The sequence below is a fragment of the Cellulosimicrobium cellulans genome, from assembly GCF_007679345.1.
Classification (GTDB): Bacteria; Actinomycetota; Actinomycetes; order Actinomycetales; family Cellulomonadaceae; genus Cellulomonas; species Cellulomonas cellulans_A.
In genome coordinates, this window is the sequence record NZ_VEGH01000007.1 from 229,981 (window position 1) to 270,706 (window position 40,726).

The 40,726-nt window shown below is 74.7% G+C and carries 35 protein-coding genes (1 of these 35 cut by a window edge); 27 read left to right on the forward strand and 8 right to left on the reverse strand.

Features of this window, described 5'->3' with window-relative positions; genetic code table 11:
• Positions 1–722, reverse strand: partial view of a S1C family serine protease gene (locus FS882_RS11615; protein WP_262348237.1) — the 5' portion only. It extends 19 nt beyond the left edge of the window; only the first 722 of its 741 coding nucleotides appear in the window; its start codon is at positions 720–722; its stop codon lies off the left edge, out of view.
• A complete protein-coding gene (locus FS882_RS11620; protein WP_262348238.1) occupies positions 719–1,426 on the reverse strand; it encodes a hypothetical protein in 708 nt (235 codons plus the stop codon). Before FS882_RS11620 ends, FS882_RS11615 begins: the two co-directional genes overlap by 4 nt.
• Positions 1,427–1,563: 137 nt before the next feature.
• On the opposite strand from FS882_RS11620, the gene FS882_RS11625 reads away from it, so the two are divergent.
• A complete protein-coding gene (locus tag FS882_RS11625) occupies positions 1,564–2,916 on the forward strand; it encodes an MFS transporter (RefSeq protein WP_316043635.1) in 1,353 nt (450 codons plus the stop codon).
• 132 nt (positions 2,917–3,048) lie between these two features.
• Here the strand turns inward: FS882_RS11625 and FS882_RS11630 are convergent, their stop codons facing one another.
• From FS882_RS11630 to FS882_RS11640, 3 genes are all read right to left on the reverse strand, one after another.
• Positions 3,049–3,405, reverse strand: coding sequence for a DUF1844 domain-containing protein (locus FS882_RS11630; protein ID WP_158373209.1), 357 nt, complete (start codon positions 3,403–3,405; stop codon positions 3,049–3,051).
• A gap of 207 nt (positions 3,406–3,612) precedes the next feature.
• Positions 3,613–5,115 carry a catalase gene (locus FS882_RS11635; RefSeq protein ID WP_158373210.1) on the reverse strand — a complete coding sequence of 501 codons (1,503 nt, stop codon included), beginning with the start codon at positions 5,113–5,115 and terminating at the stop codon, positions 3,613–3,615.
• A 140-nt stretch (positions 5,116–5,255) separates the two neighbouring features.
• Positions 5,256–5,759: a Fur family transcriptional regulator gene (locus FS882_RS11640; RefSeq protein ID WP_158373211.1), complete on the reverse strand. Its 504-nt coding sequence runs from the start codon at positions 5,757–5,759 to the stop codon at positions 5,256–5,258.
• Between the two features lie 340 nt (positions 5,760–6,099).
• On the opposite strand from FS882_RS11640, the gene infC reads away from it, so the two are divergent.
• The 15 genes from infC (at position 6,100) to FS882_RS11710 (ending at position 25,734) form a co-directional block, all read left to right on the forward strand.
• Positions 6,100–7,170: a translation initiation factor IF-3 gene (gene infC / locus FS882_RS11645; protein ID WP_262348239.1), complete on the forward strand. Its 1,071-nt coding sequence runs from the start codon at positions 6,100–6,102 to the stop codon at positions 7,168–7,170.
• An 86-nt stretch (positions 7,171–7,256) separates the two neighbouring features.
• The gene (gene rpmI, locus FS882_RS11650; RefSeq protein WP_147793761.1) at positions 7,257–7,451 is read left to right on the forward strand and encodes a 50S ribosomal protein L35; all 195 of its coding nucleotides are present in this window, start codon (positions 7,257–7,259) and stop codon (positions 7,449–7,451) included.
• A 61-nt stretch (positions 7,452–7,512) separates the two neighbouring features.
• Positions 7,513–7,899, forward strand: a complete 387-nt coding sequence (rplT, locus tag FS882_RS11655; RefSeq protein ID WP_147793760.1) for a 50S ribosomal protein L20 — start codon at positions 7,513–7,515, stop codon at positions 7,897–7,899.
• 321 nt (positions 7,900–8,220) lie between these two features.
• Positions 8,221–9,186: a TrmH family RNA methyltransferase gene (locus FS882_RS11660; protein ID WP_410053275.1), complete on the forward strand. Its 966-nt coding sequence runs from the start codon at positions 8,221–8,223 to the stop codon at positions 9,184–9,186.
• Between the two features lie 74 nt (positions 9,187–9,260).
• Positions 9,261–9,896, forward strand: coding sequence for an RNA 2',3'-cyclic phosphodiesterase (gene thpR / locus FS882_RS11665; RefSeq protein WP_158373212.1), 636 nt, complete (start codon positions 9,261–9,263; stop codon positions 9,894–9,896).
• 105 nt (positions 9,897–10,001) lie between these two features.
• On the forward strand, positions 10,002–10,142 hold the full coding sequence (locus FS882_RS20995; RefSeq protein ID WP_187365263.1) for a hypothetical protein: 141 nt from the start codon (positions 10,002–10,004) through the stop codon (positions 10,140–10,142).
• 197 nt (positions 10,143–10,339) lie between these two features.
• Positions 10,340–11,254: a hypothetical protein gene (locus FS882_RS11670; RefSeq protein WP_187365264.1), complete on the forward strand. Its 915-nt coding sequence runs from the start codon at positions 10,340–10,342 to the stop codon at positions 11,252–11,254.
• Between the two features lie 94 nt (positions 11,255–11,348).
• Positions 11,349–11,864 (forward strand): hypothetical protein, encoded by a 516-nt coding sequence (locus FS882_RS11675; protein WP_158373214.1) that lies wholly within the window; start codon positions 11,349–11,351, stop codon positions 11,862–11,864.
• A 281-nt stretch (positions 11,865–12,145) separates the two neighbouring features.
• Positions 12,146–13,210: a phenylalanine--tRNA ligase subunit alpha gene (gene pheS, locus FS882_RS11680; RefSeq protein WP_158373215.1), complete on the forward strand. Its 1,065-nt coding sequence runs from the start codon at positions 12,146–12,148 to the stop codon at positions 13,208–13,210.
• On the forward strand, positions 13,210–15,792 hold the full coding sequence (gene pheT, locus FS882_RS11685; RefSeq protein WP_158373216.1) for a phenylalanine--tRNA ligase subunit beta: 2,583 nt from the start codon (positions 13,210–13,212) through the stop codon (positions 15,790–15,792). Before pheS ends, pheT begins: the two co-directional genes overlap by 1 nt.
• A 233-nt stretch (positions 15,793–16,025) precedes the next feature.
• On the forward strand, positions 16,026–16,874 hold the full coding sequence (locus FS882_RS11690) for a PRD domain-containing protein (protein WP_187365265.1): 849 nt from the start codon (positions 16,026–16,028) through the stop codon (positions 16,872–16,874).
• A 141-nt stretch (positions 16,875–17,015) separates the two neighbouring features.
• Positions 17,016–18,920 (forward strand): glucose PTS transporter subunit IIA, encoded by a 1,905-nt coding sequence (locus tag FS882_RS11695; protein WP_158373218.1) that lies wholly within the window; start codon positions 17,016–17,018, stop codon positions 18,918–18,920.
• A gap of 32 nt (positions 18,921–18,952) precedes the next feature.
• On the forward strand, positions 18,953–20,419 hold the full coding sequence (locus FS882_RS11700) for a glycoside hydrolase family 1 protein (RefSeq protein ID WP_158373219.1): 1,467 nt from the start codon (positions 18,953–18,955) through the stop codon (positions 20,417–20,419).
• A 292-nt stretch (positions 20,420–20,711) separates the two neighbouring features.
• Positions 20,712–24,848: an ExeM/NucH family extracellular endonuclease gene (locus tag FS882_RS11705; RefSeq protein ID WP_262348241.1), complete on the forward strand. Its 4,137-nt coding sequence runs from the start codon at positions 20,712–20,714 to the stop codon at positions 24,846–24,848.
• Positions 24,849–24,951: 103 nt separating this feature from the next.
• Positions 24,952–25,734: a helix-turn-helix transcriptional regulator gene (locus FS882_RS11710; protein WP_158373221.1), complete on the forward strand. Its 783-nt coding sequence runs from the start codon at positions 24,952–24,954 to the stop codon at positions 25,732–25,734.
• A gap of 120 nt (positions 25,735–25,854) precedes the next feature.
• Here FS882_RS11710 and FS882_RS11715 read toward each other — a convergent pair whose 3' ends face one another.
• The 3 genes from FS882_RS11715 to FS882_RS11725 all read right to left on the reverse strand — a co-directional run bounded on the left by FS882_RS11715 (position 25,855) and on the right by FS882_RS11725 (position 28,036).
• On the reverse strand, positions 25,855–26,247 hold the full coding sequence (locus tag FS882_RS11715; protein WP_158373222.1) for a VOC family protein: 393 nt from the start codon (positions 26,245–26,247) through the stop codon (positions 25,855–25,857).
• 77 nt (positions 26,248–26,324) lie between these two features.
• Positions 26,325–27,056, reverse strand: coding sequence for a DsbA family oxidoreductase (locus tag FS882_RS11720; RefSeq protein WP_158373223.1), 732 nt, complete (start codon positions 27,054–27,056; stop codon positions 26,325–26,327).
• Positions 27,053–28,036 (reverse strand): quinone oxidoreductase family protein, encoded by a 984-nt coding sequence (locus FS882_RS11725; RefSeq protein ID WP_158373224.1) that lies wholly within the window; start codon positions 28,034–28,036, stop codon positions 27,053–27,055. Before FS882_RS11725 ends, FS882_RS11720 begins: the two co-directional genes overlap by 4 nt.
• Before the next feature lie 229 nt (positions 28,037–28,265).
• On the opposite strand from FS882_RS11725, the gene argC reads away from it, so the two are divergent.
• From argC to tyrS, 11 genes are all read left to right on the forward strand, one after another.
• Positions 28,266–29,336, forward strand: a complete 1,071-nt coding sequence (argC, locus tag FS882_RS11730; protein WP_262348253.1) for an N-acetyl-gamma-glutamyl-phosphate reductase — start codon at positions 28,266–28,268, stop codon at positions 29,334–29,336.
• Positions 29,333–30,517 carry a bifunctional glutamate N-acetyltransferase/amino-acid acetyltransferase ArgJ gene (gene argJ, locus FS882_RS11735; RefSeq protein ID WP_262348242.1) on the forward strand — a complete coding sequence of 395 codons (1,185 nt, stop codon included), beginning with the start codon at positions 29,333–29,335 and terminating at the stop codon, positions 30,515–30,517. The genes argC and argJ overlap by 4 nt, the downstream gene beginning before the upstream one ends.
• Positions 30,514–31,518: an acetylglutamate kinase gene (gene argB / locus FS882_RS11740; protein WP_158373226.1), complete on the forward strand. Its 1,005-nt coding sequence runs from the start codon at positions 30,514–30,516 to the stop codon at positions 31,516–31,518. The genes argJ and argB overlap by 4 nt, the downstream gene beginning before the upstream one ends.
• Complete coding sequence (locus FS882_RS11745; RefSeq protein WP_262348243.1) at positions 31,519–32,805, forward strand: acetylornithine transaminase; 1,287 nt, start codon at positions 31,519–31,521, stop codon at positions 32,803–32,805.
• Positions 32,802–33,734 (forward strand): ornithine carbamoyltransferase, encoded by a 933-nt coding sequence (argF, locus tag FS882_RS11750; RefSeq protein ID WP_158373227.1) that lies wholly within the window; start codon positions 32,802–32,804, stop codon positions 33,732–33,734. The genes FS882_RS11745 and argF overlap by 4 nt, the downstream gene beginning before the upstream one ends.
• The gene (locus tag FS882_RS11755) at positions 33,731–34,282 is read left to right on the forward strand and encodes an arginine repressor (protein ID WP_158373228.1); all 552 of its coding nucleotides are present in this window, start codon (positions 33,731–33,733) and stop codon (positions 34,280–34,282) included. Before argF ends, FS882_RS11755 begins: the two co-directional genes overlap by 4 nt.
• 56 nt (positions 34,283–34,338) lie before the next feature.
• Positions 34,339–35,580 (forward strand): argininosuccinate synthase, encoded by a 1,242-nt coding sequence (locus tag FS882_RS11760; RefSeq protein WP_147793748.1) that lies wholly within the window; start codon positions 34,339–34,341, stop codon positions 35,578–35,580.
• Positions 35,573–36,988: an argininosuccinate lyase gene (argH, locus tag FS882_RS11765; protein WP_158373229.1), complete on the forward strand. Its 1,416-nt coding sequence runs from the start codon at positions 35,573–35,575 to the stop codon at positions 36,986–36,988. The genes FS882_RS11760 and argH overlap by 8 nt, the downstream gene beginning before the upstream one ends.
• 61 nt (positions 36,989–37,049) lie before the next feature.
• Positions 37,050–37,652, forward strand: coding sequence for a uridine kinase (locus FS882_RS11770; RefSeq protein ID WP_262348244.1), 603 nt, complete (start codon positions 37,050–37,052; stop codon positions 37,650–37,652).
• Positions 37,653–37,786: 134 nt separating this feature from the next.
• Positions 37,787–38,473 carry a DNA-3-methyladenine glycosylase gene (locus FS882_RS11775; protein ID WP_222848204.1) on the forward strand — a complete coding sequence of 229 codons (687 nt, stop codon included), beginning with the start codon at positions 37,787–37,789 and terminating at the stop codon, positions 38,471–38,473.
• A gap of 52 nt (positions 38,474–38,525) precedes the next feature.
• Positions 38,526–39,791 carry a tyrosine--tRNA ligase gene (tyrS, locus tag FS882_RS11780; protein ID WP_158373231.1) on the forward strand — a complete coding sequence of 422 codons (1,266 nt, stop codon included), beginning with the start codon at positions 38,526–38,528 and terminating at the stop codon, positions 39,789–39,791.
• The last annotated feature ends 935 nt before the right edge of the window (positions 39,792–40,726 follow it).

The window sequence follows — 40,726 nt, forward strand, 5'->3', positions numbered from 1 at the left end:
GCGCTGACGGTGAACGCGGTCTCGTCGCCGAGCAGCTGGCGCAGCGTGCTGACGGGGACCACGAAGCTCTGCCCCGTGGAGTTCTTCGCGTAGACCACGCCGACGACGCGGCCCTCGGCGTCCAGCACCGCCGAGCCCGAGCTGCCGGGCTCGACCTCCGCGTTCGTCACGAGCACCTGCCCGAGGTTCTCGTTCAGCGGGTCGGTGGTGGCGCCGATGACCTGGCCGCTGGTGACGGTGAGCTGGCCGCCCTGCGGGTACCCCACGACGGTCACCTCGTCGCCCGGGTTCGGGTCCGCGTCGGCGAGGCCCGGCGCCGAGGGCAGCGGGTCGGCGGTGCGCACGACGGCCAGATCCGCCAGCGCGGCGGTCGACGACGCGGTGACGGCGACGTCACGCCCGTCGTAGGTGCTGAGCTGGAGGTCGGCCGAGTCGGCGACGACGTGCCGGTTGGTGATCAGGGTGGTCTCGTCGATCGCGAAGCCCGAGCCGGTCGACAGGGAGTTGCAGCCGACGTTCCGGATCCGCACCGCCATCCGCTGCGCCGCGTCGAACCCGTCCGGGGAGAGGTTGCCGGACGACGTCGGGGTCGGCGCCGGGACGCTCGACGGCACCAGGTCGGTCGGCACGGGACCGGGCATCTCCGGGAGCACGCCGCACCCGGCGAGCAGCAGGACGGCCGCGGCGCCGAGGGCGGCGCGGCGTGCGGTCGCGCGCGTCACCCGGTCGCCCCGGCGGCGAGCTGGCGCTGCAGCTCGGTGTTCGCGACGGTCGCGGCGTTGCACACGCCCTGCACGTCGCTCTTGAACCGCTGCAGGTCCGCCGGGTCGTAGGCGGCCGCGTCCTCGAGGTAGGTGATGAGCTGGTTCTGCGCGTCGATGCAGGTGGACAGCGCGGACGCGACGTTCGCGGCGGCCTGGGAGATGCGCTCCTGGTAGTCGACCAGCTGACGCTGCACCTCGCGGTCGTCACCGACCTGGGCCTTCTCGTCGGCCAGCTGCGTGATCCGGCCCTGCGCGGTCGCGAGCTGCTCGGTGACCGCGGACAGCTCCGCGACGGTCCCCTCGTGCTGGGTGCGCAGGGTCGCGAGCTCCGTGCCGATCGCGCGCCCCTCGGCCTCGAGGCCGTCGGCGTACTCCTCGAACCGGACGGTGCGGACCCACAGGTACGCCGCCAGCGCGGTCACGAGCACCAGCAGCACCGACAGCGCCACGACCGCCCACGGCCGGCGGCGGCGCCGTTGTCCGGGCGGCGGGGCGAGGTGGCTGTGCTCGGGGTGCCGCCCGGCCGGGCGGTCGTCGGGGTGCGTGGCGGGGTGCTCGACGGGCGGCACGGCCTCGGGACGGGTGGCGGTGTCGGACCATGGCGAGGGCCCGGCCGGCCGCGGCGGGCCGATCGGGTCGTGCGGCCCGGTGGCAGACGTCACGGCACCACCTTACGGGGAGTCAGCGCGCGCGGTTCCCCCGGGGCGGCCGCGCGGGTGGCGGACGTCACGTCGGCCCCGGCGCCCGGACGGTCGATTCCTGTCGTCCGACTGGCCGGCCGCGGGCGAGAATCCTCAGCGTGTCCCTCGCCCCCTACGGCCGCCTGCTGCGCCTGCCCGGTGTCCTGCCCCTGGTTCTCGTCTCGTTCGTCGCGCGCATCCCGCACGCGATGACGGGCGTCGTGCTCACGCTGCACGTCGTCGGCCCCCTCGGCCTCGGGTACGCGCGGGCCGGGCTGGTCGCGGCGGCGATGACGGTGGGCGTGGCGATCGGGTCGCCGTGGCGCGGCCGCCGGGTGGACCGGCTGGGGCTGCGGCGGGCGCTGCTGCCGTCGGTCGTCGTGGAGTCGGCGGTCTGGCTGGTGGCCCCGCGGCTCGGTTACGAGGCGCTGCTCGTCGCCGCCGTGGTCGCGGGCGTGTTCCTCGTGCCGGTGTTCTCCGTCGTGCGGCAGTCGCTCGCGGTGCTGGTGCCGGCCGAGCAGCAGCGCACCGCCTACGCGCTGGACTCCGTGGGCACGGAGATGACGTTCATGCTCGCGCCGACGCTCGGCGTGCTGGTGGCGACCCAGGTCTCGACGACCGCGGCGCTGACGCTCGTGGGCGTGGCGACGGTGGCGGCGGGCCTGCTCCTGATGTGGTTCAACCCGCCGACGCGATCGCCCGAGGGCACGGTGGTCCACGCCGCCGAGGGCGGCCGGCGGCCGCGGCTGCTCACGCCCGGCCTGCTGGTCGTCCTGGCCGCCGCCTCGGCCGCCGCGCTCATCCTCAACGGCACCGACGTGGGCATCGTGGCCGCGCTGCAGGGCTGGGACCGGGAGACCGCGGTCGGCTGGATGATCGCGCTGTGGTGCGTCGGCTCCGTCGTCGGTGGCCTGGTGTACGGCGCACAGAAGCGGGAGCTGCACCCGCTCGCCCTGGTGGCGCTGCTCGGCGCCGCGACCCTGCCCGCGGCGTTCGCCCAGACGCAGTGGCAGCTGGCGCTGGCCGTGGTCGTGGCGGGGCTGCCGTGCGCGGCGAGCCTGTCGGCGATCAACGCGTCGCTGGTCCGGATGGTCCCGGAGCACCGGCGCGGCGAGATCATGGGCTGGAGCGGCACGGCGAACACGGTCGGTGCGGCGCTGGGCGCCCCGGTCGTCGGCGCGGTGATCGACTCGACCGGCCCCGGCGGCGGCTTCGCTGCCGCCGGCGGTGTGGGACTGGTGCTGTCCGTGCTCGGCCTCGCGGTGCTCGCCCTGGCGAGGCGGCGGGCGGCCGGTCGCGTGCCGGCCGCGGCGGGCGCGGTGCGGGTCACCGTGCCCGAGGCCGTCCTCCCGGCACCTGCCGCCGAGGGCGTCGTCCCGACGCCTGCCGCCGAGGGCGTGGTCCCGACGCCTGCCCCGGCGGGCGCCGACGACGTCCCGGCGCGCCCGGCCCCGGAGCCCGCGCCCCGCTGACCCTCGCGCGCCGCACAGCACGGCGCCGAGTCTCCAGTTCGTGCCTGCCGCCCGCGGTCGCGGGACAGGCACGAACTGGAGACTCGGCGTGCGGGGTGGGCGTGCGGGGTGGGGCGTGCGGGGGCGTGGGCGTCAGGAGACGTGGCCGGTGAACTTCTCGCCCGGGCCCTCGCCCGGGGCGTCGGGGTAGGGGCTGGCCTCGCGGAACGCGAGCTGCAGCGATCGCAGGCCGTCGCGCAGCGAGCGGGCGTGCTGGTTGCCGATGTCCGGGGCCGAGGCCGTGACCAGCGCGGCGAGCGCGGTGATCAGCTTGCGGGCCTCGTCCAGGTCGAGGAAGTCGCGGCCGGCGTGCTCCTCGGTGTCGGGGGACAGGCCGCACTTGACGGCGGCGGCGCTCATCAGGTGCACGGCGGCGGTCGTGATGACCTCGACCGCGGCCACGTCGGCGATGTCGCGGGTGGCGGTCGTGGGGTCGGGGGTCTCGCTCATGCCGCCGATCCTCTCACCGCGGGGCCGGGCGGGCCGACGACCGCGCGGGCCGCCGGCCAGTGGAAGGTCCGGCCGGACACGCGCACGGCGTGTCCGGCCAGACCTTCCACCCGGTGGGCGGGCGGCGAGGCCGGAGCGAGTGCCGGCCGCGCCGCGGGTGGTGCGGTCGCGGGTCGGGCGGTGGGGGACCACCCGACCCGCGACGGATCAGGCGACCGGCGTGCTCGCGGTGGCGGGCTCGCCGTTCTCGACCGGCGCCGTGCCCTGGAGCGCGGCGGCCAGCGCGGCGCCGAGGCCGGCGTCGACGTTGGTCCAGTACTGGATCGCGCGGGCGCGGATGACGTCGCTCTTCACCGCGCCGACGTGGCCGGTGATGGTCTCGAGGAACCGGGCGCGTGCGGCGTCGTCGAACACCTCGCGGTACAGCGTGCCGGCCTGGCCCCAGTCGTCGTCCTCGGGGTGCAGGGTCGCGGCGCTGCGCACGAGCTCGCCGTCCGCCTCCCAGCCGGCCGACTCCGCGGCGCGGGCCGGGTCGGCCGCCGGGCCGCCGACCGAGTTCGGCGCGTAGACCGGGACCTCGGGCGCGTTGAAGTGGTACCGCGCCGCGCCGTCCTTCGAGTACGAGTGCACCTCGGACTTCGGGGCGTTCACCGGGAGCTGCGCGTGGTTGGTGCCGACGCGGTACCGGTGGGCGTCCGCGTAGGAGAAGATCCGCGCGAGCAGCATCTTGTCCGGGCTGGTGGCGATGCCCGGCACGAAGTTGCTCGGCGCGAAGGTCGCCTGCTCGATCTGCGCGAAGTAGTTCTCCGGGTTGCGGTTGAGCTCCATCACGCCGACCTCGATCAGCGGGTAGTCGGCGTGCGGCCAGACCTTCGTCAGGTCGAACGGGTTGAACCGGTAGGCCTTGGCGTCCTCGTACGGCATGACCTGCACCGACAGGGTCCAGCGCGGGAAGTCGCCGTCGGCGATGTGCTCGAACAGGTCGCGGATGTGGTGGTCGGCGTCCGAGCCGGCGAGCTGCGCGGCCTCGTCGGCGGTCAGGTTGTCGATGCCCTGCTGGGACTTGAAGTGGTACTTGACCCAGAACCGCTCGCCGGCCGCGTTGATCCACTGGTAGGTGTGCGAGCCGAAGCCGTCCATCGTCCGCCAGGAGCGCGGCAGGCCGCGGTCGCCCATCAGCCAGGTGACCTGGTGCGCCGACTCGGGGGACAGCGACCAGAAGTCCCACTGCATGTCGTTGTCGCGCAGGTTCGAGCCCGGGAGGCGCTTCTGCGAGCGGATGAAGTCGGGGAACTTGATGCCGTCGCGCAGGAAGAACACCGGGGTGTTGTTGCCGACGAGGTCGTAGTTGCCCTCGGACGTGTAGAACTTCAGCGCGAAGCCCCGGGGGTCGCGCCAGGTGTCGGGGGAGCCGTGCTCGCCGGCGACCGAGGAGAACCGCGCGAGCATCTCGGTCTCGACGCCCGGCTGGAACAGCGCGGCGCGGGTGTAGCGGCTCACGTCGCCGGTGGTGGTGAAGGTGCCGAACGCGCCGCCGCCCTTGGCGTGCACGACCCGCTCCGGGACCCGCTCGCGGTTGAACTGCGCGAGCTTCTCGACCAGGTAGTGGTCGTGCAGGACGATCGGGCCGTCGGCACCGACCGACTGCGAGTGGGCGTCGGACGCCACGGGGGCGCCGGAGTTGGTGGTCGTCGGGTGGACCTGGGTCACGGGGGTGTCCTTCCGGGTCGTCGGCAGGCCGGTCGAGGGCGCGCCGGGGACCGGTCGGGCGGGGTCGCCCGACCGGGAGTCGTGGGTGTCGGTGGTGCGGGGGAGTCGGGCCGGGGCGGCGGCTCGCCCCGGGGCTGCGGTCAGTCGGTCGTGCGGCTGCGGCAGTCGGGGCACAGGCCCCAGAAGGTGACCTCGGCCGTCTCGACGGTGAAGCCGGACGTCGAGCTCGGGACGAGGCAGGGCGCCTCGCCGATGACGCAGTCGACGTCGTCGACCGCGCCGCAGGAGCGGCACACCACGTGGTGGTGGTTGTCGCCCACCCGGCGCTCGTACCGGGCAGGGTGCCCGGCCGGCTCGATGCGCCGCAGGATGCCGACGTCGGTCAGCGCGTGCAGCACGTCGTAGACCGCCTGCACGGAGACCGTCGGCACCGCCTCGCGGGCCCGCCGGAGCACGGCCTCGGCGTCGGCGTGCGGGAGGTCCGCCACGGCACCCAGCACGGCGAGCCGCGGCGCGGTGACCCGCAGGCCGCGGGTGCGCAGGAGCTCGGCCGGGTCGGACGCGCGCTCGGCGCCGCCCGCGGGGTGCGGGTGGCCGGCGCTCGTCGCGCCGCCGGCTGCGGGTGCGTGCTGGTCGACGGGCATGCCGCCACCCTGACATGTTTTCTGGAACTGTTCAAGCAGGGATCTGACGGAATGTCACGTCGGGTGCGTGACCCGGGGAACAGTGAGGCGGTCCCCGGTGTTCTGGTAGAGTCATTGACGACTGGCCTGGGTCGACGTGTGTCACCGCTTCACCGCGGGGGCGTCCGGTGACCCGGGTGCACAAGTGGAGGCCACTCCCACCTGAGTCCCGACCGCCCGGTCCGCCGGCAGCAGGGTCCAGGTCCCGGTCCAGGTCACGAGCCCCTCGCGGGGAGCGTGGCCGACGGCGCACCGTCTCCGGCGGCGCCGTGGATCGTGTCGGCCCTCCACCTGTGCCCAGGTGCGAGGGCCTTCCTCGTTCCTGGAGGTCACCCCCTTCGACTTCGAGGAGCACCACATCAGCGAGCCCCGCATCAACGATCGGATCCGCGTCGCCGAGGTCCGCCTGGTCGGCCCGAACGGCGAGCAGGTCGGCATCGTCCGCGTGGAGGACGCGCTGCGCCTGGCCCAGGACGCCGACCTCGACCTCGTGGAGGTCGCGCCGGACGCCCGCCCGCCCGTCTGCAAGATCATGGACTACGGCAAGTTCAAGTACGAAGCAGACATGAAGGCCCGCGAGGCCCGGCGGAACCAGAGCAACACGGTTCTCAAGGAGATCCGCTTCCGGCTCAAGATCGACCCGCACGACTACGGCACCAAGAAGGGCCACGTCGAGCGGTTCCTGTCGGCCGGCGACAAGGTCAAGGTCATGATCATGTTCCGCGGTCGCGAGCAGTCGCGCCCGGAGATGGGCGTGCGCCTGCTGCAGCGGCTCGCCGCTGACGTCGAGGAGCTCGGCTTCATCGAGAGCATGCCGAAGCAGGACGGCCGCAACATGATCATGGTGCTCGGCCCGACCAAGAAGAAGGCCGAGCAGAAGAACGAGCAGCGTCGGGCCCGCGCCCAGCGCGAGCCGCGTCCGGACGCCCCGGAGGTCGAGGAGACCGAGACGGACGCCCCGGTGGAGGCCGCCGCTCCGGCTGCCGCTGCTGCCCCGGCGCCCGCTGCTCCGGCCCCTGCCGCTGCGCCCGCCCCGGAGGCCGCTCCGGCTCCCGCTGCTGCTCCGGCTCCCGAGGCCGCTCCGGCTCCCGCCGCCGCCCCGGCCGCCGCGCCGCGTCCGCAGACCGCGCCGAAGCCGGCGACGGCTCCGCGTCCCGCGGCCGCGCCCCGCCCGGCCGCCGCGCCGAAGCCCGCCACCGCCCCGAAGCCGGCCTCGCGGCCGACCTCGACGCCCCGCCCGACCCCCGGCCCCGCGGCCGGGTCCACGGCGACGCCGGCCCCGCGGCCGACCCCGCGCCCGGCACCGACCCCCCGCCCGTCGGCGCGGCCGGCCCCTCGCGGCCAGTCGACCGGCGGCGCCGGGAACGCCTGACCTGCACTGACACGCCCGGTCCCCACCGGGACCGGACGGACGAGTCGCGCCCCGGCGCGATGCGACGACAAGGAGAGACGGCAGCCATGCCGAAGAACAAGACGCACTCCGGTGCGAAGAAGCGCTTCCGGATCACCGGGAGCGGCAAGGTCATGCGCGAGCAGGCCAACGCGCGTCACCTGTTCGAGCACAAGTCGAGCCGTCGCACGCGTCGTCTCGCCTCGGACCAGGTCGTCTCCGCGGCCGACGCCCCCAAGATCAAGAAGCTGCTCGGCAAGTGACCCGTCGGCGCGCGAGCGCCGCGGTCCTGAGCCGACCCGATAACGAAGCAAGGAGCATCACGTGGCACGCGTGAAGCGGGCGGTCAACGCCCAGAAGAAGCGCCGGGCGACCCTCGAGCGGGCCTCCGGCTACCGCGGTCAGCGTTCGCGCCTGTACCGCAAGGCCAAGGAGCAGGTCACCCACTCCCTCGTCTACGCCTACCGCGACCGCAAGGCGCGCAAGGGCGACTTCCGCAAGCTGTGGATCCAGCGGATCAACGCGGCTGCGCGCGAGCAGGGCCTGACCTACAACCGCCTCATCCAGGGCCTCAAGGCCGCTGGCGTCGAGGTCGACCGTCGCGTGCTGGCCGACCTGGCCGTCACCGACGTCGCGGCGTTCAACGCCCTGGTGCAGGTCGCCAAGGACGCGCTGCCGGCCGACGTGAACGCGCCGAAGGCCGCCGCCTGACGCTCGTCGTCACCGCGGCGCGTGCGGGCTGACCGCGCGCACGCACCACCCTCCGGACCCCCGGGAGCCTCGGCTCCCGGGGGTCCGGCGCGTCCGGGGCGCTCGCCGGGGCCCCCGGGGTCTGCCGCCTCGCGGGCCCGCGGGCCGGCCAGCCCGCGGGCCGGCCCGCCGACCGTCCGGCACCCGCGCTGCCGGCCCGCCGAGTGTGCAACCGACACGTCGAGCGAGTAGTCGGCGCATGCTCGCTCGCCGTGTCGGTTGCCCCCTCGCGGCGCCGCGGCCCGCGGTCGCACACGTCGCGCGCGGGCCGCATGCGGGAGGATGACCCCCGTGTCCCGCACCGCCCCGGACGGCCCCGCCGCCGCACGCCCCCCGATGACCAACCCGCACGCCGACCGCGTCAGGGCCGTGCGCGCGCTCGCCACCCGGTCGGGACGGCGCCGCGCCGGGCGGTACGCCGTCGAGGGCCCGCAGGCGGTGCGGGAGGTCGTGCGCTGGGCGCCGCACACGGTGCGGGACCTGTACCTCACCCCCGAGGCCGCCGACCGGTACGCCGAGATCGTCGCCGACGCCGAGGCGGCCCGCCTGCACCTGCACCTCGGCGACCCCGCCGTGCTCGACGCCATGTCGCCGGACGCGCAGGGGGTGCTCGCCGTCGCCGACCTCCCCGACACCGCCCGCCCCGCGGCCCGGGACGAGGTGCCGGTCGGCCCGCTCGGCGCCGACGCGCTCGACGCCGTGCTCGCCGCGCGCCCCCGGCTGGTGGCGGTGCTGGCGCAGGTGCGGGACCCGGGCAACGCGGGGACGGTGATCCGGGTCGCCGACGCCGCGGGCGCCGACGCCGTCGTGGTCGCGGGGGAGAGCGTGGAGACGACGAACCCCAAGGTCGTGCGGTCGACGGCCGGCTCGCTGTTCCACCTGCCGGTCGTGTCGGGCGTGCCGGTCGCGGAGGCGGTCGACGTCCTGCGTCGCGCGGGGCTCGCCGTCCTGGCGGCCGACGGCACGGGCGACCTGGACCTCGACGACCTGCAGGACGCCGCGGCGCTGGCCGGTGCCGCCGGGCCGGCGGGGCACGCCGGGACGTCCGGCGCCGACGACGCGACCGGTACCGACCTGCGCGCCCCCACGGCCTGGTTGTTCGGCAACGAGGCGTGGGGCCTGCCGGCCGAGGACCGCGACCGGGCGGACGCCGTCGTCCGGGTCCCGCTGCGCGGCCGGGCGGAGTCGCTCAACCTCGGCACGGCCGCCGCCGTCTGCCTGTACGCGTCCTCCCGCGCCCACCGCTGACTCGCCGGCGACCTCGCCACGCGACAGCCCGCCACGCACCCCGCACCCGACGCGGGGCACGGCATGCTGGGGCGATGCGCGTCTTCGCCGCCCTGTGGCCCACCGACGAGGTCCGCCGCCACCTGGCCGGCGCGCTGGTCACGGCCGTCGGCGTGGACGCCGAGCTCGCCCCCGGCCGGGCACCCGACGGCGTGCGGTGGACGCCCGCCGAGAACTGGCACGTCACCCTGGCGTTCTACGGCGAGGTCGGCGAGGGCCGCGCGGAGGTGCTCGCGGATCACATGGCCGGGATCGCGGCCGGCGCCGCGCCGTTCGACCTGGAGCTCACCGGCGCCGGCGTGTTCGCGCACCGGACCCTCTGGGCCGGCGTGGGTGGGGACGTCGCGGCCGTGCAGGGCCTGGTCGCCGGGTGCCGGGAGGCGGGCGACGCGGTCGGCGCGCGCCAGGACGACCGGGTCCGGTCCCGCCCGCACGTCACGCTCGGCCGGGTCGCGCCGCAGCGACGCGGGACACGGCGCCGGGACCGCGCCGCGCAGCCGCCGGACCCGGGCGACGTGCTGGTGCACGCGCTGGCCGTGTACCGCGGGCCGCGGTGGCCGGTGACCGAGCTCGTGCTGGCCGAGTCGCTGCCCGGGGAGGGTCGCGCCGGAGGGCCGCTGTACCGGACCCTGTGGACGTGGTCGCTCGGCGCACAGGACCAGCTCAAGTAGGGCATCGACGAGGCGCTCAGGGACGAAGGTCCGTTATTTCCCTGGGCCGGTGATGGCAGCCTCATGTGCGGGACGGGGGGCCGTCTCGACCTCGAAGGCCTGACCATGCGCACGTTCATCCGCATCCTGGTGGTGTCGCTCACCGCCATTTCCCTTGCCGGTCTTCCGAGCGCGGGGGCCGTCTCGGCGCCAATGCCCGACGAGGGACAGGCAGTCCCCTTTCCGACCCGGTCGAACCGGGAGTGACGCCACTCAGCCGTCCGGTGGTCGCATCTGAGCCTGCGAGCACCCGGACCGGCAAGCCCGAGGAGTGCAGCGAGCCGGACGGGAACGGCGTGCAGAGCTGCCTGACCGTAGGGGCGGGGGCACCGCAGGCGGCAGTGCCTCCCACCCGGGCCATGCAGGCGTTCCCATCGTGGTGCCTCGCCGGGGAGCGAAACGTCATGTATCTCACCCGCACCGAGGCGTGCGGGATGTACGACGGTTACCTCAGCATCCTGCAGACCACGAACGGGGTGACGACGGAGGTCGGCGCACTCGCCTTCACCCTCTACCGCTACACCTACATGTCGACGCGGTTGCCCGACTGGGAGAGCCAGATCCAGATCTCGCCGTCGATGATTCGTGGTGAGGCGGTGGGCACCCAGTTCTCCGGCGTCGCGACCTGCACCGGCTCTTGTATCACGGCGCGCTCCTCCTTCCCCTCCCAGGTGCCCGGCCTTCACCAGAACGCGAACGGCGAGGGTTCGTTCTCCTGGCCCGTGGTTCCCGGCGGCCAGGGCCTGGCGGTCCCGAGCTGGACCATCTCGGTCAAGGCACCCTCGGCGCAGAACGTGGTGACCGAGACGTACGGATCGATCCCCGTGGTTCGTTGCGACCAAGCCGTTCCGGGGGTGGCGACCGCAGGTTGCGTGATCCCCGAGGCGGTGCCGGAGCTGGTGTACCACCCCGAGTTCTGGCCTGAGTTCGGTGGGCACCTGGTCAACGCCTACTTCAGTGGGTTGCCGGGTTCCTGGTACTCGGGCCGGCCTCTTCACCGCCTGACGGACGAGACGCTCAAGCAGCGCAACCGCGACCAGGCCTGTCCGGCGCGACTTCACCGGCCCGACGGGAAGACGTGCGACGAGTACCCGTTCGCCTCGACGTGGGAAGGCGCGTACACCTCGCGAGGAGAGCCGCGTACGTTCCCTGGCTGCGCCATCGAGGAGTATCCACTCGGAGTCGTCGGACCGTTGGGCTTCAGTGCCTGCATGATCGACGGCGGCGAGAACAGCCTTGCGGGGTCGACGATGAACAGCGCGCTGTTCGTCCCCTATCGCGTGATCGAGAACGACCCGTTCTTCGTCACGGTCGAGTAGCAGCGAGCCCATGGAGCACCGATACGTCTGCCTGGTCGACCACCGCTCGCTGGACTTCAGGCGGGCAGCGCCCGGTCCGAGTGACGTCGACGTGGTGGGCGGGCTGGTCGCCGGACTCCTCACGGATGCCCCTCGGGTCCTGACGGGCGCCGCGATGGGCCCGGTTCACGTGGTCGTGCACCCGCTGCGCGAGGCTCCTGAGGATCTGGCAGCGGAGTGGCAGGACGTCGTCGAGGTGAGCCTGGTGTCCAGGGGCGGCCCGATGGTGGTGACGGGTCCGTTCGACGCCGACCCCGAGCCGGCCGCCAGGCTTGATCTCTACGGGCCCGGCACCTACCGCGTCCGGGTTCACGCCGACGGTCGGGACCTCGACTTCGACGCCGTGGTGCGCGAACCGCGCGAGCGCTACCTGATCCAGTCCTGGCCGGCGGATCCTCAGACACCGGTGACGCTCCGGGCGGCGTCGCGCACCGCCGAGATATCGTCGTCGGCCCCTCGAGTCCGGGCGCAGGAGGCCGTGGCCGTGCGGCCACCGATCGACCCGGAGCGGCAGGAGGCCCTGGAGCGCTCGATCCGCGCGCACCGGGGTTCGGGACACGCTCGGGACTGAGCACGCACGCGAGGTCAGGCACGCGACCGCACCCCGCCTGCCGCTGTGGCACCATGGCGAGCATGACCTCCGCCCGCCCCCTCGGCCGCCGATTTCCCGGGCCCGTTCCCGGGCCGCGGCGCTGAGAGGCGCGGCACCAGGTCCCGTCCGGCGCCACGGCGCGGACGGTCCCGAGGCCCCGGAGCGGGCGCCACTAGACTCGCCCGTCGGTCGGCCCGTCGCGCGCGCCCCGCGCGCCCGACGCACGCCGGCCCGCCGCTCCACCCGCAGAGAAGGCTCGGATGACCACGCCTGACACACCCCTGAACCCGCTCGACGCCGACGCCGTCGGCCGCGCCCTCGACGACGCCCTGGCGGCTGTCGCGGCGGCCGGCGACCTCGACGCCCTCAAGTCCGCGCGGCTCGCGCACACCGGCGAGCGCAGCCCGCTCGCGCTCGCCAACCGCGCGATCGGCGGCCTGGCCCCGGCGGACAAGGCCGTCGCCGGCAAGGCGCTCGGCCAGGCCCGCGGCCGGCTCAGCGCCGCGATCGCGGCCCGCGAGGAGGTGCTCGCCGCCGAGCGCGACGCGCGGGTCCTCGTCGAGGAGGCCGTCGACGTCACGCTGCCGTCCGACCGCGAGCCCCGCGGCGCCCGGCACCCCCTCGAGCTGCTGCAGGAGCGCATCGCCGACGTGTTCGTCGCGATGGGCTGGGAGATCGCGGAGGGCCCCGAGGTCGAGGCGGAGTGGTTCAACTTCGACGCCCTGAACTTCGGCCCGGACCACCCGGCGCGCCAGATGCAGGACACGTTCTACGTCGCGGCGCCCGAGGGCGAGCCGGACCCGCACCTGGTGCTGCGCACGCACACCTCGCCGGTGCAGGCCCGCAGCCTGCTGGAGCGGGGCGTGCCGCTGTACGTCGCGTGCCCGGGCCGGGTGTTCCGCACCGACGAGCTCGACGCGACCCACACCCCGGTGTTCCACCAGGTCGAGGGCATCGCGGTCGACAAGGGCCTGACGATGGCGCACCTCAAGGGCACGCTGGACCACTTCGCGAAGGCGATGTTCGGCCCGGACGCGCGGACCCGCCTGCGGCCGTCGTTCTTCCCCTTCACCGAGCCCTCCGCCGAGATGGACCTGTGGTTCCCGCAGAAGAAGGGCGGGCCCGGCTGGATCGAGTGGGGCGGGTGCGGGATGGTCAACCCGAACGTGCTGCGCGCGGCGGGCGTCGACCCCGAGGTGTACTCCGGCTTCGCGTTCGGGATGGGCATCGAGCGCACGCTCATGCTCCGTCACGAGATCGCGGACATGCACGACATGGTGGAGGGCGACGTCCGCTTCTCCACCCAGTTCCGGGCGGTGATCTGATGCCTCGCATCCCCCTGACGTGGCTCGCCGAGCACGTCGAGCTCCCCGAGAGCCTGTCCGCCGAGCAGCTGGCGGCGGACCTGGTCCGCGTCGGGCTCGAGGAGGAGGCCGTGCACCCGGCCGCCGTGTCCGGCCCGCTGGTAGTCGGCCGCGTCGTCGAGCGCGTGCCCGAGCCGCAGAAGAACGGCAAGACCATCAACTGGTGCCAGGTCGACGTGGGCGACCACAACGGCACGGCCGAGGACGGCACGCGCACCCCGCGCGGCATCGTGTGCGGCGCGCACAACTTCGACGTGGGCGACCACGTCGTCGTCGCGCTGCCCGGCACCGTGCTGCCCGGCCCGTTCGCGATCGCCAGCCGCAAGACCTACGGCCACGTCTCCGACGGCATGATCTGCTCGTCGCGCGAGCTGGGCCTCGGCGACGACCACGACGGCATCATCGTGCTGGCCGAGATGGGCATCGACGCCGCCCCCGGGACCGACGCGCGCGCCCTGCTGGGTCTGGGCGAGGAGGTCCTGGAGATCAACGTGACGCCGGACCGCGGCTACTGCTTCGCGATGCGCGGCGTCGCGCGGGAGTACGCGCACTCGACCGGCGCGGCGTTCACCGACCGCGGTCTGCCGAGCGCGGGCGCCGACGAGGGCCTGGCCACCACGGGTGGCTTCGGCGTCGAGCTCCGTGACGAGGCGCCGATCCACGGCGTCGCCGGCGCGGACCGGTTCGTCGCGCGCGTCGTCCGGGGCGTCGCGGCCAGCAAGCCGTCGCCGACCTGGATGCAGCAGCGCCTGACCCAGGCCGGCATGCGGCCGATCTCGCTCGCCGTCGACGTCACGAACTACGTGATGCTCGACCTCGGGCAGCCGCTGCACGCCTACGACCTGGCGACGCTCGACGGCCCGATCGTCGTCCGGCGCGCCCGGGCGGGGGAGCGGCTCACCACGCTCGACGGCGCGGACCGGGCCCTCGACCCCGAGGACCTGCTCATCACCGACGGCCCCGACGCCGGGCGCGTGCTCGGGCTCGCGGGCGTCATGGGCGGCGCGGAGACCGAGGTCTCGGAGTCGACGACGGACCTGCTGATCGAGGCCGCGCACTTCGACCCGGTCTCGATCGCCCGCACCGCCCGGCGGCACAAGCTGCCGAGCGAGGCGAGCAAGCGGTTCGAGCGCGGCGTCGACCCGCAGCTGCCGCGCGTGGCCGCGGCCCGCGTGGTCGAGCTGCTGGTCGAGCACGGCGGCGGCACGGCCGACCCGGTGCTGACCGACGTCGACCTGACCACGCCGCCGCCCGTGCTGACCCTGCCGGTCGCGCTGCCGACGCGGCTCATCGGCCTGGACCTCGACGTCGCCGCCGTCTCGCGCTACCTGCGGGAGATCGGCTGCACCGTCGGCGAGGTCGTCGGGGCCGGCGCGGACGCGGTGGTGCCGGTGACCGTGCCGACGTGGCGCCCGGACCTCACCGAGCCGGTCGACCTGGTCGAGGAGGTCGCCCGGCTGCACGGCTACGACGCGATCCCGTCGGTCGTCCCGCGCTCCCCGGTGGGCCTCGGCCTGACCGTCGCGCAGCGGCGCCGGCGCCGGGTGGCGCAGGTGCTGGCGGACGCGGGCTGGGTCGAGACGCTGTCGTACCCGTTCGTCGGGACGGCGCAGCTCGACGCGCTCGCGCTGCCCGCCGACGACGAGCGGCGCGCGATGGTCCGGCTGGCGAACCCGCTGTCCGAGGAGCGGCCGTCGATGCGCGCGTCGCTGCTGGTGACGCTGCTCGACACGGCCCGCCGGAACGTCGCCCGCGGGACGACCGACCTCGCGGTGTTCGAGGTCGGCGCGGTCACGCTGCCCCGCCCGGGCGCGGCGTCGGCCCCGGTGCCCCCGATCGCGCAGCGGCCGTCGGACGACGTCCTCGACGCCGTCCGCGCGGCGGTGCCGCACCAGCCGCGGCACGTCGCCGGCGTGCTCACCGGCCTGCGGGAGCCCGCCGGCTGGTGGGGGCCCGGCCGCGCCGCCGACCACACCGACGCGATCGACGCCGTGCGGCTGCTCGCCGAGACCCTGGGCGTCGAGCTCGCGGTCACGGCGGACGCCGAGCGGGCGCCGTGGCACCCGGGTCGCTGCGCGCGGTTCACCACCGCGGACGGCACCCTGGTCGGCCACGCCGGCGAGCTGCACCCGAACGTCGTGACGGCCCTCGGGCTGCCGGCGCGGGCGAGCGCGTTCGAGGTCGACCTGGACGCGCTGCTCGCCGCCGCCCCGCGCGAGGAGGTCGTCGCCCACGAGGTGTCGACGTTCCCGGTCGCCAAGGAGGACGTGGCCCTGGTGGTCCCGGCCGACGTGCCGGTGGCCGACGTGCTCGACGCGGTCCGCACCGGCGCCGCCGCCAGCGCGGCGGGCGACGTGCTGGAGAGCGCCCGGCTGTTCGACGTGTACACGGGCGAGCAGGTGGGCGAGGGCCAGCGGTCGCTCGCGTTCGCCCTGCGCCTGCGCGCGGCGGACCGCACGCTCACGGCGGACGAGACCGCGGCCGTGCGCGCCGCGGTCGTCGCGGAGGCCGAGCGCCGCTTCGGCGCCACCCTCCGCGCGTAGCCCGCACCCCGACGGCCCCGGCCGCGCGCGCCCCGACGCCCGCGGACCGGGGCCGTCGGCGTCGCCACCCACGCAGCGCGGCAGCCGGCCCGGACGGCCTCCGCGCGCGTGCTATGGTGCCGACAACCAGCGAGAAGCGTCATCCGATCGAGCGTCATCTTGGGGTCGCACACCAGGGGTGTGCCGGCACAGGTGGCACCGTCCGGAGCACGTGGAGCGCGGGGAGAGCGACCATGCAGATCGCCAAGGTCTACAACAACAGCATCGTCCTGGCGGAGGCCAACGGGCGGTCGATGGTCGTCATCGGCACCGGCGTCGGGTTCGGTGCACACCCGGGGGAGACCGTCGACGGCGCCCGGGTCGAGACGGTCTTCCCGTTCACCAGCGCGGAGCTGGAGCGGCTGAACCTCGGCATCCTCGAGCGGATCGACTCCGGCGAGCTGCTCCTGGTCACGGACCTGGTGGACCGGGTCAGCGACATGCTCGGGTACGCCTTCCGCAGCAGCATGGTGTTCGCACTGGTCGACCACCTGGCGCACTACGAGGCGGCCAGCGCGTTCGACGACGAGCACCCGTTCCGGTGGATCGTGAAGACGGTCTACCCGCGGGAGTACCTGGCCGCCCGGTGGCTGCTCGACGAGCTCGGCCGGTCGCCGACCGGCTGGGACGTCCCGCGCTCGGGTGCGACGGCGATCGCGATCCACTTCATCAACAACCAGCACGCCGACGGGGCGACGGGCGCGGTCGGACCCACCGAGCACATCCACCGGATCATCGAGCTGATCGAGCGCGGAGCCGGCACCCCGATCGACCGGACGACCCATCGGTACGCCCGGTTCCTGACCCATCTGCGCTTCCTGGTGAACCGCGCGCAGATGCCGAGCCTGATCCACGAGCAGACCCCGCCCGAGGTGTTCGAGGCCGTCTACGAGCGCGCGGCTGCGGCCACGCTGGCGATCCTGGGGGCCGTCTGCGACTACGTGCGGTCGGCGCTCGGTGGTGAGCTGGGACCCGCGGAGCGCGGGTACCTGCTGCTCTACATCACCGAGCTCACCGCGCCGATGGGAGGCGCCGGCGACTGACCGCCCGATTCCGCCCCCGGGGGAGTGACATTCGGTTGGCTTCACCCCATCCCGTCCGTTCGAGCGGCACGGGGTGGGGTGTTGTGCATCCGGGGCACCGAGACCCCCGTCCCGCCCGCCCGAGCGAAGGAGCTCACCGCCATGGATCACGCCGAGATGACCACCCGCCTGCTCGAGGAGGTCGGCGGTCCCGAGAACGTGCGGACGGCCTCGCACTGCATGACGCGCCTCCGGCTCGTCCTGGTCGACCGGTCGGCGGTCGACACCACCCGGATCGCCGCGATCGACGGCGTCATCGCCGCGTCCTTCAGCGGCGATGAGCTCCAGGTCGTCGTCGGCACCCAGGTGCCGGCGGTGTACGCGGCGTTCCGGGACCGGTACCGACCCGCGGCCCCCCGCCCCGGGGTCCGGACCAAGGAGGATGCCCGGGCGCGTCTCGGCACCGGCCTGAACGCCGTCGTGGGGTTCTTCGGCGCGGTGTTCGTCCCGATCCTGCCGGCGCTGATCGGCGCGGGGTTGGCCAAGAGCCTGCTGGTGCTGCTCGACCAGGTCGACTGGGTCGCCGCCGACAGCGCGGTCTGGCACCTGCTCACCATCGTGTCCGACGGGGCGTTCTACTTCCTGCCCTTCCTGCTCGCGGTATCCGCAGCGCGGCGCCTCGAGGTGAGCGAGTACCTGGCGATCCCGGTCGCGGCCGGTCTGCTGTACCCGACGGTGGTGAACGGCCTCGCCGACGGCGGCGACGTCCTGCGCGTCGCGGGCGTCGACATCCCTCTGATGAGCTACGCCGCCTCGGTCATCCCGATCCTGCTCGGGGTGGTGCTGCTCCGGCTGGTGTCGCGCGGGCTGGAGCGCGTCGTGCCGCAGGCGGTCCAGGTCGTCGTGGTGCCGCTGGTCAGCTTGCTGGTTGTGATCCCGCTGACCCTGGCGTTCCTCGCCCCGCTCGGGTTCCGGGGCGGCGAGCTGCTGTCCGACGGCGTGACCTGGATCTTCGACACCAGCGGCGTGGCGGCCAGCGCGGTGACGGGAGCCGTGCTTCCCGTCCTCATCCTGACCGGGATGCACCACGTGCTGGGCTCGATCATCCTGAGCAACCTCACCGGCTCCGCGGGCGTCGACTCGCTGCTCCCGCTGTTCTTCCTGGAGTCGCTCGCGATGTCCGGTGCGGCCATCGCGGTGTTCGTCCGGGCCAGGAGGGGTGCGCTGCGGGCCAGCGCGCTGTCCACCGGCATGACGGCCTTCCTCGGTATCACCGAGCCGGCGACGTACGGCGTCAACCTCCCGCTGCGGCGCCCGTTCGTCGCCGCGATGGTCGGCACCGGCGTCGCCGGCGGCCTCGGCTACCTCCTCGGGATGCGGGCGTTCGCTTACACGATGCCCAGTGTGCTGTCGATCCCGACGTACGTGCGGCCGCAGGACGGCAGCACGCTGGCCGCGGTCCTGGTCAGCGCGGCGGTCGCGTTCGGCCTGAGCTTTGCGATCACGTACCTCTGGTGGCGGCGGCCGGCCGACGAGCCGACGGACGGCGCCACCGCTGCCGCCCCGGACCCGGTGGTCGTGCGCAGCCCGGTCGTCGACGGCCGGGTGCTGGACACCGCGACGGTTCCCGACGAGGTGTTCCGCAGCGAGCTGCTCGGCCCCACCGTCGCGATCGCCCCGCTCAGCGGATCGGTCGTCGCGCCGGTCGACGGAACCGTGGTGCTGGTCAGCCCGACCCGGCACGCCGTCGGGCTGCGCACCGACGGCGGGGTCGAGGTCCTGCTGCACCTGGGCATCGACACGGTCACGCTCGACGGCTCCGCGTTCGCGGTGGCGGTGTCGGAAGGCCACGAGGTCGTCGCGGGGCAGGAGATCGTCGTCGCCGACTTCGACCGGGTCCGCGCGGCGGGTCTCCAGGACACCGTGCTGCTGGCGGTGACCGCTGCGGGCGGGGCCGCGGTCGACCGGCAGGTCACCGCCGGGACCCGGGTGACGGCGACGACGCCCGTGTTCGCCATCGACGGCGCAACGGCGTCGTCGGCCGAGCCGGCGGTGCGGGTCGCATGACCGCCTCGTCGCCGATCACCAGGAGGAGCACCATGACGCACACCTTTCCCGAGGAGTTCCTCTGGGGCGCCGCCACGGCGGCGAACCAGGTCGAGGGCGGCTACGACGAGGGCGGGAAAGGGCTGAGCTCGTTCGACGTCGTGCCGTTCTACCCGAGGGAGGACCGCCCCGGCCTGACGGTACTGACGTCGGACGTCACCGCCGAGGACTTCGACCGGTTCAAGGACGGCACCGCAGCGGGGAACTTCCCCAAGCGCCGCGGCTCCGACCTGTTCCACCGCTACGCCGAGGACATCGCCCTGTTCGGCGAGCTGGGCCTGCGGGTCTACCGGATGTCCATCTCCTGGCCTCGCATCTACCCCACAGGCTTCGAGGCGGAGCCGAATCGCGCGGGCCTGGACTTCTACCACCGGGTGTTCGCCGAGTGCCGGAAGCACGGCATCGAGCCGCTGGTGACGATGAGCCACTACGAGATGCCGGTCGCGGTCGTCGACGAGCTCAACGGCTGGGAGTCCCGGGAGACCATCGACCTGTTCGTGACCTACGCGACGACCCTGCTCGACGAGTTCGGTGACGAGGTCCGGTACTGGATCCCGTTCAACGAGTCGAACATGACGGTGTTCTCCCCGTACACCGGTGCGGGCGTGCTCACGGAGCGCATCCGCTCGGCCGACGTCGGCACCGCCACGTACGCGGCCCTGCACCACCAGTACGTCGCGGCGGCGCGGGTCCTGCATCACGGTCGGCGTGTGGCGCCGGGAGCGCTGTTCGGCTGCATGATCGCGCGGTTGGAGAACTACGCCGCGACCTGCGACCCGCGCGATCAGCTCGCGGCGCTGCGGGACGACCAGCTCAACTGCTCGTTCCTGGACGTCCAGGCCCGCGGACGCTATCCCGGGTACCTGCGCCGCTTCTTCGCGGACAACGGGATCGCCGTGGAGATCACCGCCGAGGACGAACGGTGGATCCGGGAGAACACCGCCGACTTCATCGCGTTCAGCTACTACTGCAGCTACGTCGCCAAGCACGACCCGACCGGGGAGCGGGTGGCGGGCAACCTCGTCGACAGCGAGCCGAACCCCTACGTGCCGGTGACCGAGTGGAACTGGCCGGTCGACCCGCTCGGGCTGCAGATCACGCTGAACCGGCTCTACGACCGGTACCAGCTGCCGCTGTTCGTGACGGAGAACGGGCTCGGGGCGGTCGACGACGGCCCGGACGAGTGCGGCGTCGTGCACGACCCGTACCGCATCGCCTACCTGCGCGACCACATCGCGGCGATGGGTGAGGCGATCCGGGACGGGGTGGAGGTGATGGGCTACACGGCGTGGACCGCGATCGACCTGGTGAGCTGCGGCACCAACGAGATGAGCAAGCGCTACGGCTTCGTCTACGTCGACGCCGACGACTCCGGTGCGGGTAGCTACGCGCGGTACAAGAAGGACTCCTTCGACTGGTATCGCAGGGTGATCGCGTCGAACGGCGCGGACCTGGGCTGAGCGCGCTCCGCCCCGGGCGGGCCGGGTCGTGGGTGCGCGCGCGCCCACCCGGACCGCGGCCCCGTCCGGAGCAGCAGGTGAGCCCGGCGTTCACCCGATCGCAACCTTCGTGTCCCCCGCTCGTGCTTGTGTATCCGGACATACCGCCCATACGTTGTCAGCCGGCTGTGTGACGACTGTGATGCGGCCTGCTGACGAGGGCGCCAGAAGCGCCCCGGGGGATCGGAGAACATCGGTGAGCGCTGTACGCACACGCACCAGGTGGGCGGCGAGCCTCGCCGCCGTGGGGGCGATGGTCGGGGTACCCCTGACCGCGGTCCCCGCGGCTGCGGCGGAGGACACCCACACCATCGCGGAGGTCCAGGGCCCGGGCGACGCGTCGCCGCTCGCGGGCCAGACGGTCACGACGTCCGGCGTCGTGACCGCGGTCTACGCGACCGGCGGCTACCGCGGCTACGTCATCCAGACGCCGGGCACGGGCGGGGACACCGACGTCTCGGCCCGCACCGCCTCGGACGCGGTCTTCGTGTTCTCGGGCGCCACGGCGGGCTCGGTCGCGATCGGCGACCACGTCCAGGTCACCGGCGCCGTGTCGGAGTACCAGGGCCTGACGGAGATCACGGTCGGCAGCGCCGCCGGCCTGGTCCAGCTCGGCGACGCGCCGGCACCGGTCGAGCCGGTGACGGCCGCCTGGCCGGCCGACGACGCCGCCCGCGAGACCCTCGAGTCGATGCTCTACCTGCCGTCGGGCGACCTGACGGTGACCAACACCTACTCGACCAACCAGTACGGCGAGGTCGGCCTGGCGTCCGGGACGACGCCGCTGATCCAGCCGACCGAGGTCGCGCGCCCGGGCACCCCGGAGTACGACGCGGCCGTCGCGGACGACGCGGCCCGCGGGGTCGTGCTCGACGACGGTGCCAGCACCAACTTCCTGTCGGCCGCGAACTCCGGCCTCACCCCGCCGTACGTGTCGCTGGAGAACCCGGTGCGCGTCGGCGCGGCGGCCACGTTCACCGACCCGGTGGTCGTCGACTACCGGAACAGCGCGTGGAAGCTCAGCCCGACCCTGCCGCTCGACGCGGCGAACCCGGGCGGCTACCCGGCCACGTTCGAGAACGACCGCACCGCGGCGCCCGAGGGCGTCGGCGAGGCCGACGTGACCGTCGCGTCGTTCAACGTGCTCAACTACTTCACCACCCTCGGCGCGGACACCGCGTCCTGCGTGCCGTACACCGACCGCGCGGGCACCCCGGTGACCGTCCGCGAGGGCTGCGCGCAGCGCGGGGCCTGGAACCAGGCCGACCTGCAGCGCCAGCAGGACAAGATCGTCGCCGCGATCAACGCGCTCGACGCGGACGTCGTCGGCCTCATGGAGATCGAGAACTCCGCCGCCGTCGACGGCGTCGCCGACGAGGCGCTCTCCACGCTGACCGCCGCGCTCAACGCGGCCGCGGGCGAGGGCACCTGGGCGTTCGTCCCGTCCTCGAAGGAGCTGCCGGACGCGTCCGAGCAGGACTTGATCACCAACGCGCTGATCTACCGCCCGGCCGCCGTCGAGACCGTGGGCGACGCCCGCGCGCTCGGCACGCAGTCCGGCGACGACCAGGCGTTCGGCAACGCGCGCGAGCCGATCGGCCAGGCGTTCGTCCCGACCGAGGGTGGCGAGCAGCTGTTCGTCGTCGTGAACCACCTCAAGTCGAAGGGCTCCGCCGGCCCGTGGCCGGGCGACGCCGACACCGGCGACGGCCAGGGCGCGTCCAACGAGTCCCGGGTCCGCCAGGCCGAGGCGCTGCGCCACTGGGTGCCGACGGTGCAGGGCGACGCCGAGGCGGTCGCGCTGCTCGGCGACTTCAACTCCTACACCCAGGAGGACCCGCTGCAGGTGCTGTACGCGGCGGGCTACACCGACGCGACGACGGCGCTCGACGCGGGGGAGTACTCCTACTCGTACCAGGGCCTGTCCGGTTCGCTGGACCACGTGCTGCTCAACGACGCGGCCTTGGGCCGGGCGACCGGCGCGGACGTCTGGAACATCAACGCGGGCGAGTCGGTGGCGCTGGAGTACAGCCGCTACAACGCGCACGGCAGCCTGTTCTACGCGCCCGACGCGTACCGGTCCTCGGACCACGACCCGGTGCTGGTCGGCCTGACCGCCGGCGACACCGGCACGACCCCCGACGGTCCCGTCGACCTCACGCTGCTCAACATCAACGACTTCCACGGCCGGATCGACGCCAACACCGTCGCGTTCGCCGGGACCGTCGAGCAGCAGCGCGCGGCCGCCGAGGCAGACGGCGGCGCGGCGGTCTTCCTGTCCGCCGGCGACAACATCGGCGCGTCCCTGTTCGCCTCCGCGGTGGCCGAGGACCAGCCGACGATCGACGTGCTCAACGCGCTCGACCTGGCCGCGTCCGCGGTCGGCAACCACGAGTTCGACCGCGGCTACGCCGACCTGGTCGACCGCGTGATCGCCGACGGGTCGAACGCGGCGTGGCCGTACCTCGGCGCGAACGTGTACGAGAAGGGCACCGAGAACCCGGCGCTCGACGAGTACACGGTGCTCGACGTCGACGGCGTGCGGGTCGGCGTCATCGGCGTCGTCACCCAGGAGACCCCGACGCTCGTCACGCCGGGCGGGATCGCCGACCTGGACTTCGGCGACCCGGTCGAGGCGGTCAACCGCGTCGCCGCGCAGCTGTCCGACGGCGACGACGCCAACGGCGAGGCCGACGTGATCGTGGCCGAGTACCACGAGGGCGCCGGCGCGGGCACGCCGGACGGCGCGACGCTGGAGGAGGAGATCGCCGCGGGCGGCGCCTTCTCGGACATCGCCACGCTGACCTCGGGCGACGTGGACGTCATCTTCACCGGCCACACCCACAAGCAGTACGCCTGGTACGGCCCCGCCGAGCCGGAGGCCTCCGGCGAGTGGACCCGCCCGATCGTCCAGACCGGCTCCTACGGCGAGAACATCGGCAAGGTCACGCTGACGTACGACCCCGCGAGCGACGAGGTGGCGGCGCTCACCGGCGAGAACGTCAAGCGCGTCGCCCCGGCGGCGGGCCAGACCCAGGCGCAGCTCGACGCGGCCCTGGTGGCGCAGTACCCGCGCGTCGCCGAGGTCAAGACGATCGTCGACGCCGCGCTGGCGGAGGCGGCCGTGGTCGGCAACCAGCCCAAGGGCTCGGTGACCGCGGACATCACGACCGCCTACGCGGGCGGTGCGTACACGAACGGGGTCTACACGGGCGGCACCCGCGACGACCGGTCCAAGGAGTCCACGCTGGGCAACCTGGTCGCCGACTCGCTGCTCGAGACGCTCTCCTCCGCGGACCGCGGCGGGGCGCAGATCGGCGTCGTGAACCCCGGCGGCCTGCGGGCGGAGCTGCTGTACGCGCCCGACGGCACCATCACCTACGCCGAGGCCAACGCGGTCCTGCCGTTCGTGAACAACCTCTGGACCACGACGCTGACGGGCGAGCAGGTCGTCACGATGCTCGAGCAGCAGTGGCAGACCAACGCGGACGGCACGATCCCGAGCCGCCCGTACCTGCAGCTCGGCCTGTCGGACAACGTCACGTACACCTACGACGAGGCGCAGCCGCTGGGGAGCCGCATCACCTCGGTGACCGTCGACGGCGAGGCGCTCGACCCGGCGGCGGAGTACCGCATCGGGACGTTCTCCTTCCTGGCCCAGGGCGGCGACAACTTCCGGGTGTTCGCCGAGGGCTCCGGCACCACCGACTCGGGCCTGATCGACCGGGACGCGTGGATCGCCTACCTCGAGGCGCACCCGGGCCTGTCGCCCGAGTTCGACGAGCGCGCGGTCGGCGTGCCGGCGCTGCCCGACGAGGTCACCGCGGGGACCGAGCTGGCCTTCCCGGTGACGGGCCTCGACCTGACCAGCCTGGGCTCGCCGCTCAACACCTCGCTCGACGTGCAGCTCGACGGCGCGTCGATCGGCTCGGCCACGGTGACCGACGGCGCGGCGCAGGTCGCGGTGACGGTCCCGGCGGGGACGACGGCCGGCGAGCACGTGCTCACCCTGGTCGCCGCCCCCAGCGGCACCGTCGTGACGCTGCCCGTCACGGTGGCGGCCGCGCAGGAGCCGGAGCCGCAGCTCAAGGAGTCCTCGGTCACGCTGTCGGCGAGCCGCAGCAGCCAGTCCTACGGGACCTGGCTGCCGACGCTGCTGGTCTCGCAGGTCCGGGTCGAGGGCACCTGGTTCCCGTCCGGCACGGTCGAGTTCCGGGAGGGCGACCGGGTGATCGGCCGCTCGCCGGTGGTGCTCGGCCTGGCGCTCGGCTCCGTGCCGCGCACCGCCTCGGTGGGCGCGCACGAGTACACGGCGGTGTTCGTGCCGTCGCGGCCCGACGTGGTCGCCGGCAGCACGAGCGCGCCGGTGAAGGTCACCGTCAAGAAGTGACCTGTGCCCCGCACGAGGACGGGCCCCCGCCGCCGGACCGCTCCGGCGGTGGGGGCCCGTCGTCGTCGCCTCCGTGTCGTCGTCCGGTGGGATGCTGCGGGACGTGTACGCCGAACGACCGTCGACCCGCGTCCCGGGTGCCGTGCTGTGGTGGGTGACCGCGCCCCCGGCCGGGCCCGGCGCGCCCGCGGCGGTGGACCCGGCGCGGCCCGCGGCGTCGTCCGCCCCCGGAGGCCCTGCGGCGGCGGGCCAGGACGTGCTGCCCGACGGCTGCATGGACCTCGTCTGGTCCGGCGGCCGGCTGCTCGTCGCCGGCCCGGACACCCGGGCGCACCCGACCGGGCCGCTCCCCGCGGGCGCGGCGGCGGTCGGCCTCCGGCTGCCGCCCGGCGCCGCCCCGGTCCTGCTCGGCGTCCCCGCGGACGCCCTCCGTGACGAGCGCCCGGAGCTCGCGGACGTCTGGGGCGCCCGGGCCGCGCGGCCGTGGGCGGACGCCGTCGCGGCGGGCGGGGCAGCCGCCCTCGAGAGCCGGGTCGCGCCGCTGCTGGCGGAACGCGGCGGCCGGCCGCGCGAGACCGCGGTGGTCGCCGGTCTGGCCGCCCGCGCCACGCCGGCCGCCGACATCGCCGACCGGCTCGGCGTCACGCCCCGCACCCTGCATCGCCGCTCGCTCGCGGCGTTCGGCTATGGCCCGCGGACGCTCGGGCGCGTGCTGCGGCTGCAGCGGGTGCTGCCGCTGCTGGACGCGGGCGTCCCGCTGGCGGAGGTCGCGCAGCGGGCGGGCTACGCCGACCAGCCGCACCTGTCCCGCGAGGTGCGCGCGCTGACCGGACGGTCGCCCGCGGCGCTCGCGGCCGGGCGCGCCGGGGCCGCGGCCTCCGCCTGACCGACGACTTCCGGCGCCGCTCCCGCCGATCGGCGCGGGTGACGCCGGAACCCGGAGGTCCCGCGCTCGGCTGGGCCCGCGCCCGGCCGGGCCCCGCACCCGGCCCGGCCGGCAGCGCGGTCAGGCCGCGTCGGCGAACAGGTCGACCGCCGTGCCGTCCGGGTCGTGCAGCACGGCGTACCGCTGACCCCAGACCGCGTCCCACGGCGCGAGGTGCCCGGTGAACCCGGCGTCGACCATGCGCGCGTACGTCGCGTCGACCTCGGCGACGTCGGCGCACCGGAAGGCCAGCGCGGCCCGGTGCCCGCCCGTCGGCGGCGCCCAGTCCGGGTCGAACGACCGGATCACGTCCACGGTGTCCCAGGCCAGCCGCAGCCCGCCGGGCAGCGTGACCTCCACGTGCGGCTCGGCGTCGGCCGACGCCGGCAGGTCGAGCCCGAGGGCGCGGTAGAAGGCGAGCGTGCGCGGCAGGTCGGTCGCGACCAGCCCGATCATGTCCAGCTGCGGTGTCATGCGACGACCGTAGGCGCCGCGGCGGGCGCGGGTCGTGGACGTTTCGGACGCCCGGCCCGCGACCCGCCCCCCGAGGCTCAGCAGCCGTCCGGCCCGCACGCCTCCGCGTCCGCCGCGCCCGCGATGGTCGGGATCGCCAGCGGCGGGTTCGCGTCGGCCCACGCCTGGGACAGCAGCTGCGCGAACACCTCGACCGGCTGCGCGCCGGAGAGCCCGAGCCGGCGGTCCGCGACGAAGAACGGGACGCCCTGGATGCCCAGCGCGGCGGCCTCGGCCTCGTCGGCGCGCACGGCGCCCGCCCCGGCGTCGGTGGCCAGTGCGGCGCGCACGGCGTCGCCGTCGAGCCCGGCCTCGACCGCGATCTCCACCAGCACGTCCAGGTCGTCCACGACCCGCCCGTGCTCGAAGTGCGCGCTCATCAGCCGCTCGACGACCTCGGCCGCGGCAGGATCGCCGCCCAGCGAGGCGGCGACGTGCACCAGCCGGTGCGCGTCGAAGGTGTTGGCGGGCACCACGGTGTCGAAGTCGTACGCCAGGCCGACCGACGCGGCGACGGCGGTCACCTGGTCGAACATCTGCCGCACCTGGTCGACCGGCATGCCCTTGCGCTCGGACAGCATCTGGGCCTCGGTCAGCCCCGGGTGGGCCGTCGACGGCTCGGCGTCCGGCTGCAGCTCGAACGAGCGCCACGTCACGCGGACGTGCTCGCGGTGCTCGAAGCCGGCGAGCGCGGCGGCGAACCGGCGCTTGCCGATGTAGCACCAGGGGCAGGCGATGTCGGACCAGATCTCGACGTGCAGGTCTCTCATGCGGTCAGGAGCACCTTTCCGGTGGTGGCCCGACCCTCGAGCGCGCGGTGCGCCTCGGCGGCCTCGGCCAGGGGGTAGGTCGCGCCGACCCGGACGTCGAGGGTGCCGGCGGCGACGGCCGCGAACAGCTCGTCGGCCCGCCGGGTCAGCTCGTCCCGGGTGGCGGTGTAGTGGCCCAGGGTCGGCCGGGTGAGGAACAGGGACCCGGCGGCGTTGAGCCGCTGCGGGTCGAACGGCGGGACCGGCCCGGAGGAGGCGCCGAACAGCGCGAGGCCGCCCCGGGGCCGCAGCGAGGCGAGCGAGGCGTCGAACGTGGTGGCGCCGACGCCGTCGAAGACCGTGTGCACGCCGCGGCCGCCGGTCAGGTCGCGCACCAGCGCGGGCAGCTCGGTCGTCAGGTCGCCGAGCTCGGTGTACCGGATGACCTCGGCCGCGCCGGCGGCGCGGGACAGCGCCTCCTTCTCGGCGGTGCCGACGGTGGTGATGACCCGTGCGCCGCGCGCGGCGGCGAGCTGGGTGAGCAGCAGGCCGACGCCGCCGGCCCCGGCGTGCACGAGCACGTCCTGGCCCTCGAGGACGGGGAACGTCGAGGTCACGAGGTAGTGCGCGGTGAGGCCCTGGAGCGGCAGCGCCGCAGCCACCTCGTCGGCCACCCCGTCCGGCACCCGCAGCGCGACGGCCTCCGGCACGACGACGAGCTCCGCGTAGGACGACGGCGCCGACGCCCACGCGACCAGGTCGCCCACCGCGAAGTCCCGCACCTCCCGACCCACGGCCTCGACGACCCCCGCGCCCTCGGAGCCCGGCACGTGCGGGAACGGCATCGCGTACACGCCGCTGCGCCGGTACGTGTCGATGAAGTTCACGCCCGCGGCGCTGAGCCGCACGAGGAGGTCGCGCGGACCGGGCAGCGGGTCGGGGATCTCGTCGGGCTCGAGGACGTCGGGTCCACCCGGCTCGGTGGCGAGGATCGCGTGCATACGAGCAGCAACGACGGGCCCCGCCCGGGCATTCCGGCCACGTCAGGGGACGGGCACGCGCCGGGCCAGCCGCCGCCGGCACACCACCGGTTCGTCCCCTGACCACCCGACGGATCGGGTGGTCACGGACGATCAGGCGGCCACCGCGACCCCGGGACCCGGCGCGCGTGTCCGCGGTGCCTCGCCGCCGGACACCTCGATGCATCAGTGTGCACTCGGGTGTATGGTCATGCACATGTCCTTCTCCGTCGCCGTCGCGGGCGCCTCCGGGTACGCCGGCGGCGAGACCCTGCGGCTCCTGCTCGGCCACCCCGAGGCCGAGATCGGCGCGCTCACCGCCCACTCCAACGCCGGCACCCGGCTCGGCGCGCACCAGCCGCACCTGCGCGGCCTCGCGGACCGCGTGCTGACCCCGACCTCGGTCGACGAGCTCGCCGGCCACGACGTCGTGGTGCTGGCCCTGCCGCACGGCGCGTCCGGCGAGATCGCCGCGGCGCTCGCGGACCGGGGCGACGGGGCTCTGGTCGTGGACCTCGGCGCGGACCACCGGCTGACCGACCCCGAGGCGTGGCGCTGGTTCTACGGCACGGAGCACGCGGGCACCTGGCCCTACGGCATGCCGGAGCTGCTGCACGCGGGGGAGACGACCCCCTCGGCCCAGCGCGCGGCGCTCGCGGACGCCCGGCGGATCGCCGTCCCCGGTTGCAACGTCACCGCCGTGACCCTGGCCCTCCAGCCGGGCGTCGCCGCGGGCGTCGTCGACCCGGCCGACGTGGTCACGGTCCTGGCCGTCGGGTACTCCGGCGCGGGGAAGTCGCTCAAGACCCACCTGCTCGCGGCGGAAGCGCTCGGCTCCGCGCAGCCGTACGCGGTCGGCGGGACGCACCGGCACGTCCCGGAGATCCAGCAGAACCTCGGCGTCGCCGGCGCCGCGGCGGTCGGCCTGTCGTTCACCCCGGTGCTGGTCCCGATGTCCCGGGGCATCCTCGCGACCGTGACCGCGCCGCTGACGCCCGGCGCCGACGCCGCCGCCGTCCGCGCTGCCTGGGAGACCGCCTACGCCGCCGAGCCGTTCGTCGAGCTGCTGCCCGAGGGCGAGTGGCCGACGACCGGCGTCACGACCGGCGCGAACACCGCGCTGGTGCAGGTGGCGGTCGACGAGGCCGCCGGCAGGGTCGTCGCGCTGTGCGCGCTGGACAACCTGGTCAAGGGCACCGCGGGCGCCGCGGTGCAGTCGCTGAACCTCGCGCTCGGCCTGCCCGAGCGCACCGGCCTCACCACCGAGGGAGTCGCCCCGTGACCGCCGCCATCGAGACCGCGGGCGTGACCGCGCCGGCCGGCTTCCGCGCCGCCGGGGTCACCGCCGGCCTCAAGCCGTCCGGGAAGCCGGACGTCGCCCTGGTCGTCAACGACGGCCCGCTGCAGGTCGCCGCGGGCGTGTTCACCTCCAACCGCGTCGTCGCCGCGCCGGTCGTCTGGTCCCGGCAGGCGGTGGCCGACGGCGTCGCGACCGCCGTGGTGCTCAACTCCGGCGGCGCCAACGCGTGCACCGGCCCGGCGGGCTTCCTCGACACCCACCGCACCGCCGAGCACGTCGCCGAGGTGCTCGGCACGTCCGCCGGGGACGTCCTGGTGTGCTCGACCGGCTTGATCGGCGAGCGGCTGCCGATGGACCTGCTGCTCCCCGGCACCGACGCCGCCGCCGCGGCCCTCAGCGCCGAAGGCGGCCCCGACGCCGCCACCGCCATCATGACCACCGACACCGTCAGCAAGACCGCCGCGGTCGCCGGCGACGGCTGGACGGTCGGCGGCATGGCCAAGGGCGCCGGCATGCTCGCCCCCGGCCTCGCGACGATGCTCGTGGTGCTCACCACCGACGCCGTCGTCACCGCCGAGCAGGCCGACGCCGCGCTTCGCGCCGCCACCCGGACCACGTTCGACCGGGTCGACTCCGACGGCTGCATGTCGACCAACGACACCGTGCTGCTGCTCGCCTCCGGCGCGAGCGGCGTGACGCCGGACCCGGAGGCGTTCGCCGCCGCCGTGGCCGCGGCCTGCGCCGACCTGGCCCGCCAGCTGGTGGCCGACGCCGAGGGCGCCTCGCACGACATCGCGGTCACGGTCACCGGCGCGACCTCCGAGGAGGCGGCCGTGGCCGTCGCCCGGGCGGTCACCCGCTCCAACCTGTTCAAGGCCGCCGTGTTCGGCAACGACCCGAACTGGGGCCGCGTGCTCGCCGCGGTCGGCACGGTGCCGGAGGACGTCGCGCCCTACGACGCCGCCCTGCTCGACGTGTCGATCAACGGCGTCCAGGTGTGCCGCGCCGGCGGGGTCGGCGAGCCGCGCGACCTGGTCGACCTGGCCGCGGCCCGCGAGGTGCGCGTCGACGTCGACCTGCACGCCGGCGACGCCGCGGCGACCATCTGGACCAACGACCTCACGCACGACTACGTCCACGAGAACAGCGCGTACTCCACATGAGCCTCGACGCCCCGCCCCCGCACGACGACGCGTTCGACACGCGGACCGACCTGCGCCCCGACCAGAAGGCCGAGGTGCTGATCCAGGCGCTGCCCTGGCTGCAGCGGTTCGCCGGCGCGCTCGTCGTGGTCAAGTACGGTGGCAACGCGATGGTCGACGAGGACCTCAAGCGCGCCTTCGCCGAGGACATGGTGTTCCTGCGCCAGGTCGGGCTGCGCCCGGTGGTCGTGCACGGTGGCGGCCCGCAGATCAACGCGATGCTCGACCGGCTGGGCATCGAGTCCGAGTTCCGCGGCGGCCTGCGCGTCACCACGCCCGAGGCGATGGACGTCGTGCGCATGGTCCTCACGGGTCAGGTGTCCCGCGAGCTGGTCGGGCTGCTGAACGCGCACGGCCCGTACGCGGTCGGGCTGTCCGGCGAGGACGGCGGCCTGCTGCAGGCCCGCCGGCGCACGGCCACGGTCGACGGGCAGCAGGTCGACGTGGGCCAGGTCGGCGACGTCGTCGAGGTGAACCCGGGCGCCGTGCACGACCTGCTCGACGCGGGCCGCATCCCCGTCGTCTCGACGGTCGCCCCCGACATCGACGACCCGACGCAGGTGCTCAACGTCAACGCGGACACCGCGGCGGCGGCGCTGGCGGTCGCGCTCGGCGCGCGCAAGCTCATCGTCCTCACCGACGTCGAGGGCCTGTACACGTCCTGGCCCGACCGGTCCTCGCTCGCGCGGCGGATCCGGGCCGGCGCGCTCGCCGACCTGCTGCCGTCCCTCGACTCCGGCATGCGCCCCAAGATGGAGGCCTGCTGGCGGGCGGTCACGGGCGGGGTCGGGCGCGCGCACGTCATCGACGGCCGCCAGGCCCACTCGATCCTGGTCGAGGTCTTCACGTCCGACGGCATCGGCACGATGGTGCTGCCCGACGACGAGCCCAGCCCCTCGCCCTTCACGTCCCCGATCCCGCGGGTCGCCCCGACCGTCCCCCACGTCCCCGAGGTGAGCTGAGTGACCGAGCAGCACCTGGAGCCGCAGGACCCCGCCGCGCTGGCCGGGGCCGACTCCGTGGCCCACTGGACCGAGCGCTACGGCCACGCGCTCATGGACACCTTCGGCGCGCCGCAGCGCGTGCTGGTCCGCGGCGAGGGCCCGTACGTGTGGGACGCGGACGGGTTCCGCTACCTCGACCTGCTCGGCGGCATCGCCGTGAACTCGCTCGGCCACGCGCACCCGACGCTGACCGCGGCGATCTCCGCGCAGCTCGGCACGCTCGGCCACATCTCGAACTTCTTCGCGAGCCCGACGCAGATCGCGCTGGCCGAGCGGCTGCTCGCCGTCGCCGACGCGCCCGAGGGCTCCCGGGTGTTCCTCACGAACTCCGGCACCGAGGCCAACGAGGCCGCGTTCAAGATGGCCCGCCGCAACAGCGAGGGCCCCGGCGGCGTGCGCCGGACCCGGGTCCTCGCGCTCGAGGGCGCGTTCCACGGCCGGTCGATGGGCGCGCTCGCGCTCACCTCCAAGGCCGCCTACCGCGAGCCGTTCGAGCCGCTGCCCGGCGGGGTCGAGTTCCTGCCGTTCGGCGACACCGCGGCGCTGGAGGCGGCCTTCGCCGACGGCGCGGGCGACACGGTCGCCGCGGTGTTCCTCGAGCCGATCCAGGGCGAGGCCGGCGTGCTGCCGCTGCCGGCCGGGTACCTGGCGCGCGCCCGCGAGCTGACCGCGGCGCACGGCGCGCTGCTGATCCTCGACGAGGTGCAGACCGGCATGGGCCGCACCGGTACGTGGCTCGCGCACCAGCACCCGCACCTCGGCGGCGGCATCCGGCCGGACGTCGTCACGCTGGCCAAGGGCCTGGGCGGCGGCTTCCCGGTCGGCGCGGTCGTCGCGTACGGCGAGCGGGCGGCGACGCTGCTCGGCCGCGGCCAGCACGGCACGACCTTCGGCGGCAACCCGGTCGCCTCGGCGGCGGCGCTGGCGACCATCGGCGTGATCGAGCGCGACGGGCTGCTGGCGCACGTGACGGACCTGGGCGCCTGGTGGCGGTCGGAGATCGCCGCGCTCGGGCACCCGCTGGTCGCCGAGGTGCGCGGCGAGGGGCTGCTCATCGCGGTGCAGCTCACCGCGCCGGTGGCGGCCGACGTCGCGTCCCGCGCGCTGGCGGCCGGGTTCATCGTCAACCCGTGCACGCCGCAGACCATCCGGCTCGCGCCGCCGTACGTGCTCACCCGCGAGCAGGCGGCGACGTTCACCGACTTCGTCGCGGCGCTCCCGCACGACCTGGGGAGCGCGGCGTGAGGCACTTCCTGCGTGACGACGACCTGTCGCCCGCCGAGCAGGCCGAGGTCCTGGAGCTCGGGCTCGCGCTGCGCGCGGACCGGTTCGCCCGTCGCCCGCTCGACGGCCCGCGCGCCGTCGCGATCATCTTCGACAAGCCGACGCTGCGGACGCAGGTGTCGTTCACGACCGGCGTCGCCGAGCTCGGCGGCTACCCGCTGCTGGTCGACGGCAACCTGGCGCGGATCGGCGTCCGGGAGTCGATCCCCGACACCGCCCGGGTGCTCGGCCCGCAGGTCGCGGCGGTCGTCTGGCGCACGCACGCCCAGGCCCGGATCGAGGAGATGGCCGCGCACGCGGGCGTCCCGGTCGTGAACGCGCTGACCGACGACTTCCACCCGTGCCAGATCCTGGCGGACCTGCTGACGATCGCCCAGCACCGCGGCGGCGTCGCGGCGCTGCGCGGACGCACGCTCGCCTACACCGGCGACGGGTCGAACAACATGGCGCAGTCGTACCTGCTGGGCGGCGCGACCGCGGGGATGCACGTGCGGATCGCGACCCCGGCCGCGTACCTGCCGGCGGCCGAGGTGGTGTCGGCGGCGGCCGCGATCGCCGCGGGGACGGGCGGCTCCGTCGAGGTGACCGACGACCTCACGGCGGCCGTCACCGGCGCGGACGCCGTCGCCACGGACACCTGGGTCTCGATGGGCCAGGAGGCCGAGGCCGCCGAGCGCGAGCGGCCGTTCGTGCCCTACCGGCTCGACGCCGCGGCGCTCGCCCTCGCGGCCCCGGACGCGCTCGTCCTGCACTGCCTCCCCGCGTACCGGGGCAAGGAGATCACCGCCGAGGTGCTCGACGGCCCGCAGTCGGTGGTCTGGGACGAGGCGGAGAACCGGCTGCACGCGCAGAAGGCGCTGCTGGCCTGGCTGCTGGAGCGTGCCGCGTGACGGCCTCCGCCCGGGCCGACGAGCCCGCCACCACGACCGGTCGGGTGCCGTCGACCAAGGCCGCGCGGCACGCGCTGATCCGGGACCTGCTGTCCCGGCAGTCGGTGCACTCGCAGTCCGAGCTCGCCGACCTGCTGGCGCACCAGGGCGTCACCGTCACCCAGGCCACGCTGTCCCGGGACCTCGTGGAGCTGGGCGCGGTGAAGATCCGCACGCCCGCCGGATCCCTCGCGTACGCGGTGCCGGGGGAGGGCGGCGACCGGTCGCCGGCCCCCGTGGTCGACGCCGAGGCGCTGGCCGCCCGGCTCGCCCGGCTGTGCTCCGAGCTGCTCGTCACCGCCGAGGCGTCCGGCAGCCTCGTCGTCCTGCGGACCCCGCCCGGGGCCGCCCAGTTCCTCGCCTCCGCGATCGACCACTCGGTGCTCCCGGGCGTGCTCGGCACCATCGCGGGGGACGACACCGTCCTCGTCATCGCCCGCGAGGGCGCCGACGGTCCCGAGGGCACCGCGCTGGCCGCGCGGTTCCTCGAGCTGGCGACGACCGGCTGACGCGCCGGTCCGCCCCCTCCCGCTCCGCACCACTCACGACACCGAAAGAGAAGAACATGACTGAGCGCGTCGTCCTCGCCTACTCGGGCGGCCTGGACACCTCCGTGGGCATCGGCTGGATCGCCGAGGCGACCGGCGCCGAGGTGATCGCCGTGGCGGTCGACGTCGGCCAGGGCGGCGAGGACCTCGAGGTCATCCGCCAGCGCGCCCTCGACTGCGGCGCCGTCGAGGCGTACGTCGCCGACGCCCGCGACGAGTTCGCCGCCGAGTACTGCATGCCCGCGCTGCGCGCGAACGGCATGTACCTCGACCGGTACCCGCTGGTGTCCGCGCTGTCGCGCCCGGTCATCGTCAAGCACCTGGTGCGGGCCGCCCGCCAGTTCGGCGCCACGACGGTCGCCCACGGCTGCACCGGCAAGGGCAACGACCAGGTGCGGTTCGAGGTCGGCATCACCTCGCTGGCCCCCGACCTCAAGTGCCTCGCGCCGGTGCGCGACCTGGCGCTGACCCGCGACAAGGCGATCGAGTTCGCCGAGCGGAAGAAGCTGCCGATCGCGACCACCAAGCACAACCCGTTCTCGATCGACCAGAACGTGTGGGGCCGCGCCGTCGAGACCGGCTTCCTCGAGGACATCTGGAACGAGCCGACCAAGGACGTCTACACCTACACGGACGACCCGACGTTCCCGCCGGTCGCCGACGAGGTCGTCATCACGTTCGCCCAGGGCGTCCCGGTGGCGCTGGACGGCGTGCCGGTCACCCCGCTGCAGGCCATCCAGGAGATGAACCGCCGCGCGGGCGCCCAGGGCGTCGGCCGGATCGACATCGTCGAGGACCGCCTGGTGGGCATCAAGTCCCGCGAGGTCTACGAGGCGCCGGGCGCCATCGCGCTGATCGCCGCGCACCAGGAGCTCGAGAACGTCACCGTCGAGCGCGAGCAGGCCCGGTTCAAGCGCCAGGTCGAGCAGCGCTGGACGGAGCTGGTCTACGACGGCCAGTGGTTCTCCCCGCTGAAGAAGTCGCTCGACACCTTCATCGACGACACCCAGCGCTACGTCTCCGGCGAGGTGCGCATGGTGCTGCACGGCGGGCGCGCGACGGTCACCGGCCGCCGCTCCGAGACCTCGCTGTACGACTTCAACCTGGCGACCTACGACTCGGGCGACACGTTCGACCAGTCGGCGGCGCGCGGGTTCATCGAGATCTACGGCCTGTCGTCCAAGCTCGCCGCCGCGCGCGACGTGAAGTTCGGCAACGCGGAGGACCTCGGCACGCAGGGCGGGATCGACGGTGCCTGAGCAGGCCGGCGCGCTCTGGGGCGGCCGGTTCGCCGGCGGCCCCGCCGACGCCCTGGCCGCCCTGTCGAAGTCGACGCACTTCGACTGGCGGCTGGCGCCGCAGGACATCGCCGGGTCGCGGGCCCACGCGCGGGTGCTGCACGCCGCGGGGCTGCTCGACGACGCGGGGCTGGCCGGGATGCTCGACGCGCTCGACCGCCTCGCGGCCGACGTGGCGTCCGGGGCGTTCGTCGCCGCCGCGTCGGACGAGGACGTGCACGGCGCCCTGGAGCGCGGGCTGATCGAGCGCGCCGGGGCCGACCTCGGCGGGCGGCTGCGCGCCGGGCGGTCGCGGAACGACCAGATCGCGACGCTGGTGCGGATGTACCTGCGGGACGAGGCGCGCGCGATCGTCGGGCTGACCCTCGACGTCGTCGACGCCCTGGTGGCGCAGGCGGAGGCCGCGGGCGACGCGATCATGCCCGGGCGGACGCACCTGCAGCACGCGCAGCCCGTCCTGCTCGCGCACCACCTGCTGGCGCACGCGTGGCCGCTGCTGCGCGACGTCGAGCGGTACGCCGACTGGGACCGCCGCGCCGCGGTGTCCCCGTACGGCTCGGGCGCGCTCGCCGGGTCGTCGCTGGGCCTCGACCCGGCGGCCGTCGCGGCGGACCTCGGGTTCGACGGGCCGGTGGAGAACTCGATCGACGGCACCGCCTCGCGCGACGTCGTCGCCGAGTTCGCCTGGGTGTCCGCGATGCTCGGCGTCGACCTGTCCCGGCTGGCCGAGGAGATCATCCTGTGGTCGACCGTCGAGTTCGGCTTCGTCCGGCTGGACGACGCCTACTCGACCGGGTCGAGCATCATGCCGCAGAAGAAGAACCCCGACGTCGCCGAGCTCGCGCGCGGCAAGGCGGGGCGGCTGGTGGGTGACCTGACGGGGCTGCTGACCACGCTCAAGGGCCTGCCGCTCGCGTACAACCGGGACCTGCAGGAGGACAAGGAGCCGGTGTTCGACCAGGTCGACACCCTCACCGTCCTCCTGCCGGCCTTCGCGGGCATGGTCGCGACGTTGCGGTTCGACACCGAGCGGATGGCGTCGCTCGCGCCGCAGGGCTTCTCGCTCGCCACCGACATCGCCGAGTGGCTGGTCCGCGAGGGCGTGCCCTTCCGGGTGGCGCACGAGGTCGCGGGCGCGTGCGTCCGGGCCTGCGAGCAGCACGAGCCGGCCGTGGAGCTGTGGGAGCTGACGGACGACGAGCTCGCCGCGATCCACCCCGCGCTCACCCCGGAGGTGCGGTCGGTGCTGAGCGTCGAGGGCTCGGTCGCGTCGCGGTCGGCGCACGGCGGCACGGCGCCGGTGCGGGTGGCGGAGCAGCTGGGCCGGGCGCGCGCCCGGGCGGCGGAGCTGCGCGCGTCGGTCGCGTGAGGCCGCGCGGCGGTCGCTCCTCGCGGCGCGACGGCGCCGCGGGGTCTGGCACGATCGCCGCGTGGACCTGACGCGCGCGCAGCAGGGGCACGAGGACGCCGCGGGCGTGCTCGTGCCCCTGCTGCTGTCCCGGCCACCGCGGCTGGGCCCCGTGCGGGCGGTCGCGGTCGACGGGCCGGCCGGCTCCGGGAAGACCACGCTCGCCGGATCGGTCGCGCGCCGGTGCGCCGAGTCGGGGGTGCGCGCGCACGTCGTGCACATGGACGACCTCTACGCCGGCTGGTCCGGGCTCGAGGGCGACCTCTGGCCGCGGCTCGCCGCCCAGGTGCTCGAGCCGCTGCGCCGCGGGCTGCCCGGGCGCTTCCAGCGGTACGACTGGCACGCCGGGCGGTTCGACGGCTGGGTCGACGTGCCGGTGCCCGACGTGCTCGTGCTGGAGGGCTGCGGCTCGGGCCGGCGCGCGGGCGCGGCCGACCTGTCCCTGGTGGTGTGGGTCGAGGCCGACGACGCGACCCGGCTGGCGCGCGGGTTGGAGCGCGACGGCGCGGACGCGCTGCCGCACTGGCGGACGTGGATGCGCGACGAGGCGGCGCACTACGCCCGCGAGGGCACCCGTGGACGCGCCGACGTGCGGGTCGACGCATGGGGCAGGATGGCCCGGTGAGCCAGGCGGTCGAGGGGAGCGGGGCGGGCGACGCGCGCGCGGCGACGCCTGCGGCGACCGCGACGCCCGCGGCGACCCCCCGCGACCCGGGCGTTCCGGTTCCCGCCGCGTCGCTCCCGGGTCCCGGGCCCGGCCTGCCCGGCGACGTGCCGGGCGTCGTACCCGCGCGGACCTGGTTCGGCCGCCCGGTGCTCGCCGTCGCGCCCGACCTGCTCGGCGCCTACGTGACGGTCCGGTCCGACGAGGGCGACGTGACCCTCCGGATCACCGAGGTCGAGGCGTACGCGGGCGAGGCCGACCCCGGGTCGCACGCCTTCCGCGGCCGCACGGCGCGCAACGCGGTCATGTTCGGCGAGCCCGGCCGTCTGTACGTGTACCGGCACCTCGGCCTGCACCACTGCGTCAACGTCGTGACCGGGCCCGCCGGCGCGGCCTCCGCGGTGCTGCTGCGGGCGGGCGAGGTCGTCGACGGCGTGGAGCTCGCCCGCGACCGGCGGCTGCGCTCGGGCGTCGTCGACTCGGACCGGCAGATCGCGCGGGGACCGGCGCGGCTCGCGGTCGCGCTCGGCCTGGACCTCTCCGACTACGGCGCCGACCTGACGGAGCCCGGGGGACGGATCGTGGTGCACCGCGACCCCGACGCGGTCGTCGGCGCGCACGCGACCGGGCCGCGGGTCGGCGTCTCGGGGCCCGGCGGCGACGCCGCCCGGTACCCCTGGCGGTTCTGGCTCGCCGGCGAGCCCACCGTGTCCGCCTTCCGGCCCGCGTATCGCCGGCCGGCGTCGGGAAGCAGCCCGCAGCGCGGGACGACGCCGGCATGACCTCTTCCGCCGACGGTGCGGCCCCGCGGCCGCGCGATGCAAGGAGCACGACGTGACCCACCTCCTGGACGAGCTCGCCTGGCGCGGCCTCGTCGCCCAGACCACCGACCTCGACGCCCTGCGCGAGGCGTTCGACGCCGGCCCGGTGACCTTCTACGCCGGGTTCGACCCGACCGCGCCCTCGCTGCACCACGGGCACCTGGTGCAGCTGGTGCTCATGCGGCACCTGCAGCTCGCCGGCCACCACCCGCTCGCCCTCGTCGGCGGGGCCACCGGCCTCATCGGCGACCCGCGGATGTCGGGGGAGCGGGTGCTCAACACCAAGGACACCGTCGCCGAGTGGGTGCAGCGCCTGCAGACCCAGATCAGCCGGTTCCTCGACTTCGACGGGGACAACCCCGCGCGCATGGTGAACAACCTCGACTGGACGGGCGAGCTCACCGCGATCGACTTCCTGCGCGAGGTCGGCAAGCACTACCGGCTCGGCACGATGCTCGCCAAGGACACCGTCGCCCGGCGGCTCGCGTCCGACGAGGGCATCTCGTTCACCGAGTTCAGCTACCAGATCCTGCAGGGCATGGACTACCTGGAGCTGCACCGCCGGCACGGGTGCACGCTGCAGACCGGCGGCAACGACCAGTGGGGCAACCTGCTGTCGGGCGTCGAGCTGATCCGCAAGGCCGAGCACGCGTCGGTGCACGCGCTCACCACGCCGCTCATCACCAAGGCCGACGGCACGAAGTTCGGCAAGTCCGAGGGCGGCGCCATCTGGCTCGACCCCGAGATGATGAGCCCGTACGCCTTCTACCAGTTCTGGCTCAACCAGGACGACGCCGAGGTGATCGGCTACCTCAAGGTGTTCACGTTCCGGACGCGGGAGCAGATCGCCGAGCTCGAGGAGGCGGTGGCCACGCGCCCCGCCGCCCGGGAGGCGCAGCGGGCGCTGGCCTACGACGTGACGTCGCTGGTGCACGGGGTGGACGCCACCGAGAAGGTCATCGCCGCGAGCCGGGCGCTGTTCGGCGGCGGGGACCTGGGCGAGCTCGACGCCGCGACGCTGTCCGCCGCGGTGGCCGAGCTGCCGTCGGCGGACGTCGCGGTCGGCGACCCGCTGGTCGACGTGCTCGCCGCCACCGGGCTGGTCGCCAGCAAGGGCGCGGCCCGGCGGGCGATCGCCGAGGGCGGGGCGAACGTCAACAACCGGAAGATCACCGACGAGGCCGCGGTCGTCGAGGCCGGCGACCTGCTGCACGGCGAGTACCTCGTGCTGCGGCGCGGGAAGCGGACGCTGGCGGTGGCCCGGGTGGCCGGGGCCTGACCCGTCCGCGCGGTGCCGGGCACCGCGCGTGCGCGCAGGTCGACGGTCGTCGACGACGAGGGGCGGTCCGCCGGGTGCGGGGCGCCCCTCGTGCACGTGCGGCGGCGCGGTGCAGGCGGCCGGCCTCCGGGTGCGCCGGGCGCGCGGACGCCGGGCGCGCGGACGCCGGGCGCCCTCCGCGGGCACCCGGGTTGCGCCCTCCCGGGAGGTGGGTCACAGTGGAACCAGCGCGAGGGTGCTGGGACCGAGGTCCCGGTGCTACCGACAGGGTCACCCTGGCCGCCGGGGAGCGAAAGCCCAGGTGGGACGGGGTGCGGGGAGCGCCTGCACCGCCGGTTTGACGAGGGTCGGACGGCGTGCGTAGGGTATCTCCTCGTCGCCCGGCAGGGAGGAACGGACACCGAGGGTCACCTCGATGGCTGGTCCCGCGGACGACGAACCCCCGGCACGGCCTCCAGGCGCTTCGGCGCCTCCTCGGTCGCGCCGGACCGGGACTTCTCGTCTGCTCCGCGAAATACCGCGGACAAAGCGGGTCGGAAAGCCTGGTAGGGTTTCGGAACGTCGGAAACGCCCGGTAAACGAGCGGTGAAGACAGGAAAGAAGCTCTGGTAGGGTTCAGGAACGCGAGGAAACGCCGGAAGGCGCGGGAACGCGGGCCAGGAACTCTGGTAGATTGGAACCGAGCCTCCGGCCGGTCGCCCTCGACAGAGGGCGGGTGGGGGATGCGCGTCTGTTCTTTGAGAACTCAACAGTGTGCCTAAGTAGTTGATGCCAAGATGGTTCATCGGCTCGGGTGGTCGTCCCCGTTCGGGGGTGGTTGTCCGGTTGTCGGTGGGTCTTGGTTGATACGGAAGTCGTCCGACCCCGTCGGGTGGCTTCCTTAGCAGCCGAATTGACTGATCTCCGCTCGCCAGCGGGTGGGGGTCGTTTCGTGT

Bases quoted from the DNA above. Each gene is read 5' to 3' on its own strand.
- argB (WP_158373226.1), top strand. From the start codon at position 30,514: ATGAGCCTCGACGCCCCGCCCCCGCACGACGACGCGTTCGACACGCGG.
- FS882_RS11705 (WP_262348241.1), top strand. From the start codon at position 20,712: ATGGTCGGGGTACCCCTGACCGCGGTCCCCGCGGCTGCGGCGGAGGAC.
- FS882_RS11670 (WP_187365264.1), top strand. From the start codon at position 10,340: ATGTATCTCACCCGCACCGAGGCGTGCGGGATGTACGACGGTTACCTC.
- FS882_RS11630 (WP_158373209.1), bottom strand. From the start codon at position 3,405: ATGAGCGAGACCCCCGACCCCACGACCGCCACCCGCGACATCGCCGAC.
- rpmI (WP_147793761.1), top strand. From the start codon at position 7,257: ATGCCGAAGAACAAGACGCACTCCGGTGCGAAGAAGCGCTTCCGGATC.
- FS882_RS11695 (WP_158373218.1), top strand. From the start codon at position 17,016: ATGGATCACGCCGAGATGACCACCCGCCTGCTCGAGGAGGTCGGCGGT.
- FS882_RS11715 (WP_158373222.1), bottom strand. From the start codon at position 26,247: ATGACACCGCAGCTGGACATGATCGGGCTGGTCGCGACCGACCTGCCG.
- FS882_RS11760 (WP_147793748.1), top strand. From the start codon at position 34,339: ATGACTGAGCGCGTCGTCCTCGCCTACTCGGGCGGCCTGGACACCTCC.
- thpR (WP_158373212.1), top strand. From the start codon at position 9,261: ATGCGCGTCTTCGCCGCCCTGTGGCCCACCGACGAGGTCCGCCGCCAC.
- FS882_RS11660 (WP_410053275.1), top strand. From the start codon at position 8,221: ATGACCCCCGTGTCCCGCACCGCCCCGGACGGCCCCGCCGCCGCACGC.
- argC (WP_262348253.1), top strand. From the start codon at position 28,266: ATGCACATGTCCTTCTCCGTCGCCGTCGCGGGCGCCTCCGGGTACGCC.
- FS882_RS11640 (WP_158373211.1), bottom strand. From the start codon at position 5,759: ATGCCCGTCGACCAGCACGCACCCGCAGCCGGCGGCGCGACGAGCGCC.
- FS882_RS11700 (WP_158373219.1), top strand. From the start codon at position 18,953: ATGACGCACACCTTTCCCGAGGAGTTCCTCTGGGGCGCCGCCACGGCG.
- FS882_RS11690 (WP_187365265.1), top strand. From the start codon at position 16,026: ATGCAGATCGCCAAGGTCTACAACAACAGCATCGTCCTGGCGGAGGCC.
- pheT (WP_158373216.1), top strand. From the start codon at position 13,210: ATGCCTCGCATCCCCCTGACGTGGCTCGCCGAGCACGTCGAGCTCCCC.
- FS882_RS11720 (WP_158373223.1), bottom strand. From the start codon at position 27,056: ATGAGAGACCTGCACGTCGAGATCTGGTCCGACATCGCCTGCCCCTGG.
- FS882_RS11725 (WP_158373224.1), bottom strand. From the start codon at position 28,036: ATGCACGCGATCCTCGCCACCGAGCCGGGTGGACCCGACGTCCTCGAG.
- FS882_RS20995 (WP_187365263.1), top strand. From the start codon at position 10,002: ATGCGCACGTTCATCCGCATCCTGGTGGTGTCGCTCACCGCCATTTCC.
- pheS (WP_158373215.1), top strand. From the start codon at position 12,146: ATGACCACGCCTGACACACCCCTGAACCCGCTCGACGCCGACGCCGTC.